This window comes from Gallibacterium faecale, from assembly GCF_027920745.1.
GTDB lineage: Bacteria > Pseudomonadota > Gammaproteobacteria > Enterobacterales > Pasteurellaceae > Gallibacterium > Gallibacterium faecale.
Genome location: NZ_JAQIBB010000038.1, coordinates 1 through 43771, shown reverse-complemented (window position 1 = coordinate 43771; position 43771 = coordinate 1). Strand labels below are relative to the sequence as shown.

Here is a 43771-nt window from a genome sequence, read left to right as displayed (position 1 = left end):
TAAAATATATTAAAAAAATTTCGCTCACGGCTATATCTTGCAATTTTAGTATCTGGATTTATTAGATCCAATTCATATAACTGATTGTTTATTTGCATAACCTGTGGAGCTATTTGTTTTTCAAGTTCGGTTAGATGGTATTCATCTTTAAACAAAGTATAATATTGTTTCTCATCTTTAATTGGTCTTAACTTCTCAATTCCTCGTTGTTTTTGCCATTCTTCTAATGGCATAAGTACCTTTACTGTATCACTTGCTATTGCACAACGAATTGGTGTCGTTATTTCAGCAATAATCCTATCATAATTGATAAGCAGTAATAATATTATAAACACAACACAGCAAATATGATTAGCAACACAACAATGTTTTTCAGACTTAGAGCGAGAAGCAAAAACATTATAAATATCTTTATATTTTTTACTTACTTTCTTTATTAGCCAACGACACATTTTTCACCTATCAGGTTATATTTTGTCTAATAATTCCTGCAACTTCGATTTCAATTTATTTTTGATCGCATCATCTAAACGAATACGATACGTCGGTGAAAAACAATCTCCCTCTAAATCTAAGTTAAGGTGATATTCTTCAAATCTTTCTTTGGTAGGTTGAATCGCAAATTGCCATTCACATTGTGAAGTTACAGGATGAATGCTGCCTTCTCCAATTAAACGGAGATCATGCAAGACAATTTCTCCTTGCTGTAATCGCCACTGCTTATGATTGCCAACTAAATGACCTTCCATATGTTCAAACGTTGTATCTTGTAGTGATTGTTCCAAACCTGAAATCGCAAAAGGTAAAGAATTACCGACTAAGCCAAGCAAGTTAAAACCTTTGATCTGTCCGCCACCGACACTCATAAACGCTACTTCAGCGTCTGCCAATTCACCACCAGCTTGCGTTACTTGCCCTTGTAAATCAAAATCAGCTACAACTAAAGGTTGGTAGCCTAACAGTTGAGAAAGCTGCTCTGCTGCAATTTTTCTGCCACTGATCGTCCAAACCGTTTGCTGTTCATTCGTATTTTGTTTACTTAGTGCTAATTCGCCCTGATTTGGGGTGAATATCTGCAAATCCGTGTGTTCATTATGAATTAACGCTTTTATCGCTGGAAACATTGCTTGATTTATTTGGAGATTTTCAGCATTAATTTGCGATTGCGGTGACTGTTGCCAACTAATTTTATCAGCCGCCACTTTCATTGCAGTCATCTGTGCGATCGGTTTACGCCACTGCCATTGCAATGCTAATTGTTGTAGGTCAATTTGTGATGGTGTGCGGTGTAATTGAAATTGCCCCTGAAGATCTGTAATTTGTTGATTTTCTGCTTTTAGTATCTGTACTTGTTGCCCTTTACCTGAATCCTGATAATCAATAATGGCATTTACTTGATCTAAGTAAAGTTGTTGTTGATTGGTTAGCTGCCCATCAATCAGGCGAATTTGTTTAATCCATTGATTCCCTGATAACCATCCTAAATAACTTAATTTTAAGTTAAGTTCTCGTGCAGAGATGTGCCAAGTATCTTGTTGATACACAATATTTTTAAGATGGAGAGAAAATGGAAAATAGGAAATTTTGATATTTTGAGGAGGAAGTTCGATTGCATATTCTGTTGCTAACTGCTGGGTAATTGTATTACTAAGCTGAGAGAGTTGATACCCTGCGATCGCTAACCCCGATAAGATAACAACACTCCCGCCAATTACCCAACGTTTGTTCATTTTGCATCCTCATTAATCTTACTAGCAACAGCACCTTGTTGATTTTTATATTTTGCATCAGAACGGCTATTATATGGTCGTTGGGCTTCGCCACTTAATACTTCAAAACTTAATGCCCCAATCACCATTTTAGGACGTAACGCTAACGGCAATTTTCCTGAATTATAGAACTCTAAAACGATTCTGCCTTCCCAACCTGGATCAATGCGATGTGCTGTGACATGAACCATTAACCCTAATCTTGCTAATGAAGAACGTCCATCTAGCCAACCAATAATATTACTCGGTAATTTGACTGATTCATATGTGCTAGCCAATGCAAGAACGCCTGGATGTAAGAAAAAAGGTTCGCCATCTTCAATAATAATCTCTTCGCTCATCACTTGTTCTAATTGAGCTGAAACCGCTTCTTTTGGTCCACTAAGATCAATATAAGCCGCAGAGTGATCACGAAAAACTCGGAATGAATTTCCTAATCGTACATCCACTGTTGCCCCATTAATTTTGCTATTATCTGGACGAGGCGATAACACAATTTTCCCTTCATCTAAATAACGTTCTATATCGGTATCACATAATCTCATCAATTCACCTTTCTTTTATTTTTTACGTAACAGTTGCAAAATTTGTGCTTTCAGAATATTGATTGCAATTCTGTTTTTACCGCCACGAGGCACAATAATATCAGCATACTGTTTAGACGGTTCAATAAATTGGAAAAACATTGGACGTACTGTTTTACGATATTGTTCCACCACAGAATCCATTGTTCTACCACGTTCTTCCATATCACGTTTTAAACGGCGGATAAAACAGATATCCAGTGGTGCATCAACGAAAATAGATACATTTATCTCATCACGAATACGCTCATCTGTCAGTAAGAGAATGCCTTCAAGAATAATCACCTTTTTAGGTTCAAAATGCTTAGTATTCCCTGTTCTAGTATGTTCTACATAGCTATATTCTGGGATATCCACCGCTTGCCCTGCTTTTAAGGTACGTAAATGTTCTAATAATAATTCACGATCCATTGAGTTTGGGTGGTCATAGTTGGTTTTAGTGCGAGTTTCAAAATCGAGGTGGCTTTGATCTTTATAATAGGAATCTTCAGAAATAATACCAATTTCTTCACACCCTAATTCTTCACATAACTCTTTATAAATTGTAGAAGCAATTAGACTTTTTCCAGAAGCTGAAGCGCCTGCAATACCGATAATAATAGAAGGTTCGTGTGCTGTTGAATGGTTAGTTTCAGACATAATAGTTCGCCAATAAGCTAGATAAAATTCTGCTTATTATAAAGAAGCTCTCTAGTCACCACAACCGCAGAAACAAGATAAATTTTCTTTTTCTTTCAACTATTTTGCAATTTTTACTAATAAAGGAACGAAATGAATCGGAAGTTTTTATCTGATCAGTAAAGAATAATCAATGACTTGATTTTATCTTGCATAGGCTATGAAAAAATAACCTTAATTGCTAAAACTTAGTAACTTAAATTATTGATATATAATGGATTAATGGCACGCCCTATTGGATTCGAACCAATGACCTACGGCTTAGAAGGCCGTTGCTCTATCCAGCTGAGCTAAGGGCGCATAGGAATAGCTGAGTGAAGATAAAAAAATGGTCGGCGAGATAGGATTTGAACCTACGACCCACTGGTCCCAAACCAGTTGCGCTACCAAACTGCGCTACTCGCCGACGTGTGAGGTGCATTATAGTTTTTATTTCTCCCCCGTCAATCATTTTTTTTAATTTTAAAAATAACCGCTTAAAATTAATCCATACCCTTATCAAACAGGCTTTTTTTTGAGAAAATCTAGCCCCGAATAATCAATGCAACACACCTACGGAGAAATCAATGCAAGCTCAAACTATTTCTGGTACTGCTCTGGCTAAATCAATCAAGGCTGAACTTAATCAAAAAATCCAAGCTATTGTGCAGCAAGGTCATCGTTCACCAGGTCTAGCCGTTATTTTAGTTGGTGAAAATCCTGCTTCACAAATTTATGTAGAAAACAAACGCAAAAGTTGTCTTGAAGTCGGTATCCAATCTAAATCATTTAATCTTCCTGATACCATTTCTGAGCAAGAGTTACTCAACTTAATTGATCAACTAAACCAAGATGATAGTATTGACGGCATTTTAGTCCAATTACCACTACCAAAACATATCAGTAGTGTGAAAGTAATTGAACGAATTGATCCCGCTAAAGACGTTGATGGTTTCCACCCATACAATGTTGGTAGATTGTGTCAACGTATTCCAACGCTGCGAGCTTGTACACCTTATGGCATTATGAAATTACTTGCCACCACAGGCATTGACTTACACGGACAACACGCTGTTATTGTTGGTGCATCAAATATCGTTGGCCGCCCAATGGCAATGGAATTGTTATTAGCAGGCTGTACCGTTACCGTTACTCACCGTTTCACAAAAAATTTAGCTGAATTGGTTGGACAAGCTGATATTTTAGTCGTTGCTGTTGGTAAGCCACATCTTGTTCCTGGTGAATGGGTAAAACCAGGGGCGATTGTGATTGATGTGGGAATTAATCGTGTGGATGGCAAAGTCGTTGGTGATATTGTGTTTGAAACTGCGCAACAACGTGCAGCCTATATTACGCCTGTTCCAGGTGGTGTTGGACCAATGACCGTAGCAATGTTAATGGAAAATACATTGCTTGCTTATCGCCAACATTTGGGTTTAGAGTAAGCTATTACTGTTTGTATTTGGTAACAAATACATTGTTTAATTCTATTCTTCCATTTAGGTTTCGCCCTTGCTAAAGGGCGAAATTTAGATTATTAACAATAGCCTATACTTAGACATAAAACTTAATCACTATTTAACACTTTCTAGAGTGACCTAAACTTTGTCACTAAATTGAATATTTAAATACAGTCTAAATCCTTTCTAAAAGATAAAGTTTTCCCCTATACCTTATAAAGTGAATCTTCGTCATCAATTTGTCATATTTCCCCAATATACTTCATTGCGCAAATTACTTTCATCATGCAAGGAGAATCGCAATGACTCGTTCATTACAAGAAAATGTTAATATGAATCCCTCGAATAATCCTTCAATTTCTGAAGTATTAGATGTTCACTTATCGCGCCGTAAGATATTAAAAATGGGTGGCATCGCTAGTGCAATCGCGCTACTTCCTTCTGCCTTTATCTCACCTAATCTATTTGCCGCTTCATCAGCTCTCCCTCGTCGAATGACCTCTTTAGATTTTACAGCGGTTCCTTTTTCTACAACGGATACTGTTGTTGTGCCAAAAGGTTATCGCGCGTCACCTTTCTATTTGTGGGGAGATCCGGTAGGGATTGATGGCAATAGCCCTGCGTTTAAACCAGACACATCAAATACTGCAGAAGAACAAGCTGCACAAGCAGGTATGAATCATGATGGTATGGCTTATTTTCCTCTCGAAAATGGCAATGAACATGGTTTATTAGTGATGAATCATGAATATGTTGATAATGGGCTATTATTCCCTGATGGTGATAAAACCTGGAATGCAGATAAAGTTAAAAAATCGCAAAATGCGATGGGTATTTCGATTATTGAGGTGAAGAAAAATAATGGCGAGTGGGAAGTTGTTCGTCCATCAAAATATGCACGCCGAATTACGCCACATACGCCAATGCATCTCATTGGCCCAGCTCGTGGTAATAAATTAATGCAAACAGCTGCCGATCCAAAAGGCGAAATGGTTTTAGGGACAATGCAAAACTGTGCTAATGGTGAAACTCCGTGGGGAACTTATCTCACTTGTGAAGAAAACTGGAGCGATATTTTTGTGCGTGACAGCGGTAATTTCACAGCTCTCGATAAGCGTTACGGTATTATGCAAAAAGAGAAAGAGGATAAATATCGTTGGTATGAATTTGATGATCGTTTTCATACTGATAAAACACCTAATGAACCACACCGCTTTGGTTGGGTTGTAGAAATTGATCCATTTAATCCTTCTTCTACGCCAGTAAAACATACTGCACTCGGTCGTTTTAAACATGAAGGGGCGATGTTAGATATTAGTAACGATGGTCATGCTGTGGTGTATATGGGTGACGATCAGCGATTTGAATATATCTATAAATTCGTGTCAAAAGAAAAATATCGTGAAAATGATCGTGCTCACAATATGCGTCTGTTAAGTGAAGGTACCCTTTATGTCGCACGTTTTAATGACGATGGTTCTGGTGATTGGTTGCCTTTAGTCTTTGGTCAGAATGGTTTAACCGTTGAAAATGGCTTTGAAAATCAAGGTGATTTACTTGTAAAAACAAGAATGGCTGCGGATAAACTTGGCGCAACAAAAATGGATCGTCCTGAATGGATTGCTGCCGATCCTTACGTGAAAGGGAATGTCTATTGTACCTTAACCAATAACTCACAACGTGGCAAAGAAGGCAAACCAGGAACAGATAAGGCTAATCCACGGGATAAAAATGAATTCGGTCATATTATTCGCTGGCAAGAAGCTGAAGGTAAAGGTACTGCGGAGAAATTTACTTGGGATATTTTCGCACTAGCCGGTAATAATGAAAAAGGACAAGGCAATATTAAAGGCGATGCGTTCGGTAGTCCTGATGGCTTACGCTTTGCACCAAATGGCGTATTATGGGTACAGACTGATGTTTCCTCTAGTACCATTAATAAAAAAGCGTATGAGGGGATGGGTAATAACCAAATGCTTGCCGTTATTCCAGAAGAAGGGCGTTTTAAACGTTTCCTAACTGGGCCAAATGGCTGTGAAATCACAGGTATTGCTTTTACCCCTGATAACAAAACTATGTTTATTAATATTCAACATCCTGGCGAACCAGATTCAGGCGTTACAGATCCAACACAAGTAACTGCTATTTCAACCTGGCCAGATGCTTCTGGAAAATCTCGCCCGCGTTCAGGAACTGTGGTGATTCAAAAAGATGATGGCGGTATGATTGGTTCATAGCCATTTTATTAGACTCTCTCAATAAACAAAAAGACCTTACTGTTTTAACTCAAGTAAGGTCTCAGACTATTGACAAACCTAAATTTAGTCACAAATCTTAATAAAATGTTTAATGGGTTCCCTCTCACACTTGCCCGAATGCAAATAAGATTTTCAGGCAAAAAAAGTGAGCATTTTTCGAACGTAGTGAGAAAAATCTCTGTTTTTTGCCGCCCGGAAAATCTTATTGGAATGAGGAACAACAAGTGTGCGAGGGTTTGCTTTCTTTTGCCTCCTTTTCTTTACAAATCAAAGAAAAGGAGGTCGCCCATTGGGGCGAAACCTAAATGCTAACTAGAACAAAACATCTAAAAAATATTAAATAAAATTTGTCATAAAATGGACTTACTATTTTAACTTAAGTAAGGTCTTCCCTTTTTTATGGCAATTACTTAATTTTTTGCACCTGCTTTTTCTTTTAATTTAGTTAATAATTTCTGATGAATACCACCAAAACTACCATTACTCATCACTAAAATATGATCGGTTGGCTTCGCCTCTTCTACAATTTTTGTCACTAATAAATCTAAATCTGCCGCCCAAGTTGCTGGTTGCACACATTGATTCGCAATTTCAACCACTTCCCAAGGCAAATTATCTGGTTGTAATAAAAAGACATAATCTGCACGTACTAGTGCAGGCGCAAGTTCCTTAGTATGTACGCCCATTTTCATTGTATTAGAACGTGGTTCTAACACCGCTAAGATTCTCACCCCGCCACCCACTTTATCACGTAAAGCAGCTAATGTTGCTGCAATCTCAACTGGGTGATGAGCAAAGTCATCATAAACAGTAATCCCGTTTACTTCGCCTTTTACTTCTAAGCGACGACTTGCATTGACAAAGGTCGCTAATGCTTGACAAGCGGTGTCAATTCTTACCCCCGCATGATACGCTGCAGCAATGGCCATCAACGCATTAAACATATTATGTTGCCCAACAATATTCCATTTTACTTCAGCTACTTTTTGCTGATTATGGAACACTTCAAACTCAGTACAATCATTACGTAAACGTTGTGCATACCACTCTTTATCTTTACCAATAAACTGTTGCTCACTCCAACATCCCATTGCTAATGTTTCTTTTACACTAGTTTCATCAGCAAATGATAAAATGCGTCCTTTAGATGGAATGGTACGAATCATATGATGGAATTGGCGTTGAATCGCAGTTAAATTATCGAAAATATCTGCATGATCAAAACCAATATTATTGATAATTAATGTTTTTGGATTGTAATGAATGAATTTAGAACGTTTATCAAAAAACGCAGTATCATATTCATCTGCTTCAATCACAAAAAAAGGCGATTTGCCTAATCGAGCAGAAATACCGAAATTACCTGAAATACCACCAATTAAGAAGCCTGGTTCTAACCCTGCTTGATCAAGAATCCAAGCTAACATCCCTGTGGTCGTTGTTTTTCCATGTGTTCCCGATACTGCTAAAACCCAACGATCGCGTAATAAATGATCATGTAACCATTGTGGTCCTGACATATAAGGTAGGTTGTTATCTAACACATATTCAACACAAGGATTTCCTCGTTTCATTGCATTACCGATAATTACTAAATCAGGTGCAGGTTGTAACTGTGCAACATCATAATTAGGAATAATTTCAATCCCACTTTTTTCTAGAAATACGCTCATTGGTGGATATACATTGACATCTGATCCTGTCACTTTATAACCTAATTCACGAGCTACAATCGCAAGCCCTCCCATGAACGTACCGCAAATTCCCAAAATATGAATATGTTTTTCTGTTGTCTTCATTAGTTTCTCACTTTACTTACATTTATTTATATTAATCTTTCTTTTCAATGATTTATATTACCAACTCTCTTTTACCCAATTTTCTTACTATAATAATTCGATATCACCTCATTTATAAAATTCACAAATATAATTACTTAATTCTTTTATAAATTAATGATGATTTAGTTATTAGGTTTAGATTTATGAATGAAAAATATAGTCAGTCAGTCAGTCAGTCAGTCAGTCAGTCAGTCAGTCAGTCAGTCAGTCAGTCAGTCAGTCAGTCAGTCAGTCAGTCAGTCAGTCAGTCAGTCAGTCAGTCAGTCAGTCAGTCAGTCAGTCAGTCAGTTAATATTCTAATGCGGATAATTACTTTAATACTAGGAATTTTTATCACTTTTTTTGGTTACAGTCAGATGACTTTAGCTGATGTATTTCCTCATTCATCAATCAAGCCAAATATCCAAATTCCATTTTCTGCTGAAATTAGAGTTATCTCACAAAATATGCAACGTGAACCTGATGGAACTATCTCTTTTGCTACAACTTACTCAATCCAAAATCAATCAAAAAAATCTATTCAGCAAGTGGCTTGGTACGCTGTCTATACATTTAATGATCGTATTATTGATAATCGTTTTATTAATCTAAAATTCAATCAATTTAATATTTTAAAACCACAACAACGTTATTATTTATCAACACTTCTCCCCGAAGAAGAAATGATAACCTTTAGTAAAAATATTTTTACTAACAATACTAAAAATATTCGGATTAAGCCCATCATCAAATTTATTCAATTTGATGATTGTGAAGAACCACATAAAATGAGAAATAAAATAAATAGGGAATTGGTTGGAAAAAATTGGAATAAGCGGGTAAAGAAATTAGGAATGACAAGGCTTGACGTAATATCAAGCCTTTTTTGTAGGTAAAATATAGAAACCATATAAAATGAGAAAAAATGCTGAAATGCCCGAAAAAAATCACCTAAAGTGAGAAATTTTAATGTCCGTTAAAATAGCATTTAAACCAAATTAAAATGTGGGTCATTACTTGCTTGCTGGTTAAGATCCATTCGCTGCCTTAGCGATTGCTTCATCCTTGTCGTTATCACTGGTAGTATTTGTTGTAAAACCTAGCATTGAAAAAGATAACGTTAAAATAGCCTCTCTTCCTCTGTCGTCCGTTTTGCGATAATTGCGGATCACTGTCATTTCTTCTACTTTTAAAGGCTGTCCATCAAGTATAGGGTTATTCTTTGGTTTTTGGCGTTCTATAGCCCGCTGTAAGGCTTGTAAGGCTTGTTCAGCTTCATTTATTGCTTGCTCTATTGGCAACTCAGGCAAGCTATGCGATTTGAGTGGCACGGGTTTATCCATCGTTTTTTCTAAAGGCTGAGCAAAGCCCAAAGCCTGCTGTACGGCAGGAGGCATATCCCCAACATAATATTCAAATACATTTCCTTTAACCCCAGCTACCCGTCTTCTTTGCCAATTTTCTAACTTAGCTTTTTTGGTTATACCTTGTACAGTTGTAGGTAATCCACCAACTCCTACAAGTTCTTTCATTTCAAACCATTCTTGGATCATTTTAAAATACCTTAACTTAAACTTTGGATTAAGTTAAAAAGATAGAAATCAAGATTTAAATTCTTTAATTTTTTCAATTACTTAACTAAAAGTTAGAAAAATCTTCTAAAAATTAACTTAAACCGTTTGACTTAAACCAATAGATTAAGTTAAGATTAACTTAATCTTTGGGTGTAACACTTTAGATTTACACCAAGTTTAAACCAAATTGAGTTTAAAGGAAATGCAAGGAATGTTTTATGAAAAAAGACTGGAGCAGAAAACGAATTGTGTATGAGCTACACGAGCGAAATATCACATTAGCATCGCTATCTGTTAAGGCGGGATTATCGCCATCAACGCTAAAAAACGCGTTAAGAATGAGCTATCCGAAAGGTGAACGCATTATCGCTGAAGCCATTGGGGTGCCACCTCAAGAAATTTGGGCAAAACGTTATGCGGAACGGGAGAACCGCTTATGTGGGTCGAATTAAAAAATATTTTAGGGATAAGCGGACTTCCAACTACCGTTCAAGGTGTAACTAAAAAAGCTAAAGCTGAAAATTGGGAACGCCGTCGCAAAGCTGGAGCAAAAGGCAACGTATTTGAATACGCCTTCACCTCCCTCCCCCAAGAAGTCCAAGCAGAATATTTGCTTAAAAACAGCAAGCCGTCAAAACAAAGTGCGGTGGAAAAACAGGCTGAAAAGCAAATGACCGAAAGCGCCTGGAATGTCCTTGCCTCTGCCACCAACGAACAAGAACGCCGTGCAGAACATCGTTTTGCTGCGGTAATAAAGCTGAAAAAGCTCTTAGATTTACGTTACAAGTTGATGGAAGCCATTGATCTGGTTGTTGAGAGTTTTAACGGGCAAGAAGGTGAAACTGTTAGCCGAGGCAGTTTAAAGCGTTGGTGGTACAAAGTGAAAAATCACCCACAAAGCAACTGGCTACCGCTTTTATTAGATCGCATTGAGCGAGACAGCACGAATCGCTATGCCGAAATAGATGATACAGCGTGGAAATATTTCCTAAAACTTTATCTACGTAAAAGCCAACCTCAATTTAACGCTTGTTACTACCATCTCAGTTTAGCTGCTGAAGAAAATGGTTGGGCAATTCCGAGCTTAAGCGGTTTAAAGCGTAAAGTGAAACGAGAAATTAGTGCTGCAGAATTAGCCTTAGCGCGTGGCGGTGAACATACATTACGAGAAATTATTAAACCGCAAAAAAGAACAGTTGCCCATCTTGATGCCTTAGAAATTGTTAATGGCGATGGTTATCAACATAACGTATTTGTGGATTGGTATGAAGATGGCAGCCGACCAATTAGACCTAAAACATGGTTTTGGCAAGATGTTCGTACTCGCCGCATTTTAGCGTGGTGTGTCGATGATAGCGAAAACGGTGATCAAATACGCCAAGCGACATTACGCCTTATCAAGCAATACGGCATACCAAAAACAATCTTAATGGATAACACTCGTGCAGCCTCAGATTTACAGACCTCAACTCAAACAAAACGGGGTAAACGTAACAAAGAGATCTTAGTAGAAGGTTTGTTAGAGCGACTCGGTATTAAAGTTATCCGCACCTTAGTGTTTAAAGGTAGAGGGAATGGTCGAGCAAAACCGATTGAACGTGCTTTTAGACGCGACGCATTGCCGAGCTACATTGATTTAGATCCTAGATTGGAGGGTTATTTTACAGGCTTTGATGTCGTTAATCGCCCTGAAGATTACCAATACAAAAAAGGCGTAAATAAAGCCTTATTTTTGCAAGTAGTTGAAGAGGGTGTACGGCTTTGGAACAGTAAAAAAGGTCGACAAACTGAACTAGGGGAAGGGATTTACAGCGCTGATGAGCTTTGGATAAGAGATTACGCAAAAATCGACGCGATTAAGCCAAGCGAAGAACAACTTAGACAGCTAATGATGTTGGGCGAAAGCACCAAAGTGGATAAACACGGTTGCTTTAAATTGAAAGCGGGGTATCGCATTAACGGGCAACAAAATCGCTACTACTCACCTGCTTTACAAGGTGGTGAGTATTCACAGGTGGTCGTACGCTTTGATCCTGACAACCTGCACGGCACGGTCCATGTTTATGATTTAAATGGCGTGTATCTGTGTGATGCTCAATGTGAAGAGGCGGTTGCCTTTGACAGTATGGAAGGCGCAAGACAACAACGCAGATTTGACACGCAAGAAAGTAAGTTAGCGAAAAAACTGCTTGATACACAAGAAAAAGCGTCTGCTGCGGAATATGAACAGTATCGCAAAAAATTTATTGATACCCCTGATGCAGATCTTGCTAAACCACGACAAATTAAACCGTTGCCAGCGTTTGACGGTAGTGCCGCATTAAAAGTAGTTGATGATGAGCATTATCAACCCAAACCAACAAAAAAAACCGATTTAAACAAAGGGCTAGATATTTATGCTCAATTATTAAGAGAACAGGAGAATTAACCCATGACCCTCATTGAACAAATTAAGCAAATTGTTGAAAGTGCAGAAATAAGTCAAGCAAAACTCGCTAAAGAAATTGGTGTAACCAGTGGCGCGCTATCAAGTTACTTAAATGAAAAATATCAAGGCAATACCGACAAAATTTCTCAATTATTACTTAGCTGGTTAGAGCACCGCCAAGAACGCCAAGCGAAATTTATGGTTGCCCCTGATTTTATCAAAACAGCGACAGCTGAAGATGTGATGGAAACATTACGTTACGCACATTTACTCAGCACAATGGCGACAGTTTATGGGGCAAGTGGTGTGGGGAAAACCACTGCTGCAAAAGCCTATAAACAGCAAAATCCTAATGTCTGGATGATTACCGCCAATCCAAGTCGGGCAAGTTTAAGCGAAACGCTGTATGAAATGGCGTTAGAGCTTGGTTTAAATGATGTACCAAAACGAAAAGGGAATTTATCTCGTTTAATTGTGAAAAACTTACCGACACCAAAGGGTTATTTATTATTGATGAAGCAGATCATCTCCCTTATGAAACCTTAGAAGAAATTCGCTTAATTCAAGAGCAATGTCAAATTGGGTTTGTGTTAATTGGCAATGACAAAGTATATACCCGTTTACGTGGTGGCATGCATCAAACACACGAATATGCTCGTCTTTGGTCGCGAATATCTGATCACAAACGCATAAAAGAAAGCCAAGTGGAAGACATTATTGCTATCGCAGAGGCTTGGCAATTAGACAGCGAAAACAAGAAGTTGATTGCTCTCCTTAGTAGTATCTGCAAACAAGGAGGTGGGTTACGTATTCTGACTCAAATCTTACGCTTGGCGTGGATCAGTGCGAAAAGTGAAAACCAACCATTGAATTATGACTGGATTTATTCAGCAAAAATGAAATTGCAAGGCGGTGCGAAATGAAAAGATTAATGATGATCGGGCTTGCGGTATTACTTACTGCCTGCCAACAGGAGCCAAAAGAGACAGAGTGTGATCAGTTGTGCTGGCAACAAAAAGCGGATAGAGAGTGGAAGTTGGAACATGGCGAATTTCAAACGCCGCTAAGCCCAGAACACGAGCAAGAAATCTACGAATATTTGAAGAAACATTATCCAGACACAGACTTTAACGACCATAAACTAGGAGAATAACTATGGCACAAAAAACAAGACTAAAAAGCGACACAGTGCGCTATACAACACGCGAAGAAGTTGAAGTTGCAATTAAAGAAGTTGGCGATTTGCAGCGTGAATTACAACGTATTGCGACACACCAAAACGACGAACTTGCGGCGATTACTGAAAAATACGCACCGCAGATTGCTGAATTACAAGAGCGAATTAAGCCATTGCAAAAAGCGATTGAGGTTTGGTGTGAAGCGAATCGAGCTGAACTCACTAATAACGGCAAAACAAAAACAGGCAGTTTCAATACTGGCGAAGTGCAGTGGCGACAACGTCCGCCGAGCGTGTTGATCCGCAAAGCGGAAGATGTATTAGAACGGTTACGTCAATTAGGTTTAAGTCGCTTTATCCGCAGCAAAGATGAGCCGAATAAAGAAGCAATGTTAGCAGAGCCAGACATTGCAGCCACTGTAACAGGGATCACCATCAAAAAAGGTGTAGAAGATTTTGTGATTACACCGTTTGAGCAGGGAGTGTAGTGATGAGAAATGAAGACTATTACAACCACGCTGAACAAGCAGTGCTGTTAGAACAAAAAGCAGAATATCAAGATGCAGCTCTGTACTGGCGCTTAGCAGCGGGAAAGGCAAGAAAAGAAGCGAATCAAAAATGGGCGATATCAAGAAGTCAAATTTGCGACAGAATGCATATTAGACCATTTGGGGGTGAAAAATGAAAATTAATCAACAACGTAAAGAGAAAGGATTTGAAGGCTTAAATGATGTACGAAATTTGATGGAGCTTATCAATGATCACGTCGCCGATAATGAGTTTGATGAAGCGGTTTATTTGTTACGCAAGGTGAGAGAGATGCTGATTGAAGCAGAAGTAAATTTTAAATTTGTACATTTAGCCTAGGAGAAAAAACAATGAACTACGAAGATTATATCAAGATGACACAATGTGCGGTCTATAGCATTACCTTTCCAACGGAGAATATTATTGAGAAACTCGAAAACGCAGTATTGCCAGAGCACACAGAGGGTAAGTTTGAGATTGTGAAAAATCTCATCACAGGTAAAAAGATAATGCAGTTAGAAGAGGGCGGTATCTATTTTTCTATTCGCGCCGAATTCAAACAAATTACTAAGCAACTCATTGCTTGTAAAATGATTGAATTTAAAGATATGAAGAAAAGAGATGCTGAGCATTTAGCGAGAGTTGAATTGTATCAAGCATTACCGCCGTCTAGTGAACTTTATAATGTTTTTTATAACCCAGCCACGCAAATATTAGTCATTAACAACAAGTCAAAACGCAGTAACTTGGCGTTAAGTTTGCTAGTTGAATTGTTTGGCTTAGTTGGCGTGAAGTCTGTTGTGGTTTCAACTGAAAAACTTGGTATTGATACCAAATTTAAACAATACCTTGACAACCATACCCCATTATTCAACTCATTAGGATTCGATTACGAAGCTACGCTACGTCGAGCAACAGATGATGAAACTATCTATCGCACGTGTCGTCATCTTGATACAGACGAGGGGCTTAATAACGCTAGACAAGCTATGAATGACGGCTTTAGTGTGCAATCGCTAGCAATGCGCTACGAAGACGAATACGGTAGCATTTTACGTTTTAAACTCGATGAAAATTTAAAAATTAGAAGTATGAAATTTGCTGACTATGCGGAAACGGTGCGACAGCTTCGCGGCGATCATGCTGGTAAAGCGATGATATTACAAGATTATATTATGCAGCAATATCACATTTTAAACCGCATTATTGCTAACACCGTCCTTGAGTTTACCCAAGATACCAAGTTAGAAGATTTTGTATAAAGCTTATTTAAACGCCTTTTAAATTAAATTCGAAAGGCGTTAATAATGGGTTTTACGAGGAAATAAAAAATATGCGTTACACAAAACCGCAATTAATCAAGTTAATACATATCGCCAAGCATAAATTACGTATTGATGAAGAGACTTACCGCCTAATTTTGCGTAATGAAACTGGTAAAAACAGCTGTAAAGAAATGACTATCGTTGAATTAATGAAAGTCTTTGATCATTTTGAAAGGTCTGGCTTTAAACGCATGGTGAAGCGTAAGTATTCACCTGTGTCATCAGTTGCAAAAGTCAAACACGATATTGCGTTAAAGATCCGCGCTCTCTGGATTGAAATGCACAAGACTGGCGTTGTTAGAGATGGTTCGGAAGATGCATTAAACAGCTTTGTGCGTAACGTTGTTAATCCTATTTTACAGCAACAAAATCAGCCGATTGTGTTAAACGTGCAAAGCCTTGACTATAAACTTGGTACAATCGTCTTAGAACGTCTGAAAAAATGGCAGAAACGTACGCAAAACGAGGTGAAATTATGAAACTTGCTCGTTGCCCAATTTGCCACAGCGATATCCATTTAGATCAGCTGCTTGAAGACGATGCAGGACGTGAATTGCTTGCGTTAATTGCAAAGTGTAACGCAGAAGTGGCACGTCCATTAGTTGCTTATATCAGCTTATTTCGACCTGAAAAATCTGCATTATCAAACAGTCGTGCAGTGAAGTTAATTAAAGAAGTGTTTGCGCTTTATCCGCAGTCACTTTTGCTCGCTCATGCGTTAAGCGAAACTGTGCAATCTGTACAAAATAAACGCCGTAACGCTCAAAATACCGCACCGCTTGCAAACCATAATTACCTAAAACAAGTGTATGAAACCAACGCACCTAAGTTTATGAGTACACAAGTACAGCAGGTAAATGACGCGGAACAAGCGCAAACTAATACACAAGCAGAACAGCAAGAAAAAATGAACACGATTTTGGGGCTTGAGCAACTAAGAAAATACGGTAAAGAAATCTGGGGAATGCCCGGTTATGAATTGTGGGTTGAGTGGAAGAAAAAACAGGAGGCATTAAATGGAAAATAAAACAACCTTTGAAGATAAAGCCCCAGAAATCCTCCTTGATTTAGCGGAACATACGCGTGAGCTATTAGTGAAAAAACATCAATTTGCGGACGAAAAAGCCAAGCAAATCGGTATTGAGCTAGCTCAGTGCATTGCGGAAAACTGGGGCGGCGAAGTGATCTACATTCCAAAAGCGTTATTGATTGCATTAAGTGAACGTGATTTAGCGATTTGGCAAGAGTTTAATGGTAGTAATCACCGTGAACTCTCACGCAAGTATGGAGTATCCATGCAATGGGTGTATCAAATTGTTAAAAGAGTGCAAAAGGAAGAAGTAGCGAAAAGACAGTTTGATATGTTTGGTGAAAACAAGTAATGGCTTTTTAGCGCTTGACGCAAACACAAAAAAACGTTAATTTTGCGGACAGGCTCTCAAAAAGCCGAAAATGCGCTTAGCACAAGCGAACCAAGGTGCTATTTTTTTATCCGTAATTTGAGTATCAGAACGCCCCGAGTGTCAGAATACCTAAATGCGGTGAAAAAATAAAAACTTTTTAAACAATGACCGACAGTGCGAGGAATATAATACCGCAAGGGAATAACTCCGCTGTTCATTTTCACAGTTTTGAGCTGTCGGTCGCCCTACTCAAAATAGGGTCTCTATTCAGAGGAAATGAAAATGACACACTTCAATATCAAAACCTTTACAGGTTCACTTCAAAATCAAACCGTTCAACTTATCAATGCTCGTGATCTTCATTCGCTTTTGAAAGTGAAAAGAGATTTTTCAACTTGGATTAAAGATCGCATTTCAGATTATGGTTTTATCCTAAATGAAGACTTTTCCCCAGTTTTGGGGAAAAGTGAGGGGTTCTTTGGAAGACCTAGCAAAGACTATCACATCACCCTTGATATGGCGAAAGAGCTTTGTATGCTTGAGCGTTCAGAATTAGGGCAACAAGCTCGCCGATATTTTATCCAAATGGAAAAAGCCGCACGCCAGCTGGCTCAACAACAATTAGTTATTCCTACCTTCCTCCATCAAGGACAAATGTCCCCCTTACCACAAAATCAAATCGCCATTGACAAAGACCGCTATATCGCCTTACTGGAAAGTGAAAACAGCTTGCTGAAAAGCAACCACGGCAAACCGCTCCACCCTCGCAAAGGGCAACGCCTTGATGAGGCAGAAAAAAGCGAAATTAAGCGCTTATACGCCCAAGGAATGACAAAAGCAGCGATTGCTCGTCAAATTAATCGCTCAGAAAGTGCTGTTGGTGTTGTATTGAAAAAATAAGGAGCGAGATTATGTTAAGAATTGAATTTGAAGATCTGTTAAGAAATAATGAACGAATGATAGGGGCATTGCATTTTTTAAGTTATATCACTGAACTTGCTGAAAATAGTGCAACGCCTGATTTAATAGGTATGTCGGACTTGCTAGCAGTATTAGCGGATGCGAGCCGTCAACAAAAAGAAAGTCTACAAATAATTTTAACCATGACAGAACAGCGAGAACGAGAGAATAACGAATAAATGTGATCTATTGCACATTTACTAAATCCCATCTTAATTAAGGTGGGATTTTTTATTTGTATTTGTCTTATACTAAAATAAGTTTATCAAACATAAAGAAAAATCAAATGAACTCAATAAAAAAATATACCGCTATTTTATGCCTGTTTTTTGTTTTACCAACCACCTCTTTTGCTCAGGATATCGGCTTAACAGTGTCGCAATTTGCGAAACGAGTGAATGCAAATCTTGCTAGTATGGAATCGCCGTTTAGAATGAGCGAGTCGCTTAAGATTCAGACGGGTGAAGTGAATGATGTTGCTAGTTATCAATTTTCAGATAATTTTTCAGTGGTGATTACCGTTGACAAAAAGACACTTAAAGTAAAGAGTTTAATAACTAATGTAGTCCCTATTGCAGATGGCGGAGATCAAAATTTAATTATGTTTTTTAGTAATTCTGCACTTTTATCCGCTTTTGATGGAAAAAACTCAATGAAGACTGTTGGTAAAAAATTTATTACGCTTACTACTGAAGCGATAACGGAGTGGGGAAAGTCAAAAAAAGATATTCAAAAATCATTTATTCTTAATGGTAAACAATACGGTATCTCAATAAGTCAATATACGGGCATTATGTCATTTGCTGAAATTGAGGAATAATAGCATGATAAAAAATATTACTATCTTTATATTAATTTGTGTTAGCGGTTTTGCTTATGCTACTAAGCAAGAATACAGTTGCGATGATGGGAAGCGCTACTGCAAAGAAATGAGAAGTTGCGAAGAAGCCAAATACCATCTAGAGCAATGCGGATTATCTCGTCTTGACCGAGATAAAGACGGGATTCCGTGCGAAAGTATTTGTCGTCGATAAGTCTTTAAAGCACTTTAAAATCAAAAATCACCACTAAGTTTTAAACTCCCTTTAAACCAAGTTTAAAGGGAGTTTTTTATGTCATTACCTATCCTAAAAATTGTCATCCACTGCTCCGCTACCCAAAACGGCAAGCAGCTCAGAAATAAAACCGAAACCGCAGCCCAAGTCATCGACCACTGGCATCAACAACGCGGATTTCAGCGTCAATCGTGGGCGTATCGCACCTTTAATCCATATCTACAACACATTGGTTACCACTATGTTATCGACACTGACGGCATGGTCGAAACGGGTCGCAAAGTTGGCGAAACCGGTGCTCACGTCAAAGGACATAACCAAAACAGCATTGGTATCTGTCTAGTGGGCGGTATCAGCATTGACGGCAAAAATTTTGGTCGTTACACCGCCAAGCAGTGGCAAGCATTGCATCGCTTATTGTGCGAATTAGAAAGTCAACATCCAAGCGCCAAAATCTGTGGACACCGCGATTTATCGCCCGATTTGAATGGCGACGGCACAATTACCCCGAACGAATGGCTCAAAGATTGTCCATGCTTTGACGTCTGGGCGTGGCTCGACAGCGGTGAGGTGATTAACACCGACCATTTGTTTAATGATTGAGGAGCAAAAAAATGAGCGCAATAACCATTATTGTTACCACTCTAATTATCGGTTGCTGTTTTAAAGTTGGTGAGGCAATCGGCGCGTGTTTTGGCGACCAAATTAAATACCGCTATGTGTTATGGCGTGATAAACGGAGTAAAGATGAACAAGCAAGCTAAAAAATTAAAGTCAAAATTAAAACGAATTAAAGTGCATGGACCAAGGTTTATCGGTCAACAAAGTAAATTAGCTATACAAAGTCAAGCGCATAATGACGGGCTAACAAAAGCACAAATTATTTTTAGGAGATTGATATGCAATTAAGTGAATTAATCACTAACGACAACGGTCGTCTTAGTACAACTGCGTTTATTCAATTCTTTGGTGCAGTCTTGATGGCGGGAATTTTAACATATTGCGTCTATCTCGACCGTAGTTACACGCCGGAGCTCTTTATGGCCTTTGCTGTTTTTTGTGCAGGTGGCGCAGCGACCAAAGGTTTTGCCAATGCGCTTAATAAAGGGGATAAGGGATGAGTTTAACCGTATATGTCATTGCTGGTATTGCTATAGTCATTATTGGATTAATTGCTTGCTTTAGTATCAAAGTTGCGCAAGCGAAAAAGACTATCGCTCACTATCAACAGATTGCACAACAGCTACAACAACAAAAAGCAGTGGCTGATACACAAGTGAAAAATTATCAGGAGAAAGCTAAAAATGAAGAAAACAATCGTGGCGTTAGTCGTGATGATGTCATTAACCGCTTGCAGCAAGCCGGCGACTTACGTGATGAATAGCAGTTGTGCCGGCTTTAGTCTGATTAAAGCAAGTCGCAATGACACAACAGAAACCTTGCGCCAAATCTTAGTGCATAACCAAACTTATCGTGCAATTTGCAAGGAGGCAACGAATGACCGAAATCCTTGATGTGGTACAAAAGCACTGGGGGATTATTTTGTCGGTGGCAGGTTTTGTTGGATTTATTGTGCGACTGACAATGGATAGCAAGTATATCAAACGCGAAGAAATGCACAGTTTGCGTCAAACGGTCAGTACAAATGAACATCGCTTAGATGCGCTTGAAACGAAAGTACAAGACTTGCCGACTACTTCAGATTTGGCAGAAATTAAAATCTTAATGGCAAAACTGGATGGTAAAAGCGACAAAATAGCAACGAAAGTCGAGGGGTTAAGTCATCAAGTACAACTGCTAATTGAAAAGGAAGTAAGAAATGGATAAGTACAATATTTTTGCACAAGACCAACGAATGCTGTTATTGCATTTTTTAGCAGAAAACAACAACAGTGCCAATGATGAGGTGTTGCAAGATTGCTTACAACTCTATGGGCATCGTATTAGTCGAGATGTGGTTCGTACTCAACTAAATTGGCTGGCAGAGCAAGGCTTAGTGACCGTGAGTGATTTTGGGCATCTGCGAATTGCCAAATTAACCGCACGAGGTTTTGATGTCAGTCAAAATCAAGCGACGGTTGAAGGCGTGAAGAAAAATCCGTTTATTGACGGTTTTCGTTAGAAAGGTGGCGATATGGAACAGCTTAGTGTCAAAAAAGCTACGCGGGGACGTGCCTCAAAAGTCGATTTACTACCGCCTAATATCAAAACCCAACTGGCAATGATGTTGCGTGATAAACAGTTTTCACAGCAAGAAATCCTACAAGAAATTAATGACCTCATTGCTGATTGTGGATTGCCGGAGTCGATGCAATTAAGTCGCACCGGTTTAAACCGTTATGCCTCTCGAATGGAAAAATTTGGAGCAAAAATCCGTCAATCGAGAGAAATTGCTGAAGTGTGGGCAAAGCAACTAGGCGAAACACCACAAACCGATATTGGAAAGTTGCTGATGGAAGCGGTAAAAACAATGGCGTTTGAACTGACCTTAAACGTCGATGAAACAGGGATTAAAGATCCGAAATTTTTAAACCAGCTTGCCTTAATTTCCCAGCGGATTGAACAGGCTCAAAGCACCAACTACGAACGTGAACGCAAAATCCGCAAAGAAGTACTGGAACAAGCCGCCAAAGCGGTTGAAGAAGCCGGTAAACAATCCGGAATGGCAATCGCCGACGTGGAAAAAATGATGAGAGCGGTTTATGGCATTGGCGACTAACACTCTATTGTATGGCTATCAACAGCGTTGGCTACAGGATAACAGCCGTTTTAAAGTAGCAATGTTTGCCCGTCAGACCGGCAAAACCTTTACCACTACCCTTGAAATCGTGTTGGATTGTTTGGCTGCCGAAGCACGTGGCGAGAAAACCCGTTGGGTGATTTTATCGCGAGGGGAGCGCCAAGCCAAAGAGGCAATCAATGAGGGCGTTAAACGCCACCTTGAGGCGGTGGGCGTCACCTGCAAAATCGCCGAAGTGCCGTTTGACCCCACCATTAACGCCTTAGAGGTGATTTTTCCGCACGGCTCCAAAATCACCGCGCTACCCGCCAATCCGGACACCGCACGTGGTTTTAGTGCCAATGTGTTTTTAGATGAGTTTGCTTTCCACCAAGACAGCCGTGAAATTTGGAAAGCCTTGTTCCCGGTGATTTCCGCCGGTTGGAAATTGCGAGTGGTTTCCACGCCCAACGGCAAAGGCAATAAATTTTATGAGTTGATGACTGACCTTGACAATACCGAATGGTCGCGACATACGGTCGATATTTATCAAGCGGTCGCTGATGGGCTGCCGCGTGATATTGAACAGCTGCGCAAAGGCTTAAACGACGAGGACGCGTGGGCGCAAGAGTTTGAACTCAAATGGCTCGATGAGGCAAGTAGCTGGCTAAGCTACAATTTAATTGATGGCGTCGAACACCCGCTCGCTGGCAAGCCAGAGCATTACACCGGCAACCCGTGTTTTGTTGGGATGGATATTGCGGTGCGCGGTGACTTGACGGTGATTTGGGTGATTGAGTTGGTGGGCGATGTCTATTGGACGCGTGAGATTATCACCCTCAAACGCGTCGCGTTGCGCGAGCAACTCGCTGAACTTGATCGCGTAATGCGTCAATACAACGTGATTGCTTGTAATCTCGACCAAACAGGGATGGGTGAAAAAATGGTTGAGGACGCACAATATGAGCATGGTAAGCAACGGGTACAAGGGGTGCTATTTAACGTTGCCACTAAACTTAACCTGGCAACCGTGGGCAAAAATGCGTTTGAAGACAGAAGGATACGGATACCGCAAGGTGATACCTTGCTGCGCGAAGATTTACATAAGCTCAAAAAAGTGACCGGGGCAACGGGGCAACCACGCTTTGTAGCGGAAAATGATAACTCTGGACACGCTGACCGGACCTGGGCGTGTTTTTTAGCGTTGCTTGCGGCGAAAGAGGCGGTGCTAACGCCGGTAATGGCGTCAAGTCGTAAACCGCGACAAAGTGTTCAACTAACGAAGGGGTATGAATAATGCATTATGTATTTGCATCATTATGTGTAATAGGTGGCTGTGCATTGCTATGGCTTGGCTTAGATGGATGGGGTTGGTTATTTTTATTTGCATTTTTAACTGCGTGCTAGGAGTAACAGCAGATGAATAAAAAACAAGACATGATCAATGTGATTGCGACACGCGCGCAAGCGATAGATTATTACGCAATCGGACATTATCTCCCCAATCCTGATCCTGTACTTAAAAAAATGGGGCGTGACATCAGTGCTTATCGCGAAGTGTTAGCGGATAGTCATGTTGCCGGTTGTGTCCGTCGCCGTAAGGCAGCGGTTAAAGGCTTAGAGTGGCGAATCACGCCAACTGGACGTGAGGAGGTGGATGAACAACTTAATGCTATTTTTGATGAACTGCCGCTAAATCACATTATCTCGCAAATTTTAAATGCCACTTTATTCGGTTATCAGGCGTTAGAAATTCTCTGGACTTATGAAGATAGCATTTGGAAGCCGGTGGATATCCAAGGTAAACCACCTGAATGGTTTGTCTTTGATGAAGATAATCAATTAAAACTACGCACTAAAGACCATTATTTTGATGGTATTGCATTGCCGGAGAAAAAGTTTTTGCTTGCAACGCAAGACGCAACGTACGAAAACCCTTACGGGCAAGGTGATTTAAGTAAGTGTTTTTGGGCAGCAACCTTTAAAAAAGGCGGCTTTAAATTTTGGCTGGAGTTTACCGAAAAATATGGCTCGCCGTGGCTAGTCGGGAAACATCCTCGTACTGCCACCCAAATAGAAACAGAAGACTTGCTCGATAGTTTAGAACAAATGCTTGGTACTGCCGTGGCGGCTATCCCCAATGATAGCTCAATTGATTTACTAGAAAGTGCCAGCAAAGGCGGTAGCTCACAAGTATTTGATGATTTTCTACGTTACTGCAAGTCCGAAATCAGTGTTGCCATTTTAGGGCAAGACCAAACCACCGAAGCGGACAGTAATCGCGCCAGCGCGACAGCAGGATTAGAAGTGCTGGAAGATATCCGTAACGATGACGCGCGGCTGGTTGAAAGCGTGTTTAACCAGCTTTTAAACTGGCTTTGTGAACTCAATTTTGCGGTTGACCAATTACCGAAATTCGAACTCTTTGAGCAAGAAAGTGTAGATAAATTACAGGCGGAGCGTGATGAAATTTTATCGCGTGTCGGTGTGAAGTTTACTCCGCAATATCTGCAACGCACTTACAACTTTGAAGACGGCGATATTGAGTTAGTCGCTGAAAAGACGGATAAGCCACAAGCCCAACAAGCCCAGTTTGCTGAACCAGAAATGCCCAAAAATATCGCTGACGGCATTGTCGAACAGCTTGAAGTGGAGGGGGAACCTTATGTCGAAAGCTGGTTACAACAGGTGCAAGACAAGCTCTCACAAGCGGAGAGTTTGGAAGAGTTTCGCAACCAGCTGGACAGTCTGATTCCGGAGCTGACCTTTGCCGAATATGCCAAAGTGATGGCATGGGCAAGCACCGTCGCAGAGTTTGCTGGGCGTTATAGCGTGGTTGAAGAGGGCAAAAAATGACGGTACAAAGTGGCTTTAGCTTTAAAGAGCAAGCTCGCTATTTTGCGAAGAAGCTTAACCTGCCAACGAATAGTTATCTTGATGTGCTTGGCGAAGAGCACGATTACTTTTTCATAGTGGCAGGAGCAAATCGCAATGAAGTGCTAGTCGCGATACGAGAAGCGGTAGATGAGGCAATTCAGCGTGGCGAAACACTAGAAGGCTTTCGCCAGCGCTTTGATGAGATTGTTACCAAAACCGGCTGGCAATATAACGGTGGGCGTAACTGGCGCACACGGATTATTTACGATACGAATGTTTATGCGGCATATAACCGCGGACGATTGCAACAGCATTTAGATCTTGCTGATGTGATGCCTTACTGGGAGTATCAACACAACGACAATGCGCACCCACGTCCGTCACACGTTGAGCTTGATGGCACCATTCGCCCCGCTAACGATCCATTTTGGCGTTACTACTACCCGATTAAAGCGTACGGTTGTCATTGTACTGTGATTGCACATGATGATGACGACTTAAAGGCGACAGGAAAATCGCTGTCACCACCGGTACAAATTGAGTTTGAAGAGAAACTGATTGGAGTACGTAGTGGTAATCCAAGACAAGTCAATTTACCAAAAGGGTATGATGTCGGCTTTACGCCGCATAATTTTGACAATCTGAAAGCAGGACGTACACAGAGTATTGATAGTTTATTAATGCAAAAACTCACTATCGCTGAACCGCGTTTTGCAAGTTTGTTGTTAAACGATGTCATTGCTAAACGCCCGCAAGCTGTTGCGATGTTAAATACCGCCATGGCGGAGATGGTCGATACCGTTGCAACAGAAAAAGTCGCACGTGGGCAAATGAAATATGTCGGTGTGATCAATGAAAGTGTGATTGAGAAATTAACCGAATTAGAAAAAGCCCCACAAAGTGCAGTGATTGCGGTGCGAGATGAGGATATTTTACACGCCTTGCGTGATAGCAAACAAACAAAGGGAATTAACTTGCCTGTGGCGTTTTGGCGGCAGTTGCCTGAAAAGTTACGTCATCCGACAGCCATTTTGCTGGAAACGCAACAAAAGCAACCAACGCTGCTTTTTGTTTATGATACTGACCAGGGCAAAGTGGCAGTAAAAATGGACTATGAAATCAAACAGCAAGATCAACTTACTAACAAAAAGTTTAAGGTTAAAGTAAATATGGTAAGAACGGCAAGTGTAATGAAAGATTTTTCTGCGTTATATGATTTTAAACTGCTATGGGGAAGTCTAGATTAAACCGCAGGTTTGCCTGATTCGAACAGGATAATACCCCTTTTTGCAGCGTAACCTTTCCAGTAGGAAACCCCCTGCGGATTTGTTGCACTATACAACTAAACTATTTTTTAATCAACAGGAGAACAAAATGGCTAAAAAAGAAAAAGCCTCCGAAAAGGCTTTTAAAGTAAAAAATGCTTTGCCATTAGAAAAAATTAACGCAATGCGTGATCAGGTTAGTTTAAAATTAAAAGAGAAAAATGACTACGTTCAATTTCTTGTTTGAAAATATGAATGGCTTGTTCTGGTGGTGATAAATCATCAGGTACATTCCATTCTCGGCTAGTGGTTAGGCATTTAGCAATAAAATCCATAATCAAACCATTTGCAGTTGATCTTTGATTAGGGGTTAGCTGTAGCCAAGTTGTTTCACTTTGTTGATCGAGTGTCGCAAGAAACATTATCGCTTCTTTTTCAGAAAGTGGATCAAGTGGTAATTTTTCTGCCTTTTCGACTAGCCATTTCTTTTCAAATAATAAATCATAAACTAAACCTATTGCTTGTTCCCCATTTACTAACATACTTTATTCCTTATACGGTTAGGGTGTTATTACCCTACGTTATTTTAGATGAGATTGATATCGTGATCAAAATTACCCTTGATAACCACGCCAGTAACGAATTAAAGCAAATCGCATTGCAGCTACAACACCCCAAAAAGCTTTATGGGGTGCTGGGCGAAACCTTAAAAAAAATTCATGCGAAACGTTTTGAGCAAGAAGTCGATCCAGAAGGTAAAAAGTGGAAAGCCTTAGCGGATTCAACACTGGCTCGTAAACAGAAAAAAAGCAAAAGTCTTAAAATCCTGCGGCAAGACGGCTATCTCAGTGACAAAACCGCCTATAATTATGATGAGAAGTCATTGGAATTTGGCTCGGATGCAAAATATGCCCGCATTCAGCACTTTGGCGGTAAAACGGGGCGTGGGTATAAAACAACACTGCCTGCTCGCCCGTGGCTGGGTGTAAATCATGATGATAAAGACGTGCTATTAAATAAAGCGACTGCATTGTTACAAAAACAACTTGCACAAGCGATAAAGCCGTAAAAATCAAAATACCGCCAAAATAGCACATACAGGCGTTTAAACAAAATTAACGAGTCATTTATCAAGTCAAAAAATTTAAACGTGTATTGCGCGATTTAAACGCCATTTAAACGGCATTCGATTTTAAGTTTCGCGCCAAAAAATTCTTTCTTTCAATAAAATCTTTAAAGCCCTTTAAAATTAATTCTTCCCTCTCTTCGTTAATCTAAGCACATCGAACATGAAAAAGGTGTGTTATGGACTTAATCGAAATCTTTCGCGCCGGCACGCGCCAAGATGCCAACGGCAATACTGTCACGATTACCGCTGCCGACTTACAGACTATCGCCAATAACTATAGTGCAGACTATCACGAAGCGCCTATCGTAATTGGGCACCCTAAGCATGATAACCCCGCTTATGGCTGGGTAAAAGGTTTGGTGGTTGAAGGCGACGTATTAAAAGCGGAAACCCAGCAGGTCGATAGTGAATTCGCGGAGCTGGTACGCGATGGCAAATTTAAAAAAATCTCTGCTGCATTTTACTTACCAAACTCTGCAAACAATCCAAAACCTGAGGGATTTTACCTTCGCCATGTTGGTTTTCTCGGCGCGATGCCGCCAGCAGTGAAAGGGCTAAAAGACCCGGTCTTTGCAGATGGCGATACGGAGTTTGTCGAGTTTAGCGACTGGGCCAACGCCTCGCTGTGGCAACGGCTGCGCGATTTTCTTATCGAAAAATTTAGCCTTGATGACGCTGACCGCGTTTTGCCGGCGTGGCAAGTGCAAAGCTTACAAGAAGATGCGGTGCGTGAAGAAGTAAAGCAAATTTATGACACACCACCCTCACCTATTTTTAATGAGCCCGATGATAAACCAGATGAAGGAGGAACTATGTCGGAAGAAGAAAAGCAACGTCTTGCAGCCCTTGAAGCTGAAAATGCACAGCTAAAAGCTGCACAAGCGCAAGCACAGCGCGAAAAAATGCACGCGGAAAATGCGGCATTTGCAGAAAGTTTGGTTGCGGAAGGCAAGCTCTCACCGAAGCAGAAAGAGGCGGCGCTCGCATTGCTGAATACAGAGCATGATAGCGCTGAATTCTCGGAAGATGACTTTAAACAGCGTTTAAAAGCATTTTTAACCGAACTGCCAAAATCGATTGAATTTAACGAGGTGGCAACGAAAGACAAAGTGGCTGACGTGCAGGATAACAGCGTGGAATACGCCGAAGGAACTGACCCTGCCTCAATCGAGATGGATAAAAAAGTGCGGGCTTATATGAAAGCGCATAGTGTGAGTTATGTTGACGCATTTAACGCAATTAATCACTAAAAAGTAAAAAGGAGACAAAGACATGGCTGCCCATGATTTAGCAAAACTACGCGTGCAAGACCCGGTATTGACTGAGCTAGCACAAGGCTATTACAACAACGAACTGGTGGGTGAAACCTTAATGCCCGTGGTCGAAGTAGAAAAAGAAGCGGGAAAAATTCCGACATTTGGACGCTTAGCGTTCCGCCTGCCGTCCACTGTGCGTAATTTACGCGGCGCGTCAAATCGCCTAGAGCCAGAAGATATTGGCGCAATTGATGTCGCGTTAGAAGAACACGATATCGAATACGCGATTGACTATCGTGAAGAAAACGAAGCAATTTTTAGCTTACGTCAATTTGCGGTGAATACGACACAAGATGTGATTGCGTTAGGACGTGAAAAAGCGATTGCTGATGCGGCACAAAACGAAGCGAACTATGACGCGACAAATAAAATTGTGTTATCCGGCGAGTCGCAATTTAGTCATGAAAATTCAGCCCCTTTTGCCGTATTTGATGCAGCAAAACGTGCCATTAAACGTTCCATCGGGCGAAAAGCGAATGTTTGTGTGATTGCCGGTGACGTGTGGCAAGTCTTAAAAAGTCATCCAAAGGTCATTGAAAAAATCAAGTATGTACAAACTGGGATTGTTACGCCAGAGATTTTTGCTAAGTTGATTGATGTCGATACGGTCAAAATTGGCGAGGCGGTGTATGAAGATGCTAGCACGTTAAAAGATATTTGGACCGATACGATTGTGCTGGCGTATGTCGCGCCACGTTCTACCGAGAAAAAAGGCACGGTTTACGAACCAAGTTACGGTTATACCGTACGTCGCAAAGGCGGGTTATTTGTTGACCGCTATCAAGAAAATGGCGGCAAACTCGAAGTTATCCGTACGACCGATATTCATAGACCGCACTTGGTGGGTAAGCCCGCAGGCTATCTGATTAAAGACTGCTTAGCTTAGGAGGGTGTCATGGCGCGCACGACCAAACAAACAGAAGCCGTATTAACTGCAGTGGTTGCGCATACTGCAATCTTGCATAACGGCAAACGTTACGATGTAGGTGATGAAATTGCACTTACGGAAGACGAATATCATCGTTTAGCGGTGTATGTCACGCTAAAAGATGCGAAAGCACTCGAAAAAGCAAAAGCAAAAGCAAAAGCCGAAGCCAATGCTCAAGCGTTAGCAGAACAAGCAAAAGCGGAAGAAGCAGCTGAAGTAAAGGCGGAAGCGGGCGCTAAGGAAAAATAATGTACATCACGGCAGACATGTTAATTGCAGCGTTTGGTCGCAATATCTTAGTCCAGTTAAGTAACGATGACAGTCGTGCAACCGAGATTGCATTGCCTGTCATTAATGCCGCGATACAAGTCGCTAGCGAACGCATTGATGCCGCGTTACGTTCTCGTTATCAGTTGCCCTTGACGGAAACGCCAACTGTGATTAGTCAACACTGCTTATCACTGGCGCGTTACTGGCTGTACGCCCGTCGCCCGGAGACAAAAATGCCAGAGACGGTTAAAGAGACTTATCAGCAAGCGATTAAAGAACTGGAACATATCGCTACCGGTAAATTGCATCTCGGTGTCGCAACGTTAGATGAGGCGCGTGTTAATGACTTGTTGCTGGACAGCGGTGAGTTTAAAGTGCGGTCAGCGCAAAAGTTGAATACGGACAGTTACTGATGTCAGCTACGTTGCCGATTTTAACCGCGATACAGCAGCACTTGTCAGACGCGTTACCTGATTGGCGGGTTGAGCTTATGCCGGATAACCCAAGTGATTATTATCTGGCGCACCCAAATGGGGTGGTGTTAGTCGGTTATGTCGGCTCGACATTTGGCAAATTGCGAGCGACTGACATTGTTAGTCAATCTCGCACGGTACGCATTATGCTCACAGTGATTAGTCGTAATTTACATAACGATAATGGCGCGTTGTTGCTGCTCGACCAGATTAGATTGTTAATGGTGGGGTTTCGTCCGCCAAATTGCAGCGAGTGCTACTTAATTAGCGAGCAATTTGATAGCGAAGAAAGTGGCGTCTGGCAGTATCAGCTTGTGCTGCAGGTCGATACCGTACAAGTGCAACAAACAAAAACACAAGATTTACAAAAATTGGTCGAAGTGATTACTCGTCGCAACGGGCAACCGCTCGACCCAAGATTAACGAAAAAGGAGACAACTTAATATGGCTTATCATCATGGCTCAGAAACGATTCGCGAAAACGGTGGTAGTGTTCCGGTCAGTCAAGTCGATGGCGCAATTGTCGGGATTGTCGGCACCGCGCCGGTGGGCGAGGTAAATACCCTCAAACTCTGCGTTACCAAAAAAGATTTTGCGCAATTCGGCAATATCTTAGATCGAGGTTACTCGCTTTGTGATGCGTTAGATATTTTAAGTCGCTACGCCGCAGGACAAGTGTATGTAATCAATGTGTTAGATCCCGCTAAACATCGCACTACCGTCACAGACGAAGCATTGACGTTAGATGTTAATACTTTAACTGCTACGACAAAACAGGCAGGCTTGATTGATTTAACGGTCAAGGCAGGTGCAGAAGTATTAGTTGCGGGCACAGATTACCATGCAGATTTACTCACGGGAGAAATCAGATTTACCGCTAATAAAACCGATGTCACCGCCACTTACAGCTATGCTGACCCAACCAAAGTTACTGAAGCGGATTTACGCGGTGGGGTGGATACCCGAACCGGCGTGCGGACTGGCTTTGAGATGTTACGTGCAGGCTTTAACTTATTCGGTACAGACGCGAAGATTTTAATCTGTCCGCAATATGACGCAACGGCAACGATGACGGCATCGCTTGAAACGCTTGCCAGTCAATTAAATGCAGTGGCGTATGTGCAAGCCCCACAAGGTACAACCTTCGCGCAAGCGATTCAGGGCCGCGGCCCAGAAGGCACCATTAACTTTAAGACCAGCTCTGACCGCACTCAACTCTTTTTCCCACACGTCATCGGTGAACGGAACACATTAGAGAGTTTAGCAACCCACGCCGCAGGCTTGCGAATGCTTACCGACGTGGAGCAAGGTTATTGGTACAGTATCTCGAATCGCCAGTTAAAAGGCGTTATCGGCGTTGAAGTGCCGCTCACTGCGCGTATTGATGATAAGCAAAGTGAGACCAATCGCTTAAATGCAGTTGGGATTACGACCGTGTTTAATAGCTTTGGTACAGGCTTTAGGTTGTGGGGTAACCGCCTTGCATGCTATCCGACGGTGACGCATATCAGTAATTTTGAAACGGTACAGCGTACTGCAGATTTAATTGATGAAAGCATCCGCCGCGTTGAGCTGCAATATATGGACTTACCGATTGATGAAGCGTTGCTAGATAGCCTTATCGGCACAGTGGAAACTTATATGGCTACACTGAAATCGATTGTCGGTTATAGCGTTAGTCTTGACCCCGATGCCGACTTAGTTGATGCATTCAGCCAGGGGCAAGTGCCAATTCAATACGATTTTACCCCAAAAATTCCGGCGGAACGCATTACGAACAACTCTATCGTCACGCGTAAATATCTCGTTAACTTAGTCTCAGGAGGTCAATAATGAGTGCGGTAATCAATCAAGTTGATAACGCTAACGTGTATCTTAACGGTAACAACTTAATCGGCAAAGCGAAAAGCGTTAAAACGCCGGAGTTTGAAGTGGAGTATATTGAGCATGATAACTTAGGTTTAGTCGGTGTGATTAAATTGCCAAGCAAGGTTAACCCGCTAGAGGGCGAAATTACGTGGGATGGCTTTTACCCAGAAGTCGCCGCGATTGCCAGCAACCCATTTAAAACGGCGCAATTGATGGTACGAGCGAATGTAAGGGTGTTTAATGCAGCAGGCTTAGCGGAAGAAGTGCCGCTCGTGCTGACGTTAAACGCAATGTTCAGCAAATTTGATCTTGGTGAATACAAAAAAGAGCCAACAGAATATCCGATGACGTATCAAGTGCATTCCATCAAACAGGTAATTAATGGCAAAGAGGTGTTATTCTATGATGCATTTAGTAATCAGTATCGCGTGGCAGGACAAGATATTTTACAAAAATATCGTACCAATATCGGGCAATAAAAATCTTTAAAGCGCTTTAAAATCAAATTTAAACGCGGTTCAGTAAACTCCTTAGTAGATTAACAACAACTAAGGAGTTTTTTATGTCTATGAAAGTTGAAGCATTAACTAACGTGATTCGTTTATCCACCCCAATTACCTTGGCGGACGGTACAACGTTAGAGGAGGTAAAAGTACGTGAACCGCTTGTCAAAGATTTTCGCCGCGCCGCGCAATTAGAAAAAACGAGCGAAGCACGAGAAATTGTCATTATTGCAACGTGCTGTGGTTTGGCTGTAGAAGATCTTGACTTATTTACTTGGAAAGATTATCGAAAAATTAGCGTCTTTCTTTTCGGGGAAGATGATAGCGAATGATGATTTGATGGTGATTTTGGCAGATTTGCAATGGTGGTTTAAATTTGGGTTATCTGAATTAGATACACTGACATTGCAAGAATTAGATGCGTGGCTAGCACAAGCACAGCGTCAAATTAAAGCGGGATATCAATATCAATCATCGTTGGGTTAAACGGTGGAGGGCTTGACATAAACTAAAAAGCGTTTGTGTTAAGCCAGCTATCATGGCAATGAATAACCCCACAAACGGGCTAATGATTGTTGTTATAAAAGCAATAAAAAGACTCGCAATAACAAACACGACAAACCCCATTACCCAGCCATAATCATTGATAGCTGTGATAACCGCTAAAGCAATACCGCCTACCGCGCTAATGATAAACATGCTCAGCAAAAGAGCAAAAGTGCGGGCATAAATAGACTTCTCTCGCCATAAATCCGCAATGTCATCAAACATGATCTCACTCTCCTTACTTTTTTGCTTAATTATTAACTATATATCAGGGCAACACAAATGGCAAAAGAATTAGCGATTGGTTTAGTGATTGGCGCAGCGCTAAGCGGCGGCTTTAAAGCGACCTTTAATCAAGCTCAAAAAGTGGCGCAAGGTTTGGGTGATCGGCTTGCGAAATCTTATCAGTCACAATCACGCTTAAGCACTCGCATTGAACGAGCGCAACAAAAACAACTGGCGTTACAACAACGCATCTCTTTAGCTTACGCCTCTGGTGATAGAAATGTTGATAAATTAGTGCGACGTTATGAACGAATGCAGCAAGCGATTGGGCGTGTCGTCACTAAACAACAGCAATTTACCGCCGCGATTCAGCGTGCTGAACAAGCACAAAAGACTTTGCAATCAACGATTGATAGACAACAGGCACGTAAAGAACAACGTCAAGAGTTGGGTGCTAGCGTCATGAAAAGCAGTGCAACTGCAACGGCGATCGCTCTTCCCGTTTGGTCGGCGGTAAAGACTTACACTGAGCAAGAAGAAAGTGCTAACAATCTTAAAATTGCGATGATGAAAGCCGACGGCACATTCGGCGAATTTGATGAAATTAGCAAGATTGCGGGTGAGCTAGGCAATACTTTACCCGGCACGCGAAAAGATTTCTATGATTTAACCCGCGCCTTGAAAATGCAGGGCATCAGTGATGAAACGTTAAAGAAAGGCGGGCTAGCCACTTCAGCAAAACTCAATGTCTTGCTAGATATGGATCAAATGGCGGGCGGTGAATTTTTTGCCAAAATGATGGAATCGCACGGACTTTCTGAGGCAGAAATGGGTGTGGCGGCGGATGATTTGCAACGTGCAATGTTTGCTGCCGGAATGAACAAAGAGCAGATGTATGGCGCAATGGCTTATTACGCCTCTAATGTACGTTCGATGAAGCTCACGGGGCGTGAAAATACACGAAAACTCTTTGCGATTGAAGGATTAGCTGCACAGCAAGGGATGGAGGGCACATCTTTTGGGACAGGTTTTTCAACGATGCTTGATCGGATGAATAAGGGCCCGAAAATGCTGGCTGAAGCCAAAAAAGGGATGAAGGCGGAAGCAGCAGAATTGATGGATAAGTCTGGTGTGAAGTTTGAGTTTTGGGATAAAAAAGGGAACTTCAAGGGTATTGATGCAATGATAGGTGAGCTTGAAAAGCTCGATGTCATTCGGAAAAAATTTGGTGACGAAGGTGCAGGATTAGTTGCAGAGGGCTTGTTTGGCGTTGAAGGAAAACGTTTAGCGTTATTGTTAGCTGAAAAAGGGCTTCCGGGATTACAAGATTTTTTAAATAAAATGCAAGCGCAAGCCAGTCTTGAAGATCGTATTGCGCAAAAAACAAAAACACTCTCCTCCGCGTTAGAAGCTTTAGGTGGGGTTTGGGAAAGCGCGGTGGGAACGTTTGGTTCAGCGTTTGCGGATGATATAAAGTCATTTGCGAATACAGCTCAAAATTTCATCGAACAGACGCTTACCCCGTGGATTGAGCAGCATAAATCGTTAATCAAGTGGGGTGTTGCGACAGCAATGGGGTTAGCCTCATTAAGTACGGCTGTCTTCGCACTCCGTTTTGCTTTTAGCGGTTTGTTTTCGGTAGGGGCAGCACTTAAACTGCCAATGCAATTGCTTAAAGCTTACCAAGTCGCGAAAGCAGTGGAAAGTTTAGGTGGGTCCGTTTCGCGTTTTACTCGCTTGAGTAAAGGAATTGGGTGGGCATTTACAATATTTAAAAGCGGGTTAAGTGGCTTGGCAAGAGGCGGTGTTAGTGTAGCCAGCGTGCTGGGTGGTATGTTGGTTAGAGGGGCAACGCTAGCGGGTAAAGCAGTGCTCTTTTTAGGGCGCGCAATGCTTGCCAACCCAATCGGACTTGCGGTGACGGCAATTGCACTCGGTGCTTACTTAATTTATCAATACTGGGAGCCGATTAAAGCCTTCTTTGGTGATTTATGGACAAATATCAAAACTTTTTTTAATTCCGGTATTAGCAATATTACTGCCACTATTCTTAACTGGTCACCGCTGGGGTTATTTTACAAAGTGTTTGCCGGCGTGCTGTCGTGGTTCGGGATTGATTTACCTAACAACTTTACTGCGTTTGGTAAAAACATTATAGATGGCTTTGTTAATGGCATTACGAATACCTGGACGCTTGCGAAAGAAAAAATCGGTGAACTCGGCGACGGGATTAAAAGCTGGTTTGCGGAAAAACTCGGCATTCATAGTCCGAGCCGCGTGTTTATGGGCTATGGCGAAAATACAGTTGACGGGTTAGTTATTGGGGTAGCGAAATCAGCTGTAAAAGCCGCGGGCGCAGTAACAGGCATGGGTGAGCAAATGCAGCAAGCGATGCCAAAAACATTATCTGCCCCTGTAATTGAAACTGCGACGAAGATAGCGACGGCAGCGCCGAAAGCTGTCACTGCAGCGCCACGGTCGATTACCTCGCAGGCGCAACAACTGTCTGCGCTTGCTGCAAAACAAGTGACTGCATCAACAACGCCTGTTAAGACTAACAAAGCTAAACAAAAAACGGCGAATCAACGTCGAGTAAATCGACAAGCGGCAGATAAGGCTACTGCAGCACTGACAGCAAGTTATTTGCCAGCGCATTTGCGGCGTCAATTATCACAAACACAAAAAATAACTAAGTCGCCTGTATCGCAAACAAAAACAGCACAAGCGATGAAACCGATAGTCTTGCCGAAACCACAAACAGAAAAACCTGCGCAGTCTATGTCGGTCACGCAAGCAACGAAGCCGATTGTAGCTCTGCCAGCACCGACAGTTTTGACGCAAAAACAAGCGATATCTGCTGCAGACTCAACATCGCTCTTCGGTCAAATGTGGCGCGGCCTTAAAGACATTGCCTCTGCGACAGTCTTATCGAAACCACAAGCAGCGAAGCCGATTGTAGCTTTGCCAGCACCGACAGTTTTGACGCAAAAACAAGCGACACCTGCCACAGATTCAACATCAATCTTTGGTCAAATGTGGCGCGGTATTAAAGACATTGCCTCTGCGACAGTCTTATCGAAACCACAAGCAGCGAATCCGGTTGTGGCTCTGCCAACGCCACCGGTGACGCAATACGAGTCATTGCAGCACACAATGCAAGCGCAAAATATGCATACTGCACCGCAGGCACGCAATGGGATAGTTGTTAATTTTAATCCAACGATTAATGTGAGCGAGGCGTCAAGTCAGGGGGTAGTGGAACAAGTGCAGCAAGGCTTGCAGATGAGTTTGCGCGAGTTTGAGCAACTGATTAATCGTGTCGTAGATCAAAAAATGAGGAGAGCTTACTAATGAGTTATGCATTACTCGGTGATATTGCGTTTGATGTGTTAAATGCGCCGACCGCGCTAGATGAAAAACACAGTGCAACTTACGCACAGCACGATGTGTTAAGTGGGCGTCCTCGGCTGCAGGCGATAGGTAATGAACTGACTGAGCTAACATTAAATCTTAATTTGCACTATATGCTTGGCTCTGTGGATGGGCGTTATCAGGAGTTGATTTTAGCAAAAGAAAATCAACAAGCGCTCGCTCTGGTGCTGGGGTTTAGCCAATTTAAAGGCTACTTTGTTATTACGGATATTCAAAGCCAGGCGCTTTATACCGATGGTCGTGGTAACACACTTGCGCGTGACGTCTCATTAACACTAAAAGAGTTTGTGGGGAATCAGGGGCAAAGTTTGTTGGGCTTAGCGCTGCAGTTGGGTGCAAACTCGCCGCTCGGTGCATTGTTACCGGCAGGTGCGGTGAAAGCGATTAATCAAACTAAAGCGTTAATTACAAAAGGCGTGCAGCTCTATCACCAGACAAAACGCGTGATTAATGATGTACGCAATACTGTGACATTAATTAAGACATTGGCGCATGATCCACTTGCCGTTTTAACACAATTACCCTTCGCTTTGGATAGTGTGGGTAAAGCGATAGGACCGCTTGGTGAGATGTTGGGGTTGTCTAATAGCTTTAACGCATTAACAAAAGGGATTGCTGGCGCACAATATTTTATGCGCGATATAGCCGAGATTGCCGACAATTTAAACGTCTTTGAAAGTGCGTTTAAGCAAGGTTTAAACGACAGTGAATTGAGTGAATGGTTCGATGTTGGGGTAAAAGCGCTAGATGATTGTGATGCAGCGCTGGAACGGCTTGGCGAGCCGGTTACGCAAATGACGGCGTGGATTGTGTTACGTGAAGATAATAACGAGGTGCGCGATGAATAAAGTAATTCAGCACACGATTAGTGAGGGTGAGCGTTGGGATTTATTGGCTTATCGCTATTACGGCGATGTAGGCGAAATCAATCGCTTAATTAACGCTAACCCGCATCTCTCATTTTGTGAAGTGTTGCCGCGCGGTGAAATCTTATATGTGCCGATTATTCAAGTGAAAATCGATTCGCAAGCCGATTTACCGCCGTGGATGCAGGGAGAGAGTGAATGAATTTAACTGTGAGCCAACCCGACTTTCAGCTCTTTTACGGCAAAAGTAACATCACAACGGATGTTAAGCCTTATTTAAAAGAGCTGACTTACACCGATTATCTTGCTGATCAATCTGATGAGCTGCAAGTCACGTTTGAAGATATTGAGGGTAAGTGGATCCGCAACTGGTTTCCAACCCAAGGTGATGAATTACGCTTATTGCTCGGCTATGTTGGCGCACCATTAGTGAATCTAGGGGCGTTTGAAATTGATGAGATTGAGTGGTCACACGACCGTCAAAGCGGCACTGTCGTCACATTACGTGCGTTAAGCACGGGTATTAGTAAAGCGAATCGTACGTTAAAGCCAAAAGCATATGAAAATACAACGCTTGATGCAATTGTGCGCGATGTCGCGAAACGGCTTAAACTTAATGTGACTGGTACAGTCGCGAATATTCCGATTAAGCGCGTTACCCAATATCAAGAGCGGGATGTCGAGTTTTTGACGCGTTTAGCTCACGAGTATAACCATAGCTTTAAGATTGTCGGCAAAACGTTAGTATTTACCACGATGCAAAGCCTTGAACAGCGTGCAGCTGTGGCAATATTGGATTTAACACAAACGCTCTCAATTCGCCTGCGAGACCGCATAAAAGATACAGTAAAAAGTGTGGAAGTGGCCGGTTTTAATACCGATGAGAAAAAAGCGATTAAATCAACCAAAAAGACCAAAAGCCGGCGCCCGAATAAGAAACACGTGAAAGTCAGCAATGGAGATACACTAAAAGTCGTTACGCGTGGCGAAAGTCAAGAACAGATTAATGCACGCGCTGATGCGGCGTTACATCAACAAAATGACGACCAGCAAGCGGGTGATATTACGGTGATTGGTGACCCAAAACTGGTTGCAGGTAATACGATTATGCTCACGCAGATGGGAATGTTTAGCGGTAAGTATTTAATTAAATCAGCGCATCACAGTTTTTCCCGCTCAAACGGCTATACCACCAATCTTGAAATTAGAATGTTAGAGTTTATTGAGGAGATACCAAATGCCCCAAGCACCAACCCATAATTTTGCTGCGACTTATCAAGAAGGTATTGTCTCACAAGTCGATGCGAAGCGACACAAAATCAAAGCGACAATTCCCGCATTGGAGGACTTTGAGACCGCGTGGCTGTCATTTTTAACGCCGAATGCGGGCGGTAACCAGTTTTATTGCTTGCCAGATATTGGTGAATTGGTGGCTATTTTACTTGATGCTCGCGGCGAAGGTGGCTGCGTGCTTGGTGCGATTTACAATAATCAAGACCCTACTCCTGCCGCAAGCAATGATATTTGGCTTAAAAAATTTAGCAACGGCACAACAATCGAACACAACCGCAAAACTGGCGATATTACGATACACGCTGCCGGTAAAGTGATTATTAATCATAGCAACGTTGATGTGAATAATGGCACGGTTACGGTTAATGGCGGTGATGTAGTAGCGGATGGTATTAGCCTTAAAAATCACACGCATAGCGGCGTGAAAGCAGGTGGTGACAATACCAGAAAACCGCAATAAAAATCTTTAAACCCCTTTAAAATCAATTCTTCTCTCCGCCCTGTACTCTCAGGGCTATGAAGACACAAATCACACATATCCATTGGCAACTCTCCCCAGACATCAGCAGTAACGCTGCGATTACCGGGGAAGAGGATATCCACCAATGCATTAACAATATTTTAAGCACTCGAAAAGGGAGCGATATTTTACGCCCTGAATTCGGCAGTCATCATTTTGACTACATTGACCAGCCGTTTGATGTCGCTGTACCGAATATCGTGCGCGAAATCTGGACGGCGCTAGAACGCTGGGAGACGCGGATTGTGGTGCAAAGTGTGGAGGTTACCGGCGAAGCGCCGCACTTTTATTTTGCTATTAAATGGTGCTTGCGTGATGACGCGGAGCGACAGATTTATCAAACTGAGGTGAAGCATGGTTAGTCAAGCAAGAGAGGACGTCAAAATTATTGCAGATGACGTAAAAGTCATCTTAGCAGAGGCAATTGCGGACTACGAACAACGCACCGGCAAAACTTTGCAACCGGCGCATATCGAGCGCTCAATTATCCAGACATATGCTTATCGAGAACTTTTAATTCGTAAAGGGATTAACGAAGCCTTTTTACAGACATTTCCGCAGTATGCCACAGGTTTAGCGCTCGATTTGTGTGGTGAGCCGTTCGGCTGCTATCGGCTGCGTGATAAAGCTGCACGTTGCGTGTTGCGGTTTAGTGTAAATGGTGAGCATCAATCGATTTTAATCCCGAAGGGCACTGTTGTGGCGGTTACTGACCAGCTTAGTTTTGTCACGATTGCCGATGACGTGATTACCCCACTGATTAGTTATGTCGAAATTGAAGCAGAGGCGACGGTTACAGGCACAGTGGGTAACGGCTGGGAAATCGGGCGTGTTAAAACCTTAAAAAGCAAACTTGCCACCGATAAAGAGATTACCGTTACTAATATTGATGTCACCTCAGGCGGTATTGAAGAGGAAGATGATGACGCGTATCGCTTGCGCATTCTTGCGGCGCCAGAAGTCTTTAACACGTGCGGCTCAGTAGCTGCTTATGACTATTACACTCGCTCAGTCTCACAAGCAATTGTTGATGTTGCAGTTGTCACCCCTGCGGGCGGCAAAGTGGATATTTATCCTCTTACTGTCACGGGTGTGCCGGATGAACGATTAAAAACCGATATCAAAAATTATTTATCAGCTGAAACACGTCGCCCGTTGTGCGATGTAGTAAGCGTTAAATCACCGGTGGTACGCAATTATCAAATCATTGCCGAACTGACCTTGTTGCAAGGCTATCGCGAGGATATTGTCAAAACGCAAGCGCGCGACGCCTTACTTAACTATCTCTCCACCCGCACCCGCAAACTTGGAATGGACGTCGTACCGAGTGCGTTAATGCAAGTGTTGCGCGTAGAGGGTGTGTATGACGTCGTGATTAATCAGCCAGCAAAAATGATAGTGAGCGCGACTGAGTGGGCGAACTGTACGGCAGTCACGATTAATGTAAATGGGGTGCGTCAGGATGGCTAATTTACAGTACCCGGTCATTATTGCTGCAAGTGATAAGTTTGTCGCGTTATGCGAGCTCGGTAAGCGTCTTAATCTCGCAGAAAAACGTCAAATTATGACGACATTAGTCGAGTTGTTACCGGATGAAGTGATGCCACTGCTCGCTGAAAAATGGAGTATGACCGGCTATGACGGGATGTTTGTCGCTGATACAGCGCAATCTAAATCAGCATTAATCAACAATGCCGTGCAATTGCATCGCTATAAAGGCACACCATACAGCATCCGCGAAGTGATGCGAAAACTGGGGTATGGCGAAATTGAAATTGATGAAGGGCTTATCTTACGCGATTACAGCTCTAATCAATCTGTTGCTGCGATTCCGGCTGCAGAAAAGTGGGCGTATTACGGCATTAAGCTCTCAAAACCAATTACGCGTGATCAAGCAGAAGAAATTAAGAAAGTCTTACGCAGCTATGCGCCGGCGCGCTGCGTGCTCGGCATCTTAGATTACAAATCTGCGCCGTTGCTTTATAACAACAGGGCTACTTATAACGGCGCTTATAACCACGGCTCAATTTAAAAATAAAAAAAGGAGACAAACATGGCAGGGTTGAGGGAAGAAAATAAGTGGGAAAATGAGATTTATCGCATCGAGGAAAGCGACCCCGTGGTTGGCGGTGAAGACGGCATCTCAAATAAACCACAAAAGCAGCTGGCAAATCGTACACAATGGCTGAAAGCGAAAATTAATGAACTTTTTGGGAAAAATACGCCGAAAAAAATCACGAAAGACACAACTAATCTCGTAGCAAACGACGGACACACACATGAAATTGAGAAAGGTAGTTTAACGACGAGAGGTATTGTGCAATTAACGGATAGCGTTAATCAAGACTCATCTGTTTTTGCCGCAACTGCCAAAGCGGTCAAGACTGCGTTTGACAAAGCCGTTGCGGCGTATAATTTAGCGGCCGGTAAAGCTAACGCAACCACCAACATCGCAGCTGGAAATGGTTTAACTGGCGGCGGTCAGCTTAATGCGAATAGAACTATTGCAATGGGAACGCCGTCAAGCATTACTGCGACAACGACAAACAGCGTCACATCGACTAGTCACACGCATGAAATTGAAAAAGGCAGTTTAACAACGAGTGGTATTGTGCAATTAACAGATAGTGTTAATCAAGATTCGTCTGTTTTTGCTGCAACCGCTAAAGCGGTCAAGATGGCTTATGACAAAGCGGTAGATGTATTAAATGTCGCTAACACAAAATTAGACGCTACTGCGACGGCGGTTGCCGCTAACAAATTAGCAACTGCGCGTACGATTTCGTTGACGGGAGCGGTGTCGGGGTCAGGATCTTTTGACGGCTCCGGTAATTTATCTATTAATACTGCAGATAATTTAACTGTCGGGCTTGTTACTAGCACGTCAGCAACGGGCGTCTCTAATGTTGCAACGTCTAACAGTAATACTTATCTCAATGTTGTCGAGACGCGGGGTGGAGTGGCTAATGCAATAGGGTCATCAACGCTCATTACTGGCAACAGAGGTATCACTGTGTCTAGTGACACAGGCGGAAAATTAATTATTACTGGGATGGCGTACTCAAGTGCTATAAATAGCTCATCGGAGTCTCAATTAGCTACATCTGCCGCAGTTAAAACAGCTTACGATAAAGGCGTAGAAGCGCTTAACGTCGCAAATAGCAAGCAATCACCAGCAACAACACTTGCAGGGTATGGAATCACTGATTACAAGGTTTTAGCAGACCTAGGTACAGCTGATTTAGACACAATTAAAACGGCTGGGGTTTACGGACAGGCTTATAACAGAAATGCGACATCTGACAGACACTATCCAGTCGCATATGCAGGCAGTTTACAAGTGCAGCCATCTGCCTACGGTGTAATGCAGATTTACACACGTTTTGATGCGAAACATATGTATGTACGTAACAACTCCTTGAACGGTGAGTGGGGTAGCTGGGTACGTGTTGACGCGGTAGATAAGCTAGATTTATATACTGGCGGCACAGTAAACGGTGATGTAACAATCAATTTGGGCAGTAAGCTGTACGCTAGTAAAATCTCATCAACATCAAACGGTGCAGACTATCTTGATTATTATTCAGATAGCGGGCATGTATTTTATAACGCAAATAACATCAAAATAGCCACACTATCAAACAGTAAACTCGGCGTTGTGGGTGACTTAAACATAAATAACAATATGTTGATGTTCAGTGATGGCATGGCAGCGGGTGATGTTAGTTCGGCTAAAGGCTCAAAAAGTGCAGATGGTATCTGGGCTGACGACGCAAATAACATATTCCATTTTCAGTTCGACTCACCATATAAAACAGACGGTGGCAGTGGAAAAGCGATATTAAAAGCAGAAGATTTTCATACTGGAAAAGGCAATACACTTAATAATGTTGCAACAAAAGCAGTTGACGCATATACACGTGCAGAAAAAGCAGAACGTACGGCAAACGCCAAGCAGTCTCCTGCTACAACTTTAAAGGGATACGGCATTAAAGATGGGGCATTGGCTAAAGGTCTCACCACCGAAAATTTAAATGCCGTTACTACGGTTGGTCTGTACGGGCAAAATCTCGATATCAATGCCACAAGTGACAGAAACTATCCCTATACAGAAGCGGGAGCATTGCAGGTTATAGGCTCAGTTTTTGGTGTAATGCAAATTTACACGACTTGGAAGAAAAATTATGTCTTTGTGCGTAATCAATGGGCTAATGGGTGGAGTAATTGGGTAAGGATTGATGGTTTAGATAGACTCCCACTAACAGGCGGTACATTACTTGGTAATTTGGGTATCAAAAATGGTAATTGGTCTAGAGTCGAGCTATTTAACGATGCCAATAAGCGCTTAGCCATGGAGACAGTACCTGATACTGCTGAGAGTATTGGTACTATCATGTATCGCGATGCAAGTAACAGTAATGAGGCTGTCATTAGTATCCCACGTAAAAATGGCACTATGGCATTAATTGGGGATATCGTTAATACAGTTAAATCGTCTGTTAGCCGTAGTAATAAATCCCGTACTAATACATTCCCACTGAA

At 41.8% G+C, this 43771-nt stretch carries 56 protein-coding genes, 2 tRNA genes and 1 pseudogene; 49 read left to right on the top strand and 10 right to left on the bottom strand.

The features are described from left to right. From PF272_RS02945 to PF272_RS02920, 6 genes are all read right to left on the bottom strand, one after another. Nucleotides 1-452: hypothetical protein (locus tag PF272_RS02945; RefSeq protein WP_271141568.1), on the bottom strand; the 452-nt coding region annotated here is incomplete at its 3' end. A 15-nt stretch (nucleotides 453-467) separates the two neighbouring features. Next, nucleotides 468-1730 (bottom strand): hypothetical protein, encoded by a 1263-nt coding sequence (locus PF272_RS02940; RefSeq protein ID WP_271141567.1) that lies wholly within the window; start codon nucleotides 1728-1730, stop codon nucleotides 468-470. Then, nucleotides 1727-2314: a dCTP deaminase gene (gene dcd, locus PF272_RS02935; protein WP_065234714.1), complete on the bottom strand. Its 588-nt coding sequence runs from the start codon at nucleotides 2312-2314 to the stop codon at nucleotides 1727-1729. The genes PF272_RS02940 and dcd overlap by 4 nt, the downstream gene beginning before the upstream one ends. Nucleotides 2315-2329: 15 nt before the next feature. Further along, a complete protein-coding gene (udk, locus tag PF272_RS02930) occupies nucleotides 2330-2992 on the bottom strand; it encodes a uridine kinase (RefSeq protein WP_065234713.1) in 663 nt (220 codons plus the stop codon). A 262-nt stretch (nucleotides 2993-3254) separates the two neighbouring features. Then, nucleotides 3255-3331, bottom strand: a tRNA-Arg gene (locus PF272_RS02925). 29 nt (nucleotides 3332-3360) lie between these two features. Then, a tRNA-Pro gene (locus tag PF272_RS02920) sits at nucleotides 3361-3437 on the bottom strand. 160 nt (nucleotides 3438-3597) lie between these two features. Here PF272_RS02920 and folD point away from each other — a divergent pair. Together folD and PF272_RS02910 are read left to right on the top strand one after the other, a co-directional pair. After that, nucleotides 3598-4455, top strand: coding sequence for a bifunctional methylenetetrahydrofolate dehydrogenase/methenyltetrahydrofolate cyclohydrolase FolD (folD, locus tag PF272_RS02915; RefSeq protein ID WP_271141566.1), 858 nt, complete (start codon nucleotides 3598-3600; stop codon nucleotides 4453-4455). A 317-nt stretch (nucleotides 4456-4772) separates the two neighbouring features. After that, nucleotides 4773-6707 carry a PhoX family protein gene (locus PF272_RS02910; protein WP_271141565.1) on the top strand — a complete coding sequence of 645 codons (1935 nt, stop codon included), beginning with the start codon at nucleotides 4773-4775 and terminating at the stop codon, nucleotides 6705-6707. Nucleotides 6708-7138: 431 nt separating this feature from the next. Here the strand turns inward: PF272_RS02910 and mpl are convergent, their stop codons facing one another. Further along, complete coding sequence (gene mpl / locus PF272_RS02905) at nucleotides 7139-8527, bottom strand: UDP-N-acetylmuramate:L-alanyl-gamma-D-glutamyl-meso-diaminopimelate ligase (protein WP_271141564.1); 1389 nt, start codon at nucleotides 8525-8527, stop codon at nucleotides 7139-7141. A 189-nt stretch (nucleotides 8528-8716) separates the two neighbouring features. On the opposite strand from mpl, the gene PF272_RS02900 reads away from it, so the two are divergent. Beyond that, complete coding sequence (locus PF272_RS02900) at nucleotides 8717-8869, top strand: hypothetical protein (RefSeq protein WP_271141563.1); 153 nt, start codon at nucleotides 8717-8719, stop codon at nucleotides 8867-8869. A gap of 56 nt (nucleotides 8870-8925) precedes the next feature. Continuing rightward, complete coding sequence (locus PF272_RS02895) at nucleotides 8926-9444, top strand: hypothetical protein (protein WP_271141562.1); 519 nt, start codon at nucleotides 8926-8928, stop codon at nucleotides 9442-9444. A gap of 132 nt (nucleotides 9445-9576) precedes the next feature. On the opposite strand, the gene PF272_RS02890 is transcribed toward PF272_RS02895, so the two are convergent. Next, nucleotides 9577-10101: a DNA-binding protein gene (locus PF272_RS02890; protein ID WP_271141561.1), complete on the bottom strand. Its 525-nt coding sequence runs from the start codon at nucleotides 10099-10101 to the stop codon at nucleotides 9577-9579. Nucleotides 10102-10340: 239 nt separating this feature from the next. Here PF272_RS02890 and PF272_RS02885 point away from each other — a divergent pair, with 239 nt between their 5' ends. From PF272_RS02885 to PF272_RS02760, 26 genes and pseudogenes are all read left to right on the top strand, one after another. After that, nucleotides 10341-10574 carry a helix-turn-helix domain-containing protein gene (locus tag PF272_RS02885; protein WP_271141560.1) on the top strand — a complete coding sequence of 78 codons (234 nt, stop codon included), beginning with the start codon at nucleotides 10341-10343 and terminating at the stop codon, nucleotides 10572-10574. Then, on the top strand, nucleotides 10559-12550 hold the full coding sequence (locus PF272_RS02880; RefSeq protein ID WP_271141559.1) for a transposase domain-containing protein: 1992 nt from the start codon (nucleotides 10559-10561) through the stop codon (nucleotides 12548-12550). Before PF272_RS02885 ends, PF272_RS02880 begins: the two co-directional genes overlap by 16 nt. A 3-nt stretch (nucleotides 12551-12553) precedes the next feature. Then, nucleotides 12554-13473 (top strand): annotated as a pseudogene (locus PF272_RS12950) (AAA family ATPase). After that, nucleotides 13470-13703, top strand: a complete 234-nt coding sequence (locus PF272_RS02870) for a hypothetical protein (RefSeq protein ID WP_271141558.1) — start codon at nucleotides 13470-13472, stop codon at nucleotides 13701-13703. The pseudogene PF272_RS12950 and the gene PF272_RS02870 overlap by 4 nt, the downstream one beginning before the upstream one ends. 2 nt (nucleotides 13704-13705) lie before the next feature. Continuing rightward, the gene (locus tag PF272_RS02865) at nucleotides 13706-14215 is read left to right on the top strand and encodes a host-nuclease inhibitor Gam family protein (protein ID WP_271141557.1); all 510 of its coding nucleotides are present in this window, start codon (nucleotides 13706-13708) and stop codon (nucleotides 14213-14215) included. A gap of 2 nt (nucleotides 14216-14217) precedes the next feature. Then, on the top strand, nucleotides 14218-14412 hold the full coding sequence (locus tag PF272_RS02860; RefSeq protein ID WP_271141556.1) for an ANR family transcriptional regulator: 195 nt from the start codon (nucleotides 14218-14220) through the stop codon (nucleotides 14410-14412). Next, nucleotides 14409-14594 carry a hypothetical protein gene (locus PF272_RS02855; protein WP_271141555.1) on the top strand — a complete coding sequence of 62 codons (186 nt, stop codon included), beginning with the start codon at nucleotides 14409-14411 and terminating at the stop codon, nucleotides 14592-14594. Before PF272_RS02860 ends, PF272_RS02855 begins: the two co-directional genes overlap by 4 nt. 11 nt (nucleotides 14595-14605) lie before the next feature. Beyond that, complete coding sequence (gene rdgC / locus PF272_RS02850) at nucleotides 14606-15517, top strand: recombination-associated protein RdgC (RefSeq protein ID WP_271141554.1); 912 nt, start codon at nucleotides 14606-14608, stop codon at nucleotides 15515-15517. Nucleotides 15518-15588: 71 nt separating this feature from the next. Beyond that, the gene (locus PF272_RS02845) at nucleotides 15589-16059 is read left to right on the top strand and encodes a gp16 family protein (protein ID WP_271141553.1); all 471 of its coding nucleotides are present in this window, start codon (nucleotides 15589-15591) and stop codon (nucleotides 16057-16059) included. Beyond that, a complete protein-coding gene (locus PF272_RS02840; protein WP_271141552.1) occupies nucleotides 16056-16607 on the top strand; it encodes a hypothetical protein in 552 nt (183 codons plus the stop codon). The genes PF272_RS02845 and PF272_RS02840 overlap by 4 nt, the downstream gene beginning before the upstream one ends. Then, on the top strand, nucleotides 16597-16962 hold the full coding sequence (locus PF272_RS02835; protein WP_271141551.1) for a Mor transcription activator family protein: 366 nt from the start codon (nucleotides 16597-16599) through the stop codon (nucleotides 16960-16962). Before PF272_RS02840 ends, PF272_RS02835 begins: the two co-directional genes overlap by 11 nt. A 303-nt stretch (nucleotides 16963-17265) precedes the next feature. Beyond that, complete coding sequence (locus PF272_RS02830) at nucleotides 17266-17883, top strand: antA/AntB antirepressor family protein (protein WP_271141550.1); 618 nt, start codon at nucleotides 17266-17268, stop codon at nucleotides 17881-17883. Nucleotides 17884-17894: 11 nt separating this feature from the next. Continuing rightward, a complete protein-coding gene (locus PF272_RS02825; protein WP_271141549.1) occupies nucleotides 17895-18122 on the top strand; it encodes a hypothetical protein in 228 nt (75 codons plus the stop codon). A 107-nt stretch (nucleotides 18123-18229) separates the two neighbouring features. After that, nucleotides 18230-18763, top strand: coding sequence for a hypothetical protein (locus tag PF272_RS02820; protein WP_271141548.1), 534 nt, complete (start codon nucleotides 18230-18232; stop codon nucleotides 18761-18763). A gap of 4 nt (nucleotides 18764-18767) precedes the next feature. Beyond that, the gene (locus tag PF272_RS02815) at nucleotides 18768-18977 is read left to right on the top strand and encodes an excalibur calcium-binding domain-containing protein (protein WP_271141547.1); all 210 of its coding nucleotides are present in this window, start codon (nucleotides 18768-18770) and stop codon (nucleotides 18975-18977) included. Nucleotides 18978-19055: 78 nt separating this feature from the next. Next, nucleotides 19056-19601, top strand: coding sequence for an N-acetylmuramoyl-L-alanine amidase (locus tag PF272_RS02810; RefSeq protein WP_271141546.1), 546 nt, complete (start codon nucleotides 19056-19058; stop codon nucleotides 19599-19601). Between the two features lie 11 nt (nucleotides 19602-19612). Next, a complete protein-coding gene (locus PF272_RS02805; protein ID WP_271141545.1) occupies nucleotides 19613-19762 on the top strand; it encodes a hypothetical protein in 150 nt (49 codons plus the stop codon). Further along, nucleotides 19746-19907: a hypothetical protein gene (locus PF272_RS02800; RefSeq protein WP_271141544.1), complete on the top strand. Its 162-nt coding sequence runs from the start codon at nucleotides 19746-19748 to the stop codon at nucleotides 19905-19907. Before PF272_RS02805 ends, PF272_RS02800 begins: the two co-directional genes overlap by 17 nt. Then, a complete protein-coding gene (locus PF272_RS02795; protein WP_271141543.1) occupies nucleotides 19898-20119 on the top strand; it encodes a DUF2644 domain-containing protein in 222 nt (73 codons plus the stop codon). Before PF272_RS02800 ends, PF272_RS02795 begins: the two co-directional genes overlap by 10 nt. Continuing rightward, on the top strand, nucleotides 20116-20382 hold the full coding sequence (locus tag PF272_RS02790; RefSeq protein ID WP_271141542.1) for a DUF2681 domain-containing protein: 267 nt from the start codon (nucleotides 20116-20118) through the stop codon (nucleotides 20380-20382). Before PF272_RS02795 ends, PF272_RS02790 begins: the two co-directional genes overlap by 4 nt. Nucleotides 20383-20495: 113 nt before the next feature. Next, nucleotides 20496-20825, top strand: a complete 330-nt coding sequence (locus PF272_RS02785) for a DUF2730 family protein (protein WP_271141541.1) — start codon at nucleotides 20496-20498, stop codon at nucleotides 20823-20825. Continuing rightward, on the top strand, nucleotides 20818-21120 hold the full coding sequence (locus PF272_RS02780; RefSeq protein ID WP_271141540.1) for a VpaChn25_0724 family phage protein: 303 nt from the start codon (nucleotides 20818-20820) through the stop codon (nucleotides 21118-21120). The genes PF272_RS02785 and PF272_RS02780 overlap by 8 nt, the downstream gene beginning before the upstream one ends. Before the next feature lie 12 nt (nucleotides 21121-21132). Then, a complete protein-coding gene (locus PF272_RS02775) occupies nucleotides 21133-21717 on the top strand; it encodes a DUF3486 family protein (protein WP_271141539.1) in 585 nt (194 codons plus the stop codon). Then, complete coding sequence (locus tag PF272_RS02770; RefSeq protein ID WP_271141538.1) at nucleotides 21701-23014, top strand: terminase large subunit domain-containing protein; 1314 nt, start codon at nucleotides 21701-21703, stop codon at nucleotides 23012-23014. Before PF272_RS02775 ends, PF272_RS02770 begins: the two co-directional genes overlap by 17 nt. Nucleotides 23015-23136: 122 nt before the next feature. After that, a complete protein-coding gene (locus tag PF272_RS02765; RefSeq protein ID WP_271141537.1) occupies nucleotides 23137-24573 on the top strand; it encodes a DUF935 domain-containing protein in 1437 nt (478 codons plus the stop codon). Next, on the top strand, nucleotides 24570-25841 hold the full coding sequence (locus PF272_RS02760) for a phage head morphogenesis protein (protein ID WP_271141536.1): 1272 nt from the start codon (nucleotides 24570-24572) through the stop codon (nucleotides 25839-25841). The genes PF272_RS02765 and PF272_RS02760 overlap by 4 nt, the downstream gene beginning before the upstream one ends. Before the next feature lie 215 nt (nucleotides 25842-26056). Here the strand turns inward: PF272_RS02760 and PF272_RS02755 are convergent, their stop codons facing one another. Next, the gene (locus PF272_RS02755) at nucleotides 26057-26401 is read right to left on the bottom strand and encodes a hypothetical protein (protein ID WP_271141535.1); all 345 of its coding nucleotides are present in this window, start codon (nucleotides 26399-26401) and stop codon (nucleotides 26057-26059) included. A gap of 62 nt (nucleotides 26402-26463) precedes the next feature. Here PF272_RS02755 and PF272_RS02750 point away from each other — a divergent pair, with 62 nt between their 5' ends. The 10 genes from PF272_RS02750 (at nucleotide 26464) to PF272_RS02705 (ending at nucleotide 32833) form a co-directional block, all read left to right on the top strand. After that, complete coding sequence (locus tag PF272_RS02750) at nucleotides 26464-26928, top strand: phage virion morphogenesis protein (protein WP_271141534.1); 465 nt, start codon at nucleotides 26464-26466, stop codon at nucleotides 26926-26928. 236 nt (nucleotides 26929-27164) lie between these two features. Next, entirely contained in the window at nucleotides 27165-28238 is a 1074-nt protein-coding gene (locus tag PF272_RS02745; RefSeq protein WP_271141533.1) for a peptidase, read from the top strand. A 22-nt stretch (nucleotides 28239-28260) separates the two neighbouring features. Beyond that, on the top strand, nucleotides 28261-29190 hold the full coding sequence (locus tag PF272_RS02740; RefSeq protein ID WP_271141532.1) for a major capsid protein: 930 nt from the start codon (nucleotides 28261-28263) through the stop codon (nucleotides 29188-29190). A gap of 9 nt (nucleotides 29191-29199) precedes the next feature. Beyond that, the gene (locus tag PF272_RS02735; protein ID WP_271141531.1) at nucleotides 29200-29481 is read left to right on the top strand and encodes a DUF7210 family protein; all 282 of its coding nucleotides are present in this window, start codon (nucleotides 29200-29202) and stop codon (nucleotides 29479-29481) included. After that, nucleotides 29481-29915: a gp436 family protein gene (locus PF272_RS02730; RefSeq protein ID WP_271141530.1), complete on the top strand. Its 435-nt coding sequence runs from the start codon at nucleotides 29481-29483 to the stop codon at nucleotides 29913-29915. Before PF272_RS02735 ends, PF272_RS02730 begins: the two co-directional genes overlap by 1 nt. Next, a complete protein-coding gene (locus PF272_RS02725; RefSeq protein ID WP_271141529.1) occupies nucleotides 29915-30418 on the top strand; it encodes a Gp37 family protein in 504 nt (167 codons plus the stop codon). The genes PF272_RS02730 and PF272_RS02725 overlap by 1 nt, the downstream gene beginning before the upstream one ends. 1 nt (nucleotide 30419) lies before the next feature. Next, complete coding sequence (locus tag PF272_RS02720) at nucleotides 30420-31808, top strand: phage tail sheath family protein (protein ID WP_271141528.1); 1389 nt, start codon at nucleotides 30420-30422, stop codon at nucleotides 31806-31808. Continuing rightward, complete coding sequence (locus PF272_RS02715; protein WP_271141527.1) at nucleotides 31808-32323, top strand: phage major tail tube protein; 516 nt, start codon at nucleotides 31808-31810, stop codon at nucleotides 32321-32323. Before PF272_RS02720 ends, PF272_RS02715 begins: the two co-directional genes overlap by 1 nt. Nucleotides 32324-32406: 83 nt before the next feature. Beyond that, nucleotides 32407-32679 (top strand): phage tail assembly protein, encoded by a 273-nt coding sequence (locus PF272_RS02710; RefSeq protein WP_271141526.1) that lies wholly within the window; start codon nucleotides 32407-32409, stop codon nucleotides 32677-32679. Continuing rightward, on the top strand, nucleotides 32666-32833 hold the full coding sequence (locus PF272_RS02705) for a GpE family phage tail protein (RefSeq protein WP_271141525.1): 168 nt from the start codon (nucleotides 32666-32668) through the stop codon (nucleotides 32831-32833). Before PF272_RS02710 ends, PF272_RS02705 begins: the two co-directional genes overlap by 14 nt. Here the strand turns inward: PF272_RS02705 and PF272_RS02700 are convergent. Further along, nucleotides 32819-33118, bottom strand: a complete 300-nt coding sequence (locus tag PF272_RS02700; protein ID WP_271141524.1) for a hypothetical protein — start codon at nucleotides 33116-33118, stop codon at nucleotides 32819-32821. The genes PF272_RS02705 and PF272_RS02700 overlap by 15 nt on opposite strands. 57 nt (nucleotides 33119-33175) lie before the next feature. Here PF272_RS02700 and PF272_RS02695 point away from each other — a divergent pair, with 57 nt between their 5' ends. The 9 genes from PF272_RS02695 to PF272_RS02655 form a co-directional block, all read left to right on the top strand. Further along, nucleotides 33176-36469, top strand: coding sequence for a phage tail tape measure protein (locus PF272_RS02695; RefSeq protein ID WP_271141523.1), 3294 nt, complete (start codon nucleotides 33176-33178; stop codon nucleotides 36467-36469). Then, the gene (locus PF272_RS02690) at nucleotides 36469-37398 is read left to right on the top strand and encodes a phage tail protein (protein WP_271141522.1); all 930 of its coding nucleotides are present in this window, start codon (nucleotides 36469-36471) and stop codon (nucleotides 37396-37398) included. The genes PF272_RS02695 and PF272_RS02690 overlap by 1 nt, the downstream gene beginning before the upstream one ends. After that, nucleotides 37391-37618, top strand: a complete 228-nt coding sequence (locus PF272_RS02685) for a tail protein X (protein WP_271141521.1) — start codon at nucleotides 37391-37393, stop codon at nucleotides 37616-37618. The genes PF272_RS02690 and PF272_RS02685 overlap by 8 nt, the downstream gene beginning before the upstream one ends. After that, nucleotides 37615-38676, top strand: coding sequence for a phage late control D family protein (locus PF272_RS02680; RefSeq protein ID WP_271141520.1), 1062 nt, complete (start codon nucleotides 37615-37617; stop codon nucleotides 38674-38676). Before PF272_RS02685 ends, PF272_RS02680 begins: the two co-directional genes overlap by 4 nt. Then, nucleotides 38654-39169 carry a phage baseplate assembly protein V gene (locus tag PF272_RS02675; protein WP_271141519.1) on the top strand — a complete coding sequence of 172 codons (516 nt, stop codon included), beginning with the start codon at nucleotides 38654-38656 and terminating at the stop codon, nucleotides 39167-39169. Before PF272_RS02680 ends, PF272_RS02675 begins: the two co-directional genes overlap by 23 nt. Before the next feature lie 56 nt (nucleotides 39170-39225). Then, the gene (locus PF272_RS02670; protein ID WP_271141518.1) at nucleotides 39226-39591 is read left to right on the top strand and encodes a GPW/gp25 family protein; all 366 of its coding nucleotides are present in this window, start codon (nucleotides 39226-39228) and stop codon (nucleotides 39589-39591) included. Continuing rightward, nucleotides 39584-40699, top strand: a complete 1116-nt coding sequence (locus tag PF272_RS02665) for a baseplate assembly protein (protein ID WP_271141517.1) — start codon at nucleotides 39584-39586, stop codon at nucleotides 40697-40699. Before PF272_RS02670 ends, PF272_RS02665 begins: the two co-directional genes overlap by 8 nt. Continuing rightward, nucleotides 40692-41261 (top strand): phage tail protein, encoded by a 570-nt coding sequence (locus PF272_RS02660; protein ID WP_271141516.1) that lies wholly within the window; start codon nucleotides 40692-40694, stop codon nucleotides 41259-41261. Before PF272_RS02665 ends, PF272_RS02660 begins: the two co-directional genes overlap by 8 nt. Nucleotides 41262-41282: 21 nt before the next feature. Then, on the top strand, nucleotides 41283-43771 hold a 2489-nt coding region (locus PF272_RS02655), incomplete at its 3' end, for a pyocin knob domain-containing protein (protein WP_271141515.1).

Excerpts from the sequence above, each read along its gene's own strand:
- PF272_RS02940 (WP_271141567.1), bottom strand. The coding sequence starts at position 1,730 with ATGAACAAACGTTGGGTAATTGGCGGGAGTGTTGTTATCTTATCGGGG.
- dcd (WP_065234714.1), bottom strand. The coding sequence starts at position 2,314 with ATGAGATTATGTGATACCGATATAGAACGTTATTTAGATGAAGGGAAA.
- udk (WP_065234713.1), bottom strand. The coding sequence starts at position 2,992 with ATGTCTGAAACTAACCATTCAACAGCACACGAACCTTCTATTATTATC.
- folD (WP_271141566.1), top strand. The coding sequence starts at position 3,598 with ATGCAAGCTCAAACTATTTCTGGTACTGCTCTGGCTAAATCAATCAAG.
- PF272_RS02910 (WP_271141565.1), top strand. The coding sequence starts at position 4,773 with ATGACTCGTTCATTACAAGAAAATGTTAATATGAATCCCTCGAATAAT.
- mpl (WP_271141564.1), bottom strand. The coding sequence starts at position 8,527 with ATGAAGACAACAGAAAAACATATTCATATTTTGGGAATTTGCGGTACG.
- PF272_RS02900 (WP_271141563.1), top strand. The coding sequence starts at position 8,717 with ATGAAAAATATAGTCAGTCAGTCAGTCAGTCAGTCAGTCAGTCAGTCA.
- PF272_RS02895 (WP_271141562.1), top strand. The coding sequence starts at position 8,926 with ATGACTTTAGCTGATGTATTTCCTCATTCATCAATCAAGCCAAATATC.
- PF272_RS02890 (WP_271141561.1), bottom strand. The coding sequence starts at position 10,101 with ATGATCCAAGAATGGTTTGAAATGAAAGAACTTGTAGGAGTTGGTGGA.
- PF272_RS02885 (WP_271141560.1), top strand. The coding sequence starts at position 10,341 with ATGAAAAAAGACTGGAGCAGAAAACGAATTGTGTATGAGCTACACGAG.
- PF272_RS02880 (WP_271141559.1), top strand. The coding sequence starts at position 10,559 with ATGTGGGTCGAATTAAAAAATATTTTAGGGATAAGCGGACTTCCAACT.
- PF272_RS02870 (WP_271141558.1), top strand. The coding sequence starts at position 13,470 with ATGAAAAGATTAATGATGATCGGGCTTGCGGTATTACTTACTGCCTGC.
- PF272_RS02865 (WP_271141557.1), top strand. The coding sequence starts at position 13,706 with ATGGCACAAAAAACAAGACTAAAAAGCGACACAGTGCGCTATACAACA.
- PF272_RS02860 (WP_271141556.1), top strand. The coding sequence starts at position 14,218 with ATGAGAAATGAAGACTATTACAACCACGCTGAACAAGCAGTGCTGTTA.
- PF272_RS02855 (WP_271141555.1), top strand. The coding sequence starts at position 14,409 with ATGAAAATTAATCAACAACGTAAAGAGAAAGGATTTGAAGGCTTAAAT.
- rdgC (WP_271141554.1), top strand. The coding sequence starts at position 14,606 with ATGAACTACGAAGATTATATCAAGATGACACAATGTGCGGTCTATAGC.
- PF272_RS02845 (WP_271141553.1), top strand. The coding sequence starts at position 15,589 with ATGCGTTACACAAAACCGCAATTAATCAAGTTAATACATATCGCCAAG.
- PF272_RS02840 (WP_271141552.1), top strand. The coding sequence starts at position 16,056 with ATGAAACTTGCTCGTTGCCCAATTTGCCACAGCGATATCCATTTAGAT.
- PF272_RS02835 (WP_271141551.1), top strand. The coding sequence starts at position 16,597 with ATGGAAAATAAAACAACCTTTGAAGATAAAGCCCCAGAAATCCTCCTT.
- PF272_RS02830 (WP_271141550.1), top strand. The coding sequence starts at position 17,266 with ATGACACACTTCAATATCAAAACCTTTACAGGTTCACTTCAAAATCAA.
- PF272_RS02825 (WP_271141549.1), top strand. The coding sequence starts at position 17,895 with ATGTTAAGAATTGAATTTGAAGATCTGTTAAGAAATAATGAACGAATG.
- PF272_RS02820 (WP_271141548.1), top strand. The coding sequence starts at position 18,230 with ATGAACTCAATAAAAAAATATACCGCTATTTTATGCCTGTTTTTTGTT.
- PF272_RS02815 (WP_271141547.1), top strand. The coding sequence starts at position 18,768 with ATGATAAAAAATATTACTATCTTTATATTAATTTGTGTTAGCGGTTTT.
- PF272_RS02810 (WP_271141546.1), top strand. The coding sequence starts at position 19,056 with ATGTCATTACCTATCCTAAAAATTGTCATCCACTGCTCCGCTACCCAA.
- PF272_RS02805 (WP_271141545.1), top strand. The coding sequence starts at position 19,613 with ATGAGCGCAATAACCATTATTGTTACCACTCTAATTATCGGTTGCTGT.
- PF272_RS02800 (WP_271141544.1), top strand. The coding sequence starts at position 19,746 with ATGAACAAGCAAGCTAAAAAATTAAAGTCAAAATTAAAACGAATTAAA.
- PF272_RS02795 (WP_271141543.1), top strand. The coding sequence starts at position 19,898 with ATGCAATTAAGTGAATTAATCACTAACGACAACGGTCGTCTTAGTACA.
- PF272_RS02790 (WP_271141542.1), top strand. The coding sequence starts at position 20,116 with ATGAGTTTAACCGTATATGTCATTGCTGGTATTGCTATAGTCATTATT.
- PF272_RS02785 (WP_271141541.1), top strand. The coding sequence starts at position 20,496 with ATGACCGAAATCCTTGATGTGGTACAAAAGCACTGGGGGATTATTTTG.
- PF272_RS02780 (WP_271141540.1), top strand. The coding sequence starts at position 20,818 with ATGGATAAGTACAATATTTTTGCACAAGACCAACGAATGCTGTTATTG.
- PF272_RS02775 (WP_271141539.1), top strand. The coding sequence starts at position 21,133 with ATGGAACAGCTTAGTGTCAAAAAAGCTACGCGGGGACGTGCCTCAAAA.
- PF272_RS02770 (WP_271141538.1), top strand. The coding sequence starts at position 21,701 with ATGGCATTGGCGACTAACACTCTATTGTATGGCTATCAACAGCGTTGG.
- PF272_RS02765 (WP_271141537.1), top strand. The coding sequence starts at position 23,137 with ATGAATAAAAAACAAGACATGATCAATGTGATTGCGACACGCGCGCAA.
- PF272_RS02760 (WP_271141536.1), top strand. The coding sequence starts at position 24,570 with ATGACGGTACAAAGTGGCTTTAGCTTTAAAGAGCAAGCTCGCTATTTT.
- PF272_RS02755 (WP_271141535.1), bottom strand. The coding sequence starts at position 26,401 with ATGTTAGTAAATGGGGAACAAGCAATAGGTTTAGTTTATGATTTATTA.
- PF272_RS02745 (WP_271141533.1), top strand. The coding sequence starts at position 27,165 with ATGGACTTAATCGAAATCTTTCGCGCCGGCACGCGCCAAGATGCCAAC.
- PF272_RS02740 (WP_271141532.1), top strand. The coding sequence starts at position 28,261 with ATGGCTGCCCATGATTTAGCAAAACTACGCGTGCAAGACCCGGTATTG.
- PF272_RS02735 (WP_271141531.1), top strand. The coding sequence starts at position 29,200 with ATGGCGCGCACGACCAAACAAACAGAAGCCGTATTAACTGCAGTGGTT.
- PF272_RS02730 (WP_271141530.1), top strand. The coding sequence starts at position 29,481 with ATGTACATCACGGCAGACATGTTAATTGCAGCGTTTGGTCGCAATATC.
- PF272_RS02725 (WP_271141529.1), top strand. The coding sequence starts at position 29,915 with ATGTCAGCTACGTTGCCGATTTTAACCGCGATACAGCAGCACTTGTCA.
- PF272_RS02720 (WP_271141528.1), top strand. The coding sequence starts at position 30,420 with ATGGCTTATCATCATGGCTCAGAAACGATTCGCGAAAACGGTGGTAGT.
- PF272_RS02715 (WP_271141527.1), top strand. The coding sequence starts at position 31,808 with ATGAGTGCGGTAATCAATCAAGTTGATAACGCTAACGTGTATCTTAAC.
- PF272_RS02710 (WP_271141526.1), top strand. The coding sequence starts at position 32,407 with ATGTCTATGAAAGTTGAAGCATTAACTAACGTGATTCGTTTATCCACC.
- PF272_RS02705 (WP_271141525.1), top strand. The coding sequence starts at position 32,666 with ATGATAGCGAATGATGATTTGATGGTGATTTTGGCAGATTTGCAATGG.
- PF272_RS02700 (WP_271141524.1), bottom strand. The coding sequence starts at position 33,118 with ATGTTTGATGACATTGCGGATTTATGGCGAGAGAAGTCTATTTATGCC.
- PF272_RS02695 (WP_271141523.1), top strand. The coding sequence starts at position 33,176 with ATGGCAAAAGAATTAGCGATTGGTTTAGTGATTGGCGCAGCGCTAAGC.
- PF272_RS02690 (WP_271141522.1), top strand. The coding sequence starts at position 36,469 with ATGAGTTATGCATTACTCGGTGATATTGCGTTTGATGTGTTAAATGCG.
- PF272_RS02685 (WP_271141521.1), top strand. The coding sequence starts at position 37,391 with ATGAATAAAGTAATTCAGCACACGATTAGTGAGGGTGAGCGTTGGGAT.
- PF272_RS02680 (WP_271141520.1), top strand. The coding sequence starts at position 37,615 with ATGAATTTAACTGTGAGCCAACCCGACTTTCAGCTCTTTTACGGCAAA.
- PF272_RS02675 (WP_271141519.1), top strand. The coding sequence starts at position 38,654 with ATGCCCCAAGCACCAACCCATAATTTTGCTGCGACTTATCAAGAAGGT.
- PF272_RS02670 (WP_271141518.1), top strand. The coding sequence starts at position 39,226 with ATGAAGACACAAATCACACATATCCATTGGCAACTCTCCCCAGACATC.
- PF272_RS02665 (WP_271141517.1), top strand. The coding sequence starts at position 39,584 with ATGGTTAGTCAAGCAAGAGAGGACGTCAAAATTATTGCAGATGACGTA.
- PF272_RS02660 (WP_271141516.1), top strand. The coding sequence starts at position 40,692 with ATGGCTAATTTACAGTACCCGGTCATTATTGCTGCAAGTGATAAGTTT.